Raw genomic sequence first — 56935 nt, forward strand, 5'->3', positions numbered from 1 at the left:
GTCTGGGCGTTGCCCGGCAGCAGGCCGAGCAGCGCGGAGGCGAGCACGGACTTGCCGCAGCCGCTCTCGCCGACGAGGGCCAGGCACTCCCCCGCGGCGAGGTCGAAGGTCGCTCCGGTGACGGCGGCGATGTGCCGGCCGCCGCGCATCCGGAAGCGTACGGACAGGTCCCGTACGGACAGCACGGTCACAGCATCAGCTCCGATCGCCGGCGCGGGTTGATCCGCTCCCGCCAGGCGCCCGCGAGGCCCGCCACGGCGAGCGTCGGGACGATCAGGAACAGCCCGGGGAAGAGGGTGGGCCACCAGTCGCCGGCGAGGAGGGAACCGCGGGCGGACTGGACGAGGTTGCCGAGGCTGGCTTGGTGGGCGGGCAGTCCGAGCCCGAGGAAGGAGAGCGCGGATTCGTGCCACATGGCGTGCGGGACCATCAGGACGGCCGCGAGGCCGGCCTGGGGCAGCACTCCCGGCAGCAGATGCCGCGCGGTGACGCGCCAACGCGAGGCACCCCCGGAGATCGCCGCGTCGATGTACGGACGGGAGCGCAGGGACAGCACTTCCGAGCGGACGATGCGGGCGGTGGACAGCCAGTGGGTGAGCGCAACGGACACGATCACCGGCCAGACCCCGGGGCGGAACATCGCCACGATGAAGATGCCGAGGAGCAGATGGGGCACGGAGGCGAACGTGTCCACGATCCGCATCACCAGCCGGTCGGTCCAGCCGCCGAAGGCCGCGGCGGCGGCACCCACCAGGGTGCCGATCACGGTGGCGACCAGCGCCGCGACGACGCCCACGAGCAGTGAGATCCGCAGTCCGTAGACGCAGCGCAGCAACAGGTCGCGGCCCACGTCGTCGGTACCGAAGGGGTGGGCGGGCGACGGCGGTCGCAGCTTCATCGACAGATCGACCGCCTGCTCGTCGAGCTGCGCGATCGGCGGCACGACCAGGACCGCGAGGACGACCGCGGTCACGACAATCGCGGAGACGGAGACCCGGACGGTGCGGGTGGAGCGCCGGGTGCGCCCGCGACTGCGCCACACTGCCTCAGCCATCGAAGCCCACTCTCGGGTCGGCGAGGCCGTACAGCACGTCGGACAGGAGGTTGCCGGCGAGCACGGCGGCGGTGGCGAGGACCGTGAGCGCGGCCAGCAGCGGGAAGTCGACCGAGGTCGCGGCCTGGACGGTGGCGGCGGCGATGCCGGGCCAGCTGAAGACCGTCTCCACGAGCAGCGCACCCGTGATGAGTTCGGGCACGCGCGAGCCGATGAGGGTGAGCATCGGCAGCATGCCGGACCGCAGCGCGTGACCGAGCAGGACGGTCGGCTCGCCGAGTCCGCGGGCGCGGGCGCCGCGCACCGGGTCCTCGTCGAGCGCGTCGGCGACCCCTTGCCGTACGTACAGGAAGAACCAGGGCAGTTGGGAGATGCCGAGGACGGCCGCGGGCAGGACCAGGTGCGAGGCGACCTGGCCGAAGGTGACAACGTCGCTGGCGGTGTCGGTGAGTCCGCCGGCCGGGAGGACGCCCAGTTCGAGGGCGAAGAACCAGATGGCGAGCAGTCCGAGCCAGAAGGCGGGGGCCGCTTCGAGGGTGTAGGCGGCCGAGCTGACGCAACGGTCCAGCCAGCCGCCGCGGCGGCGGGCGGCCAGTACACCCAGTGCCGTACCGAGCAGGATGGCGACGGCGAACGCGGTGACGGCCAGGAGCGCCGACCAGCCGATCCGCTCGCCGACGACCTCGGCGACGGGCCTGCGCAGGACGCTGGAGTTCCCCAGGTCGCCCTGGAGCGCGGACATCAGCCAGTTCCACCAGCGGGTGACGAGCGGCTGGTCGACGCCGAGGTTGGCGCGGATCTGGTCCAGGTTCTCCTGGGTGGCGGTCAGTCCGGCGGTGCCGGTGTACGCCTTGACGGGGTCGAAGGGAGATGCGGCGGCGACGGCGAAGACGCCGAAGGTCACGACGAGGAGCACGGGGGCGGCGAACAGTGCCCGCCGCCCCGCCATCCGCGCCATCGCCTCCCAGGGAAGGCGGCGGGTCACTGCTTCGGGGTCCAGTCCTCGACGTTCCACCAGGGGCCGGAGGCGAGCCCGTGGTCGTGCGGCTCGACCTGGGTGGTCAGTCCGTCCCAGCGGTCGGCGACGACGTAGAGGTGGTCGATGTGGGTGAGGAAGGTGTAGCCCGGGTTCTTCACCAGTTCGCGCTGCACAGTGTCGTACGCGGCCTTGCGTACGGTCTTGTCGCCGCTCTTGCGGCCTTCGACCAGGGCGGCGTCGACGGCGGGGTTGTCGTAGCGGGCCATGTTGTTGAAGCCGTCGCCGCCGAACGAGGACGTCAGCAGCAGGTACTGGTCGAAGTCGGGGTCGGCCGGGGCGCCGCCGCCGGCGAGGACCGCGTCGTCCTTCATCCGCGGCTCGATGACCTCCCAGGTGCCGGCCTGTGTGGTGACGGCGATGCCGGCCTTCTTGGCGTCGGAGGCGTAGGCGAGGGCGTGTTCCTGGCGGAGCTTGTCACCGGCGAGGTACCAGAGCGGGAACGCGGCGCGCACGCCGTTCTTCTCGCGGATCCCGTTCTCGCCGGGCTTCCAGCCGGCGTCGTCGAGGATCTTCTTCGCCCGGGCCAGGTCGTGGGGGCGCTCGGTGCCCTTGGTGAACCACTCGCTGCCGGTGGGGACGGGACCGTAGGCGGGCTTGCCGGCGCCCTCGAGGATCTTGTCGACCATGGTCTGCCGGTCGACGGCGACGTCGAGCGCCCGACGGATCGCGATGTCGCCGGCGACCTTGTTGTGGGTCGGCAGCGTGACGGTCCGGTAGTCGTACGTCGTGGCCGCGTACGTCTTCTTCGCCCGGTCGCTCGTGAAACCCTTGGCGAGGTTGGGCGGCAGGATCGCGCCGTCGAGGTCGCCCGCGCGCAGTCGCGTGGCGCGGACGTCGTCGTCCTTGATGATCGCCATGGTGAACTTCTTCACCTTCGGCTCGCCGCCCCAGTAGTGGGGGTTCGCCTTGAAGCTGATCTTCTCGCCCTTGGACCATCCGGCGAGGACGTAGGGCCCGGTGCCGATCGGCTTGGTGGTGAACGGGCCGGTGTTGACGTCCTGCCCGGCCACGACGTGCTCGGGGACGATGGGCAGGACGGTGCGCTCGGCGAAGGGCGCGTAGGGGTACTTCAGCGTGAAGACCACGGTGTCCTCGCCGTTGGCTTCGACGTCCTTGATGGCGTCGAGCTCGGACTTGGAGGCGTTGTTGGTCTTCTTGTCCAGGATGGTGCGGTAGGTGAAGACGACGTCCTTGGCGCCGAACGGCTTGCCGTCGCTGAACTTCACGCCCTGGCGCAGTTTGTAGGTGTACGTCAGCCGGTCCTCGCTGATCCGCGGCAGCGCGGCGGCGAGTGCGGGTTCGAGGTTCATCCCGCGGTCGAGGGCCAGCAGTCCGTCGAAGATCTTCGCGTTGCCGTCCTTGCCGTAACCCAGCAACGGGCTGAGACTCTCGGGCTCGTACGCGATGCCGACGACGGCGGAGTCCTTGTCACCGTTCTTGCCGGCCGTGGCGCTGTCCGGGTTGGAGCAGGCCGCCGCGCCGAAGGTCAGCGCGGCGGCCAGCGTCGCTGCGGCCGGCCTTCGTATCGATCGGGCGGACATGACCCACTCCCCTAATGAAGATCCACTGTTATTGCGAACGATTCGCAATTAAACAGCACGCCGCGAGGAGTGGAGTACGCAGGTCCGCAAGGCGGTGCGGGGGCGGCCTACGGAGTCTCGATGTCGACCAGTTCGGCCAGAGCCTCCTTGTGGCTGCCCGCGGTACCGAGTGCGATCGAGTCCGACTTGGCCCGCTTGAGGTGGAGATGCGCAGGATGTTCCCAGGTCATGCCGATGCCCGCGTGCAGCTGGACGCACTCCTCGGCCGCGTGCACCGCGACCCGGGAGGTGTACGACTGGGCGACGGCGACCGCGAGAGGCGCTTCGGGGCTGCCGGTGGCCAGGGCGTCGGCCGCGTTGCGGACCGCCGCGCGGGCCGAGACGACCTCCAGCCACAGCTGTGCCATGCGGTGCTTGAGCGCCTGGAAGGAGCCGATCGGCCGGTTGAACTGATGGCGCTCCCTGGTGTGCCGCACGGTCTCCTCCAGGCACCACTCGGCGACGCCGAGCTGCTCGGACGCCAACAGCCCGGCCCCGGCGAGCAGTCCGCGGCGGATTGCCGCCTCCGCGGCCTCGGAGCCCGCGAGCCGGGTGGCCGCCGCGGTGCCGGAGACGGTCACAGCCGCGAGAGGCCGCGTCAGATCGAGCGGTGTCTGCGCCTCGACGCCGGCTTCCCCGGCCTCGACCGCGTACAGGCCGTCGGACCGCAGCACCAGGAACACATCGGCGGCGGCGGCGTCGGCGACACCGGAGACCCGGGACGTGCCCGCGGCGAGCGGCCCGTACGGGGAGGCAGACAGCGGGACGGCGAGTACGGCCACCCTACGGCCGGACGCCAGCGCGGCCAGCAGGTCGGCGACCTCCCGCGTCTGGGTGTCGAGCGCGAGCAGTACCTCGGTCGCGATGACCGAACTGGTCAGATACGGCGCGGGAGTCACCTGACGACCGAGCTCTTCGAGGACCACGGCCGCCTCACGGTGACTCGCCCCCTGGCCGCCCAGCTTCTCCGGGACGAGCAGGCCCGCGGCGCCCATGTCGGCGGCGAGCGCCTTCCAGAGCCCCGCGTCGTACGGCGTGCCGGCCTCGGCCCCCGTCAGCAGCGCTGCGGTGTCGGCGCGGTCGGTGAGCAGGGACCGAACGGCCGCCCTCAGGTCGTCCTCGGACTCGGAGTAGAGCAGGTCGGGCTGGGTGCTCCGCGTCGGCGCCTTCGTCATCGGGCGAGGTCCTTCCAGGCGATGTCCTTGTCGTTGCGCGGCTCGGACGGCAGCCCGAGTACGCGCTCGGCGACGATGTTCAGGAGCACCTCGCTGGTGCCGCCCTCGATCGAGTTGCCCTTGGAGCGCAGATAGCGGTAGCCGGCGTCACGGCCGGTGAAGTCGACCAGTTCGGGCCGGCGCATGGTCCAGTCGTCGTACAACAGGCCCTCCTCGCCGCGCAGTTCGACCTCCAGGCCGCTGATCTCCTGGTTGAGCCGGGCGAAGGCGAGTTTCATACCGCTGCCCTCGGGCCCCGGTTGGCCGGCGACGAGCTGCTGGCGCAGCCGCTCGCCGGCGAGGCGGGCGACCTCCGCCTCGACCCACAGGGTCAGCAGACGCTGGTGCAGGTCGTGCGTGCGCAGTTCGGGGCGCTCGCGCCAGGTCCGGGTGACGGGGCCGATCATGCCTCCCTCGCGGGGAATGCGGCTGCCGCCGATGGAGACGCGCTCGTTCATCAGGGTCGTCTGCGCGACCTTCCAGCCCTCGCCCACCTCGCCGAGGCGGTGTGCGTCGGGGATGCGCACATCGGAGAGAAAGACCTCGTTGAACTCCGCCTCGCCGGTGATCTGGCGCAGCGGACGCACCTCGACACCGGGGTCGGTCATGTCGCAGATGAAGTAGGTGATGCCGCGGTGCTTGGGCAGATCGGGGTCGGTGCGGGCGATGAGAATGGCCCAGCGCGCCACATGGGCGCTGGAGGTCCACACCTTCTGTCCGCTCACCACCCAGTCGTCGCCGTCGCGCACGGCCCGGGTGCCGAGCGCCGCCAGGTCGGAGCCCGCGCCCGGCTCGCTGAAGAGCTGGCACCAGACCTCGTCGCCGACCCACAGCGGCCGCAGGAAGCACTCCTTCACCTCCTTCGAGCCGTACGCGAGGATCGTCGGGGCCGCCATGCCGAGGCCGATGCCGATGCGGCGCGGGTCGTTGTCGGGCGCGTCGGCGGCGTTCAGCACGGCGTCCACGACGGCCTGAAGCGAGCGCGGCGCGTCGAGTCCGCCGAGGCCCTTCGGGTAGTGGACCCAGGCGAGGCCGGCGTCGAAACGGGCCTTGAGGAAGGTGGTGCGGTCGGTGGTGGCCGGTGGGTGTGCGGCCAGCAACTCCTCCGCGCGGGTGCGCAGTTCGGCGGCGTCCGTCATCGGGCGGCTCCTTCCGGAATGACCACCAGACGACCGGTGGTGGTGCCGTCGGCCACGCGCTGGACCGCGTCGGCGGCGTCCTTCATCGCGACCCGTCCACTGATCAGCGGCTTGACGGCGCCTTCGGCGGCGAGCCTGGTCAGTTCCTCGTGGCAGGCGAGGATCGCGGCCGGATCCTTCTGGTTGTACAGGCCCCAGTGCAGGCCGACGATCGAGTAGTTCTTCACCAGCGCATGGTTGAGCGCGGGGCTCGGGATGGCGCCGCTCGCGAAGCCGATGACGAGGATGCGGCCCTCGAAGGCGACGCACTTCGCGGACTTGGCGTACGCGTCACCGCCGACCGGGTCGTAGATCACATCGGCGCCCCGGCCACCGGTCGCCTCCTTGACGGTGGCGACGATGTCGTCGGTGCGGCGGTCGACGACCACGTCGCAGCCCAGCTCCCGGGCCACGCGGGCCTTGTCCTCGCCGCCGACGACGCCGATCACCCGGGCACCGGCGGCCTTGCCGAGCTGGACGGCGGCGCTGCCGACGCCGCCTGCGGCAGCGTGCACGAGCAGGGTCTCACCGGCCCGCAGCGCGGCCCGGCGGTGCAGCCCGAACCAGCCCGTCTGGTAGCCGATGTGCAGGGCGGCGGCCTCGGCGTCGTCGAGCGCCTTGGGGGCGGGGAGCACGGCAGCGGCGTCGGCCACCACGTAGTCCGCGAGTCCGCCGTCCGGCAGGGCGGGGTTGGCGATGACCCGGCGGCCGTCCTCGGTCTCGCCGCAGATCTCCACGCCCGGCGTGAAGGGCAGCGGCGGACGCACCTGGTACTGGCCGCGGCACAGCAGCGCGTCGGGGAAGTTGATGTTCGCGGCGCGGACCTTCAGCAGAAGCTGCCCGTCGCCCGGCGTGGGCCGGTCCACCTCTTCGAGCCGCATCACCTCGCTCGGCTCGCCGTTCCGGTGCACTCGCCATGCCTGCATCTCCGGGCCTCCACAAACCGTAGGCAGTACTGCGCTCCGGTCCGCATACTAAGCGGTCGCTTGCCGCTCGGGAAGCCCCCTTCCGGCCGCGCCGTCCCCCGCCCACCGCGTACCTCGTCCTGCTCCGGCCGGGGCGTCAGTCCTCCCTCTGCCGGGAACTCGGTCCTCCTTCCGCCCGGGGCGTCAGCTCTGCTTCGGCCTGGCCCGGACGTGCATGCGCTCGCCCTGCGGCCCGAACAGGCTCAGGAACTCCACGCTCCCCTCGCCGACGGCGCCGAACCAGTGCGGGACCCGGGTGTCGAACTCCGCGGCCTCACCCGCCCCGAGCACCACGTCGTGCTCGCCGAGCACCAGCCGGAGCTTCCCGGACAGGACGTACAGCCACTCGTAGCCCTCGTGCGTCCGGGGGTCGGGCTGCTGGGTGCCCGGCTCCTGCACGACCTTGTACGCCTGGAGCCCGCCCGGCTGGCGGGTGAGCGGCAGCATGGTCCTCCCGTGCCGCACGATCGGCTTCGCCCGCACCCTCGGATCCCCGACGGGCGGGGCACCGACGAGCTCGTCGAGCGGCACCTGGTGTGCGCGGGCGATGGGCAGCAGCAGCTCCAGGCTGGGCTTGCGGCGACCGGACTCCAGACGCGACAGGGTGCTGACGGAGATCCCGGTCACCTCGGAGAGGGCGCCGAGGGTGGCACCACGGTCGCGGCGGATACGGCGGAGGCGGGGACCGACCTCATCGAGGACGGAATCGAGCGCAGGTTCGTCGTTCATGGAACCATTGCAGAAACAGCAAGGCGATGTGTCAAACCCGAAGCCTCCGGCCCCCTGCTCGGGCGTCGTCGAGATCAAAGATCAGCGCACGCCCATGGACGATTCGGCCGCCACCGGATACTCATGCCCTCATGACAGATCGTCTCGGCATTCCCGCACCTCCGCCGCTCGGCGCCGCCGCCCTGCCCGAGGGGACGTTCGAGGGCAGGAGCGTGATCGTCACCGGAGGCGGATCGGGCCTCGGGAAGGCGATCGCGATGGAGTTCGCCCGGCTCGGCGCGGATCTCATGATCGTGGGCCGCAAGGCCGACCGGCTCAAGGCCGCGCAGGACGAACTCACCGGGCTCGGCGGCCGCGTCACCGCCGCCCTGTGCGACATACGCGAACCGGACCGCATAGCGGAGGTCATCGATGCCGCCGAGGCCGCCTTCGGTCTGCCGGGGGTGCTCGTCAACAACGCGGCGGGCAATTTCCCCGTGCCCGCCGAGGAGCTGTCCGCCAACGGCTGGCGCTCCGTCGTGGACATCACCCTCAGCGGGACCTGGTTCATGACGCAGGAGTTCGGCCGCCGGCATCTGGCCGCCGGCACACCGGCGTCCATCATCAACCTCGGCGCGTCGTACGCCTGGACGGGCGGGCCCGGGTTCGTGCACTCCGCGGCGGCCAAGGCGGGCGTGCAGAACATGGTCGAGACCCTGGCCGTCGAGTGGGGGCCGTACGGAATCCAGATCAACGCCCTGGTGCCGGGGCTCGTGCCGCACGACGACATGAGCGCCGATCTGCGGGGCGGCCTCGACCGAGCCGAGGACAAGGACGTCCGGCAGCCGGCGCTGCGGGTGGGGCAGCCGAGGGAGATCGGGTGGGCGGCGACGTTCCTGGCCTCTCCCTACGCCCAGTTGATCACCGGACACACGCTGGTGGTGGACGGCGCCAACTGGCAGCGCAGGGCGCTGGTGAACGAGCCGGTGGTGACCGTTCGCGAGCAGCTGGGCCGGGGTCCGTTCACGGGCTGACCCGCGGCCCGGGGTGCGGACCGCCCCGGCCTCGGGCGCCCGAAACCGGGTCGGCACGCGTTCACCGGCCCTCGAAGTCCGGGGGCCGGCGGGCCGCCTTGGCCGTATAGCCCTCGCGGCAGTCCTCCGAGGTGAGCGTGAGTGACGCGCCGAGCGCCGCACGGTCGAGCGCCTCCGCGAGACCGGCGTCCGCGAACGCGTCGATGTCGCGCTTGACGGCCCGCACCGCGAGCGGCGCGTTCCGGGCGATGTCCGCGGCCAGTTCCTGCGCGGCGGCGACCAATTCGGTGACCGGGGTGACCAGTTGGACCAGACCCAGGCGGGCGGCCGTCGCCGCGTCGATACGCCGGCCGGTCAGCGCCAGGTACTTGGCCCACCCCGCGCCCGCCTCGCGCGCGATCCGCAGATCGCCGCCCGCGTCCACCGCCACCCCCAACCGCGCCTCCGGCAGGGCGAAGACGGCGTCGTCCGCGGCGACGCGGATGTCCGCCATCAAGGCGAGCTCGAAGCCGAAACCGAGGCAGTAGCCCTGCACCGCGGCGACGACCGGCTGCGGCAGTCCGGCGAAGGCCGCGAAGCGCTCGTGCGCCCAGCGGATGCCTTCGTAGTAGCGCTGGGTGCGCTCCGCGGCGGACTCGCCGGTGATCCCGCCGCCGGGGGCGGTGACGTCGATGCCCGCACAGAACGCGCGACCCTCGGCCCGCAGCAGCACCGCCCTGACGCTGTCGTCGAAGCGGATCCGGTCGGCCATCAGGCCCAGTTGGCGGGTGGACTCCCAGCTCCAGCCGTTCAGCGTGCCGGGACGGCAGAGGGTGAGGACGCCCACGCCGTCCGCGATGTCGAGGCGGATGCGCTCCTCGCCCTCGGCGATCTCCCGGTCCAGTGTGTCGATCACCGCCACCCCCTCTGACGCATCATCAGAAACCAGGGCAGCGTACCTCCGCCGTCAGCCGCCGAACAGCTCGAAGGCGACGGCCGGGCGGCCGCCGAACCGCGGGCCGACGGCTTCCGCGCTGCCGACGAGGAAGGTGCGGCAGTACTCCTGCGGATCCTCGTCGGTCAGGACCTGGATGTAGCTGCGGTGCTCCATGAGAGAGCGGACCGAGCGTTCGAGGCCCGCGGTCGCGTCGACCGCGTGCGTCGGCGTGGAGGAACCCGCGACCGCGACCCAGCGGACACCGTTCCACGGCTGGAGGCCCTGCTCGGAGATGAGCTCGGGGAAGATCCAGCGGTTGCCGGCGTCCCCGGCCGCGTCCAGCGTCGCCCGGCCCACCGCACGGTGGTCGGGGGTGTTCCAGGCGACCCCGCCCCAGGTGTCACGGTGGTTGAGGGTGAGGACCAGTTCGGGACGGTGGCGCCGGATCGCCGCCGCGATGTCCCGGCGCAGGGGGACGCCGTACTCGATCACGCCGTCCTGATGGTCCAGGAACTCCACCGTGGACACTCCGACGACGGCCGCGCTCGCCCGCTGCTCCCGCTCACGCAGCGGGGCGCACTCGGCGGGCGCGATGGTGTCGATGCCCGCCTCGCCCCGGGTGGCGAGGAGGTAGGAGACCTCGCGCCCGCCGTCGGTCCAGCCGGCGATCGCCGCGGCGCAGCCGTACTCCAGGTCGTCGGGGTGCGCGACGACGGCCAGTGCTCTGTGCCAGTCGTCGGGCATCGGTTCCAGCTGATCCGTCACGGGAGCGCTCATGGCCGCAGGATACGTCGCTGACCTGGCGTCAGCACGGCCCGGCGAGCTGTCCGGTTGCACCTTCACGGCAGGCCGCGGGGGCTCTCCGGCCCCCTCGGCGACCTGTGCGGGTGGGACCTTCCGGCGGCCGGCGCGGCCCTTCCGCCTCCCCGGCGCCCGTGGGGTTCAGAGCTCCCCGCGGGCCAGGCCGAGCAGCCGGTCCAGGACCCGTGAGCCGCTCGTCCGCACCCCGTCGTGCTCGTACTCGTCCGTGACCCAGGTGCGCAGCCCGCGGACGGTACGCGCGGTCCGCAGCGCGTGCTCGGTGTCCACGTACATGTCGTCGTGGTAGACGGCCGCCGCGACCGGCACCTGGTTGGCGGCCAGTCGCGTGGCGTCGTACAGCGGTTCCCAGTCGCTCCGGGCCGCGAGCGCGTCGGCGCATCCGCGCAGGGGCCTCAGCGCCGGATCCACCTCGAAGTGCCAGGGGTGGACCGACTCCCCGGTGAACAACAGCGGACCGTCGCCCGCGAGGGCCGTGGCCGCGTCGAACTGCGGGAACTCGGCGCGCACCCGCTCGGCTGCCCAGTTCGTGGCCCGCTCGCCCTGGGCGTAGATCGCCTCGTGCAGGACGGCGTAGAGCGGATGCGCGGCGAAGGACAGCGTGGCGAGGACCGCCTCCTGGAAGGCGTCCGAGAGTTCGTGGCGCCGGCCCACGCGGACGAAGGCGCTCTCCAGCAGATAGTGCAGATGGTGGCTGCCGTCCCCGGACCCGAGAAGGATGCCCAGCGACTGGAAGGCCTCGGGCGTGAGCGTATAGCCCCCGGGCAGGTCGGTCGGGTGCTCGGCGAGGTGGGCGGCGATCCGGCGGGCCCGCCGGATGTCCTGCGGGTAGCGGGCATAGTGGGCCTCGACCTTGCGCTGGATGCGGGGGTACGCGGCGCGGTAGACGTCGTCGGCGGTGGCGTCCAGCGAGGGCAGTCCCCCGGTGACGAGTACGGCGCTCAGCCCGTGGGGCGCGGTGGAGAGATAGTGCGTGGCGCAGAATCCGCCGAAGCTCTGGCCGAGCACGGTCCAGGGCGCACCGCCGGTGAGACGGTGTCTGACGACCTCGCAGTCGCGCACGATGCTGTCGGCCCGGAAGCGGGCGAGGTGGTCGGCCTGGGCCTCGGGGCCGCCGCGCTCCGTCAGCGTCTGCCGGTTCCGCGGGCCGGAGCGGCCGGTGCCGCGCTGGTCGAGGAGGAGGACGCGGTACTCCTGCACCGCGCGGCCGAGCCAGGCCTGCCGGCCGATGAAGCGGCGGGCACCGAAGCCGGGTCCGCCCTCCAGATAGACCAGCCACGGCAGGTCGTCACCGCCCCGCGTCCCGGCGACGACCTCGCGGCCGAACAGTTCGAGCTGCTCGCCGCCCGGGTCGCGGTGGTCGAGAGGGACGGCGAAATGCCGGTCGGTGAGGACGACTCCCGGCTGGCGGTATGTGCTCACTGGTGCTCCTGTCCTGTACGCCCCACGCCCGCCCATGGGATCACATGGGCGGGCGCAGGTCGCGGGGAACGGAGGTCAGCCGGTCGGGAAGTTGTCCGCGGACCGGATCCGGTCACGGACCCACACTCCGGCGGGCTTCAGGGACCCGGTGCCGGTCCAGGGGCCGTTGCTGTTGCAGGTGCCGCCCTTGAAGACGGCGCCGGAGCGGCTGTCGTCGGAATAGTTCCAGTTGACCCAGCTGATCTTCTTGCTCGCCATCAGATCGATGTACTGCTGGGAGCGGGTGAAGTTGTCGGCCCCGTCGCCGGAGGCCGTCTGGGTGCCGAACTCCGTGACGAACATGGGCAGTTTGTCGGCCGCGCGCGAGAGCGTGTCGAGGTACTCGCTGTCGTGCGACGCCGCGTAGAAGTGGAAGGTGTACATGATGTTGGACGCGTTGACCGGGCTGTTCACGATCTCGGTCTCGCTCGCGCCCTCGGAGACACCGAGGGAGGACCAGGCGCGGGTGCCGACGAGAACCGGGGTGTCCGGGTCGTTCTGCCGGATGACCGGGATGAGCTGCTCGGCGTAGCTCTTGATCCGCGACCAGCTCACTCCGCTGGGCTCGTTGGCGATCTCGTACAGCAGGTTGTTCTTGTTGCCGTGGCGCTGGGCGATCTCGGTGAAGAACGTCTTGGCACGGGCCAGGTTGTGGTGGGGGTCGCCCGGGGTGAGCATGTGCCAGTCGACGATCGCGTACATGCCGCGCGCGGTGGCCTGTTCGATGATCGAGTGGACCAAGTCGGTGAACCTGCGCGGGTCGGTCTCGTAGCCGCCCTCCTGGATGTACATGGAGATGCGCAGGACGTCGGCGTTCCAGTCGGTCGCCAGGGCGTTCAGCGAGCCGGTGGTCACACACTGGTTGTACCACTGGAGGCCGTGGGTGGACATGCCGCGCAGTTGGATGGGCTTGCCGTACTGGTTGCAGAGCTTGGTGCCGCAGACCTTGAGTTGGCCGTTGATCTCCACGGGGGTCCGACCGACGGGCGGCGGGCCCCCAGCGTCGGTGGCGAGACTGTCCACGTTGGGGCCGCCGTTGGCCGTGGTGGCGGTGGCCCGGACGGTGTTGCTGCCGGCCCTGAGGTCGGCGGTGACGGTGGCGGTGTTCCAGGAGGTCCAGGCTCCGGTGCCGGGGAAGGCCCGGCCGGCGGCCACGACTGCTCCGTTGACGGTGACGGTCATCGGCCGGTCGACCGCGGTGCCGTTGGCGTAGCGGAAGGTCAGTGTGGTGCTGCCCGCCTGTGCCGCGCTGACGGTCCACTCGACGCGACTGCCGGTGCTGTTGTTGTAGTTGACGAAGCCGCTGCCGGTGAAGCCGGCGTGGTTGGACTCCGCGACTCCTTGCGAGATGACGGCGTTCTCGGCCTCGTGGGTGACGGCGGCCGCTGCTTCCGGGGCCTCGGCGGCCGTGGGGGCTGCCGGTGCGGTGGGGGCCGTGGTGAGGCCGAGGAGCAGGGCGGCGGCGAGGGTGCCGACGCCGCCGAGTGAGCGTAACCAGTTCCTTGACGGTCTCATGGGTCTCCGTTGCCTGTTCGTGAGGGGGCCCGGACTAAAAGGAAACTTTCCTAACCGGATGGAATAGCAGCCCGGACTCTCCACTGCAAGGGTCATGACAAGAATGACCGGTGGCCGTGATCGCCCGTGACTCGTACAGTCGCGGCCCGTGTGCGCGTCCGGGGACCCGCTTCTAGCGTGAGGACATGATCCGGTTCGAGCAGGTCAGCAAGGTCTACCCGGACGGCACGACCGCCGTCGACGGCCTGTCCTTCGAGGTCGCCGAGGGTGAGCTGGTCACGCTCGTCGGCCCCTCGGGCTGCGGCAAGACGACCACGATGATGATGGTCAACCGGCTGATCGAGCCGACGTCGGGCCGCATCTTCGTCGACGGCCAGGACATTTCGGGTGTCGACCCCGTCGCACTGCGCCGCCGGATCGGCTATGTCATCCAGCAGGTCGGCCTGTTCCCGCACCGGACCGTTCTCGACAACACCGCGACCGTCCCCGCGCTGGTCGGCTGGAAGAAGGCGAAGGCCCGGGCACGGGCGGCCGAACTGCTCGACCTGGTGGGCCTGGACCCCGCGACGTACGGCTCCCGCTATCCGGCGCAGCTCTCGGGCGGCCAGCGCCAGCGGGTGGGTGTCGCCCGCGCCCTGGCCGCCGACCCGCCGGTGCTGCTGATGGACGAACCGTTCGGCGCGGTGGACCCGGTGGTGCGCGAGCGGCTGCAGAACGAGTTCCTGGGCCTCCAGGCCACGGTCCGCAAGACGGTGCTTCTGGTCACCCACGACATCGAGGAGGCGGTACGGATGGGTGACCGTATCGCCGTGTACGGAGAGGGGCGCATCGAGCAGTTCGACACCCCGGCGGCCGTGCTCGGGACACCGGCGACCCCGTATGTGGCGCATTTCGTCGGCGCGGACCGCGGGCTGAAGAGGCTCTCGGTCACGGTGATCGAGGAACACGACCTGGAGCAGCCGCCGGTCGCGCGTCTCGAAGAGACGGCGAGGTCGGCCGCGGACCGGCTCCGTGAGGAGGACTCCCGCTGGGCGGTGGTGCTCGGCCCGGGCGGCGATCTGCACGGCTGGGTGTCCGCGGACGCCCTCGCGATCGCCGGCGAGCGGGGCACGGTCGGCGAACTGGCCCGGCGGATGGAGGCGTGGGTACCGCTCGGAGCGCCGCTGAAGCAGGCGTTCAGCGAGATGCTCCAGCACGACGCGGGGTGGGTCGCCGTGGTGGACGGCTCACGCTTCGTCGGAGTGCTCACCCCGGCGAAGCTGCACGAGGCGCTGCGCCGTTCCGTGGACGCGGACGCGCAGGGTGTGGGGCGGGACGAGGTGGACTTCGACTCGGTGTCGGACGCGTAGACGGGGCGGGCCGGTCGGGGCGATTTCAGGCCGAAGAGGAGCGACGTGCTCGAACCCGAGAGCACGAAGGGGATGACCGTGCGTGCCGTTGCCCAAACACCGTGTCAGGTAGGGATATTGACGGGCCGTGAGGTACGGGGCGACCTGCCCACGACCTCGTACCCGGCCGGAGGCGCGCATCGCGTCGGTTACGGTGCTGGGTGTGGTGATCACGGGAGGGGACACGGCGGCACCAGGTACCGCGTTGCTGATCGCGGCCGCGCCGGTCGGTAAGGGGCGTCTGATCGACGCGAGTTCGGTGCTGCCCGCGCTGGCCGCCGTACCTCCGAGCGCCCTGACGGGGACGCCCGCCGCGACGGTGGTCGAACTCGCGGACCCGCTCGACCCGCAGACCGTTCTGACCCGGATCCGGGCGGCGGCGGCCGCGGAGGGCCCGGTGTTCCTGTACATCGCCGGTCAGCTCCAACTCGACCGCAAGCAGCGCCTGCCCCATTTGGCGCTCGCGCGGTCCACACCCTCGACCATGCGGTACACCGCGCTGCCCTGGCACTGGCTCGGCGCCGAGCTGATGATCAGGCGGCCCGGAACCACGACGATGATCGTGGATCTGGTCGCGGACGCGGAGACATGGACACGGGTGGCCAGGGAGGGACTCGGCCTGGGCGGCGGCGTGCATCTGTACGGCCGCGTCTCACCGCCGCCGCAGCGCCGGGACGCGGTCGGCCCCGCCTACCTCGCGGCCTGCGCCTCCATCTGGCGCAGCGGCTCCCGGCCGAGCCCCGCGGCCCTGCACGAACAGGCGGCGCTCCAGTCGGGAGGGGAGGGTGCACTGCTTCTGTCCCGGACGGTGGGCACGCCGCCGCACGGAACGACGGCGGATGGCGGGTTTGTGACCTTTCCGAACGGGGCGACGGAAGGGGGTGGGTACGCGACCCTCCCGCCCGCGGCTCTCCCGGTGACTCCTCCGGCCCCGGCGGGCGGCGCGTACGCGCCCGTGGCCGCCGTCCCGTACGCGACTGCGCCCGTCGACGCGGGCGGTGGGCAGCCGGACTCCCGGCCGGCGCGGCTCACCGTCGCGCACGTCGTCGCGGACGAAACACCTGCGCCCCCGCCCCGCTCCCCCGACGCCGCTCCGGCGCCTCTCCTCCCCGCACAGGCCACCGGCAGCAGCCCGCACCCGGCACCCCCGACGGCCCCGGGGCCCGGCGTAGCGTCCGGGAGCGGCCCCGCCGACGGTGACGACCCCCATCCCGCCCTCCTCGCCGCCGCCCACGCCGGGCGGCATCACGAAGCCGCGGCGGCCGCCGCCGCGTGGGAGCAGCAGGCCCTGCGCAGCCATGGACCCGCCTCCCCCGAGGCTCTTCACTGGGTCGAGGTACGCGCCGATCTCGCTCGGCTCGCGGGTGATCCCGCCCTCAGCTGCGAGTTGTGGATGGCCGCCGCCGAGACCCGTCTCACCCGGCAGCAGGCCGCCGACGATCCCGACGTCGAGGGCGCCGTCGACCGTGCGCACCACCAGTGGGAGCAGATCAGGGACGTCGTACGGGCGCGGGCGCTGGCACCGGGGCTCGTCGCCCTGCGGCGGCGCGTCCCGGGCCGACAGCGCGGGGCCCTTAAGGTGCTGCAGCGGCGCCTGGAGACTCTGCACGCCCAGCCCCCGGCCGGCCGCGGCGCCTCCTGACCCTCCCCGGGTGTGTCCGTGGTCACGCGCGGCCGCCCCGCGCGGGTCACGGAAGGCCCCGGAGGGCTCCAGCACCACGGCTGTGACGTACATCCTTTCGGCGCTCCGGCGGACGCCCTTACGCTGGCCGGCCCCGCACGCCCCGGGCACGCGAGTCCTCGCGACCCGACCACGCAGTGGTGACAGCACCACGGCGGGCACAGGGAAAGGACCGTCCACCATGCCCAGTGATCTCTCGCCGGTCATCGCCGCCTCCGCGCGCTGGCTGCTGTCGGCGTTCCCGCCTGCGGCCGGCCCGCTGAACGACGCCCTGGCCGAGGCCCAGGCGCGTCATGCGGTCGCCATCGCCGCCGCCCTGCGCTACCCCACCGCGCTGGACGCCGAACTGCTGGACCTGCTCGGTCCCGGCGGCTCCGGGCGGCTGGACGCCGTCACCGGCGCCGACGCCCATCCCCTGTGGGCGGCGGAGTTCGAGTGGCGCACGCGCGTGGACGAAACCGTCGTCAGCTGGGCGGCCTGTCTGCTGGCCGACGCCGATCTCGCCGCCGTCGCGGCTGCGTGCACGGCCGCCACACATCACGGCGCGGGCGGGATCGACGGCGCGGGCGGTGGCATCGGCGGTGCGCGCCGGCTGACCGTTCCGAGCCCCCGCGATCACCGTGCCGCGCCGCTGTTGCGGCATCCGGACCTTCTCCACCCCATCGCGGACCTCCACCGCGCGGCACTGGTCGAGCTCCTCGCGCCGGCCCCCGCCACTCCGGCGCCAGGCCGTTCGTGACGTTGGTGGGGTACCGCGTGACATCGGGCGGCCCCATCACGTGCCGGACGTGGGCAGCAGCCCCTTGGACTCCAGGTAGTTCCGCGCCACGTCCTGGGGCAACCGCCGCCAGCTGTCCACCTGTTCGTTCATGGACGCCAGATCCGCCGTCGTGAGCACCGGGTTGAGCTTGCCGAGTGCCTTGGTGACGCCGGCACTGCCGGCGCGTGAGCGGTTCACCACCGGCACGATGTAATCCGCGTTCTGCAGGTGCTTGTCGTCCGCCAGCAGGACAAGACCGAAGTCGTCGAGCGTCCCGTCCGTCGTCGTGGTCAGCACCATCTGGTCCTGTCCGCTCTGGACGGCCTGTTTGGCCTGGGTGGTTCCGACGCCCTTGGGATCCACCGCCGTGATGTCGATGCCGTAGGTCTTCCTCAGCCCGGGCTCGCAGTACGGCCGCTGGACGCACTCGTCACCCGCCGCGAGCCGTACGGGCCGGCGCGACCTGCCCAGGTCGCTCAGCGTCTTGAGCCCGTACTTCTCGGCGAACGCCGCGCTCACCGCGAACGCGTTCTGGTCGACGGCCTTCCCGGCGTCGAGCACGGTGAGGCCGCGGGGCGTCGCCAGCCTGCGCACGGCCGTCATCGTCACCGCGAGGTCGGGTGAGCCGACGGTGCCCGCCTTCGGCCCGTTGGCCTTGGCGTTCAGCCAGTCGGCGAAGGTGGCCGCGTACTCCGGCACCACGTCGATCTGCCCGCTCTCCAGCGCGGGTTCGTAGATCTCCCGGTTGGTCACGGACAGGATCTCGGTGCTGTAGCCGGCGTTCTGGAGCAGCAGCGCGTACATCTGGGCCAGAAGATCGCTCTCGGTGAAGCCCGCGGATCCGATCGTCAGGTTCTTGCTGTCGCCGGGCGCATCGGTGACCGCCCCCTGGTTCTCCAGCGATGGGCCGCTCGCACAGGCCGTGAGGACCGCCAGCGAGGCGACCGTGAGAGCGTGGCGGGGCCTCATCCTCCGCTCCCCCGCACCCACCCGGGTGCCAGCCGCTGCCCCAGTTCGAACAGGCCTTCCGCGAGCAGGGCGAACAACGCGACCAGCACCGCCCCGGCGACCACCTGCGGAGTGGAGGCGAGGTTGAAGCCCGCGGTGATGATCCTGCCCAGTCCGCCGCCGCCCGCGAGGGCGGCGATGGTCGCGGTGGCGACCAGTTGCACGGCCGCGATCCGTACGCCGGTCAGGATCAGCGGCAGGGCGAGCGGGATCTCCACGCCGAGGAGCATCTGACGGCCGGTCATCCCCATTCCGCGGGCCGCACGAACGACGTCCTGGTCCACTCCGCGCATGCCGACATAGGCGTTGGTCAGCAGGGGCGGAACGGCGAACAGCACCAGTGCGATGATCGTCGGCCAGGAACCGTAACTGCCGATCGGGCTGAGCAGCAGCAGGACCAGTACGGCGAAGGTGGGCACCGCGCGACCGACGTTGGAGATGTTGACGGCCAGTGCGCCGCCCTTGCCGAGGTGTCCGAGGACGAGGGCGACCGGCAGGGCGATCAGACAGCTCAGACCGAGGCACACGGCGGTCAGGAACAGATGCTCGCCGAGACGGTTCCAGACCCCGTCGGTGCCGGACCAGTTGGCGGCGCTGGTGAGCCAGTCCCAGGCGGCGGAGAGGGTGTTCATGCCTGTCCTCGTCGCGTCCAGGGCGTGGCGAACCGCTGGACGAGGAGGAGCAGCAGATCCGCGGCGACGGCGATGACCACGCAGAGCAGGGAGGCGGTGAGCACCTGGGCCTTGAAGTAGGTGTTCATTCCGGAGTAGATGAGGTTCCCCAGACCGCCGTAGCCGACGATCGCGCCGATGGTGACCAGGGAGACCGCGGAGACCATGGCGATCCGCAGTCCGGCCATGGCGGCGGGCAGCGCGAGCGGCAGTTCGACGGCGAGCAGCAGGCGGATGGGGCCGTAGCCCATTCCGCGCGCCGCCTGCCGGGTCTCCTGCGGCACCGCACGCAGTCCGGCGAGGATGTTGCGGACCAGCAGGGTGAGCGAGTAGAGGACCAGCCCCGCGATGACGAGTGAGGCGGAGAGCCCGTAGGCGGGGAGCAGCAGCGAGAACATCGCCAGCGACGGGATCGTGTAGAGGACGGTCGTCACCCCGAGCACGGGCCCGGCGGCCCAGCGCCAGCGGCGTGCCGCGACGGCGAGAGGGACGGCGAGAAGCAGGGCGATCGCCACCGCGATCAGCGTGAGCTGGAGGTGCTGGAGGACGGCGTCCCAGAGGATCTCACGGCGGGTGGACACATACTCACCGCAGATCCAGTCATTGTGCGCGAGGCAGTCGTCGGGGGTCGCGGTCACCTGTTCATTGCAGCCCGACCGGTGCTGCGACCGCGCGTTCTGCTCGCCTGTCCGGGTGCCGACGGAGCGGGCCCGGCCGACGTGGGACGCCGTGACCAGGTGATCCAGATATGTGATCGGACAGAAGTTACCTAAAGGTATGTAGTGACTTCCCATACGGCCCGCAGTAGAACATGTTCCCATTCGTCAAGAGTGAGGAACATCACATGAACGACGCTCACCTGCACGACGAGACACCCAAAGGCGTATCGCGCCGTCGATTCATCACAGGAACAGGTTCCATTCTGGGTGCGGTGACGCTGGCCGGTCACACCACCCCCGCGCAGGCGAAAGCCGCCCTCGTGCCCGCTCCGATTCCGCCGGGCTCCCATGTCCGGGCTCTCGTGATCGGCACCGGCTACGGTGGCTCGGTCGCCGCCCTGCGTCTCGCCCAGGCCGGCATCGACGTGCACATGGTCGAGATGGGCATGGCCTGGGACACCCCCGGTCCGGACGGTAAGATCTTCGCCAACACCACCAAGCCGGACAGACGCTCCTACTGGCTGCGCACCAAGACCAAGCAGCCCCTCAGCAACTTCCTCGGATTCCCGATCGACAAGGCCATCCCGCGTTACACCGGGATCCTGGACGCCGAGGAGATGGGCGGGATCATCGTCTACCAGGGCCGCGGAGTCGGCGGTGGCTCCCTGGTCAACGGCGGTATGGCGGTCACACCCCGCCGCGAGAACTTCCCGGCGGTCCTCCCCTCGGTGAACGCCGACGAGATGTACAACGTCTACTATCCGCGCGCCAACGCCGCGCTCGGGGTCAGCACCGTCGACCCGGCCTGGTTCGAGACGGCGGAGTGCTATCAGTACGCCCGGGTGGGCCGTAAGCACGCCCAGCGCTCCGGCTTCCCGTTCGTGTTCGTGCCCGATGTGTACGACTGGGACTACATGAAACAGGAGGCGGCCGGCACCGTTCCCAAGTCGGCGCTGGAGGGCGAGATCCTCTACGGCAACAACTACGGCAAGAAGTCCCTCCAGAAGACCTACATCGCTCAGGCCAGAGCGACCGGCAGGGTCGCCATCTCACCACTGCACAAGGTCACTTCGGTCCGCCCGGCCGCCGCGGGCGGCTACACGGTCGTCATCGACGAGATCAACACCAACGGCGACACGGTCACCACCAAGAGCGTGACGGCGGACAAGGTGTTCTTCGCGGCCGGCAGTGTCGGCACCAGCAAACTCCTGACCAAGCTCAGGGCCACCGGCGCGCTGCCCGGCCTGAACTCCGAGATCGGCAAGGGCTGGGGAGACAACGGCAACGTCATGTGCGGCCGCGCCAACCACCTGTGGGACCCGACCGGCAAGCTCCAGTCGTCCATCCCCTGCTCCGGCATCGACAACTGGGCCGCCGGGGGCGCGTTCGCGGAGGTCGCACCGCTCCCCACCGGGATCGAGACGTTCGCCTCGTTCTATCTGTCGATCACCAAGAACCCGCACCGGGCCCAGTTCACCTGGAACGCCTCGACGGGCACGGCCGACCTGAACTGGCAGACGGCCTGGAAGCAGCCGTCCATCGACATGGCCAAGACGATCTTCGACAAGATCAACGCGAAGGAAGGGACCATCTACCGGACCGACCTCTTCGGCACCTACAAGATCTGGGGGGACCATCTCACCTACCATCCGCTCGGCGGCGCGGTCCTGAACAAGGCGACCGACAACTACGGCCGTCTCCACGGCCATCCGGGGCTGTACGTCATCGACGGCGCGCTGATCCCCGGCAACGCCAGCGTCAATCCCTTCGTCACCATCACGGCGCTCGCGGAACGGAACATCGAGAGAATCATCGCCGCGGACCTGTAGCAACGAACTGACCGGCGACGACCGGCGGAGGCCGAGGGACGAGCCTTCACGCGGGTCGGCCGGGAGCCGGGGCCGGCCCATCTCACCGAGCGGCCCCGGACACCTCAGTGGCCGGGCAGGACGCACACCGCGTCGAGGCCCAGCACATGATTGAGCCTGCCGAACGCCAGCCAGGAGCCGATGCTCATACTCAGCTCCACGATCTCGTGCTGGCTGTAGTGAGCGGTCATCCGGGTCCAGAACTCGTCGTCGAGGCCGTGGTGGTCCAGGGCGTACCGCTCCGCGTACTCGGCGGCCAGCCGGGTGCGGTCGTCGAAGGCCGCCGTGGTGCGCCACTGCGTCACCGCCTCGGCGAACTCGTCCTCGACCTTCTCGCCGTCCCGGTCGGTACGCCAGTCGAGGCAGAAGAGGCATCCGTTGATCTGGGCGATCCTCAGCCGCGCCGCCTCGAACTCACGCAGTCCCAGGGTCGTGTGCTCGTACACGGACAACGAGAAGTTGGCGGCGGCCATGCCGATGCCCGGGACCATCTCGCCCCAGACATAGCCGATCGGCTCCTGGCCCTCGGGAATGTCGATGTTCATCGCCGGCTCCTTCCGAGCCTGCCGACTGCGGCGCGCAGTGGGACGTCGAGTGCGTCGTAGAGTCCGGGTTCCGCTTCCACCAGCCAGTCGATGGCGTTCACCAGCCGGCCGACCGCCGCGGCGTTACCGCCCGCCGACCGGTTCTCGCCCTCGTCGGTGGCCTCGACCGTGACCTCGATGCGCGGGCGGCCCTCGATGATCACCCGGTGCGCGCCGGCACCGTCCGGCGGTGTGGGCCAGTGCGGAGCACAGGACGGGTGGATACGGGTGACATGCTCGATGACAATGCGCGCCTCACCCTCGACGATGCCCTGCACCTCGAACCGCACGGCCCCCTGCGTGCCCGCCTCGAAGTCGCCCATGGTCCTGGTGCTCACCGTGGAGTCGAGCGGGCACCGGTCCAAGGTCTCGCGGATCTCGTCGAGTTCGACGCCGAGCGCCCTGGCCATCAGCCGAATCTGTCCGCCCCACACCATGGTGGGAATCGACGGAGCCAGCATCAGGGGCTCGTAGTCCATAGGCCGGCCCATGCCGACCAGATACCGGACCGAGTCCGGCTGGTCGTAGGTGGAGTAGTCGAAGATCTCCTGGCACCGGATGACGTCCACGGAGGTACCGAGGCCACTGATCAGCAGCGGCAGTACATCGTTGCCCCACCCGGGGTCGACACCGGAGACGAACAGCGATCCTCCGCCGTCCGTGATCGCCGCCAGCACCGGGTCGCGCAGTTCCCGGGGGGCGTTGCGCTGGTCGTAGAGCGCGTACAGCGCCGGGGTGACGACCACCGCTCCGGCCCGGACAGCCCTGAGGATGTCGGCCTGGGCCTCGTCGGGGCGGATGTCACCGGACGCCGCGTACACGACGGCCCGTGGGCTCGCGGCCAGCACCGTGTCGATGTCGTCGGTGGCCGAGACGCCCAACTCTTCACTCAGGCCGGCGAGATGGCCCGCGTCGCGACCCACCTTGTCGGGGTTGTGGACGATGACGGCCGCGAGTTTCAGCGCGGGATGAGCATCGACGGCGCGGATGGCCGCGCGGCCGACATTGCCGGTACCCCAGACCACCGTGGAAATCATGCGGCGGAGGGTAGCGCGGGGCCCTTGACGTTCCTAGAGCCATGAACGACCGGAAATGAGGAGACGCACAACGGGTCGGTACGCGCGCGCCGCGGGCCCGAGTGCGAGACGCACCCGGGCCCGCACAGCACAGTGACGAACCGTCAGGCTGCCTGTCCCACGGTGCGAGCGCCGGCCTTGGCCGGCGCGACACCGAAGATGTCCACCGCGTGGTAGTACGTCCAGGCGGTGCTGTTGCATGCGGTCCTGGTCGCCCCCGTGTAACGGGCGCAGACGCGCTTGAGGTCCTCGTAGAACGCCGAGTCGAGACGGGACTTGTGGGCGGAGAACGTGCCGGCGGCCTTGTAGTTGCGATACCCGAAGTCGTGGCGGGCGCAGGCCGTCTGGAAGGGGAAGCCGAACGGGTTGTCGGGCGAGGAACTGCAGTAGTCCGTCGTCCAGTTGAAACCGTACGCGGCCCAGGCGCCCTGGTTCTGGCGGGCGGCGTTCCACGCGTTGTAGCTGGAGGCGCTGGTCTGGGTCCAGGAGCTGAGGACCTGCGGCTTGTCGGCAGGTGCGGCCGAGGCGGACGTGGCGGGGAGCAGGGCCAGGGGTACTGACAGGGTGACCACGGCGAGAGGGAAGGCGAAACGGCGGCGCATGCGGAACCTCCGTGACTGGGGGGCCTTGTCGCCTCGTGGGTCTCACGAGGCGCCTTCAGCGTGACGTCATGTCCCTGTCAGTGCTAGATGGCAGATGTCACGTGCCACTGAATTTCCCTCACATTCAGTTCCGCGCCTCCGCGCTTCGCCGGGCGAGAGACGAAAGTTCAGGCGAATGGCCCTCGGCCCGGCGTCAACTCCGGTATGGCAGAGGTCAGCAGGGAGGGATGCCGGCTCCCGGGTCCCTGCCGACGTTGACGTTGCCGCCCCAGACCCACGCGCTGGAGTAGATGTGGCCGATGTCGTAGTCGATCACGGTGCCGAAGTACCAGACGTCGGTGGTGTATCCGCCCGCCGTGACGCGCTGGCCACGCTGGTAGCACTCGACGCCCGCCTCGGTCTCCCTCGTCGTGGTGCCCATCAGTCTGCTGTTGGTGGTCGGCGCGTCACGGATGTTGCTGTGGGCCTGCACGGTGGTGGGCGTGCCCGTGACGCGGGTGCCCGCTGCCTGCGCGGTACCCGCGGAACCGAGCAGGGTGAGGGCCGCGCCGAGCGCGAGCCCTGCGGCGGCGAGTTGGGCGGTTCTCGTGGTCATGGCTGTTCCCCTTCACTCCGACTGCTGCTGTCCCCGTGGGACGGGACGGGCGGCTCGGTCGTATGAGCGAGGTGCGTGGGAAACGGGACCGGCCCCGGAGCGTCAGTTCTCGGCCGCCACCTTGGTCAGCACCGTGCCGTCGAAGTCGGCCGCCAGATACCCGGACGAGCTGTAGTCGTCCGTGAGGTAGACGTTCACCGTGGGCACGTCCTCGAAGACGGGCCCGCGCACGATGACGTAACGCATCGTCGGCTCGCTGATGCCCAGCTCACGGTTGGCCCGGGTGATCAGGGCCGGCAGCTCGTCCCACGTGACCTTGCTGACGTCGACCGGTCCCTCCTCGGTGCCGATCACCGTGCCGCCCGGCCCCTGCTTCGACGCGCGACCGTCGCGGTACTCGTAGCGGTCGTACTTCTTCCGGCTGCCCTGCACCGGGACCTGGGCGATCGCGTACTCCTCATACACCACGAGTTCGAAGAACTCGGTGGTGTGCGCCGTGGTTTCGAGGGCCTTGATCACCTCGCGCACGCCGGCGGGCGTCAGCAGGTCGGCGGACTTCCGCGAGGGCGGCAGCGCCGCCTTGTCCGGCTGCTCCGTGCCCGTGTCCGGCGCCCGCTCCTTCTCCGAGCCCGAGGCTCCGCCCGTCGCGGCCGGGTTCTTCCCCGCCGAGTCCTTGTCGCCGTCACCGCCACCGGGAAGGACCTGCAGCAGCAACAGCGACATCGCGGCGATCGCCGACGCGGCGCCGACGACGACGGCGATCCTTCTGCCGCGCTTCGGCCGGCGCCCGGCGGACTGGGGGCCTGTGACCGGTTGGGGCGCGTGGCCGAGCAGCAGTGTGGAGGGGTGTGGCGGACCGAAGGTACCGAGCGGCACACCAGGTGGAAGGTCCCGCACCGCGGTGTGCGGTGGTGCGGTGCGGGGTGGCGTGTCGTGATGGGGCGCGGGCGGTGGCGGCGTCACGCCGGGCATCTCCCGCCCGGCGCCGTCGAGCATGGCCGCGAGCCGTTCCGCGTCCGGACGCGCGGCCGTGTCCCGTACCAGCAGGGCGTTCAGTACGGGTGCGAGCGCTCCGGACCGCACCGGTGGCGGAATCGGCTCGTCGAGGACCGCGACCAGGGTCGACAGACTCGTGGCGCGGCGCAGCGGGTGCGCGCCCTCCAAGGCGACGTAGAGCAGCATCCCGAGCGACCACAGGTCGGAGGCGGGGTTGCCCTCCTCGCCGCGGATGCGCTCGGGAGCGATGTACTCGGGCGAGCCGATGAGGTCACCGGTCGCGGTGAGACCGGTGGACTCGCGCAGCGCGGCGATGCCGAAATCGGTCAGCACCGGACTGCCGTCCCGCCGCAGGAGCACATTGGCGGGCTTGACGTCCCGGTGCTGGATCCCCGCGCCGTGGGCCGCGCGCAACGCGGACAGCACGCCGCGGCCGACGCCGAGCGCCTCGGGAACGGTGAGCGGCCCGCGCGTGAGCCGCTCGTGCAGCGACTCACCGTCCACGAGCTCCATCACGATCCACGGACAGGGGTCGTCCGGGCCGTCCACGATGTGGAAGATGGTGACCACGTGCGGATGCGCGATACGGGCGAGCGCCCGGGCCTCGCGCAGGACGCGCTCACTGAGCATGCGTGCCCGGGCCGGGTCCGACGCCTCCACCGCGGGATCCGCGGGCCGCACCTCCTTCAGCGCCACTTCGCGGTGCAGAACGATGTCGCGGGCCCGCCACACGGTGCCCATGCCGCCACTGCCAAGCCTGCCGAGCAGTTCGAAACGACCGTCGACGACGCGTCTGCCGGCCCCCCTGGTGTCCATGGCGGGCCAGCTTACGAGGCGGGGGCCGACCTCATGGACTCACGTCGGGCAACGACGGGAGTCGTGGGCGCTGATCGTCCGGGCGGACTGCTGCAGAGCGGAGGTGAGCCGATCCAGGCCCGGCCCTACGCGGCGCGGTGACGGCGGCCCGCGCGGGACGCGGTCCGGTCGGAGGGGCGAGCCGCCGGTGGCCGGTGGCTGCCGACGTAAAATTGCGGGAGCGAAGCCGCGCTCGGAGAACGACGCGGGACCCGCGTGAGGTGTGCACCTCACGGTGGTGACTCCGAGCCGGCGGCCCTTCGAGGAGGCCACCGATGCCGCACCGTCTGTTCCACGATCGCCGGGACGCCGGCCGTGAGCTGGCCGGGCTCCTCGGGCCCATCAACGATCCGGACGTGATCGTTCTGGGGCTGCCACGCGGTGGTGTCCCGGTGGCCTACGAGGTCGCCCTCTCCCTGGGCGCCCCGCTGGACGTCTTCCTGGTCCGCAAACTGGGCGTTCCCGGCCATGAGGAAGTCGCCATGGGAGCGATCGCCGGCGGTGGCGTGACGGTGCGCAACGACAACGTCATCCGCAGCCTGCGCATCACTGACGAGGCGCTGCGGAGTGTGGCGGAACGCGAAGGCCGCGAGTTGCTGCGCCGGGAAGAGGCGTACCGGGAAGGCCGTCCCTGGCCCCGCCTGGCCGGCAGGCCGGTCGTCCTGGTGGACGACGGCCTGGCGACCGGCGCCAGCATGAAGGCCGCGATCCACGCGCTGCTGGGTCAGGGGCCCTCGCGCGTCGTCGTCGCGATACCGACCGCACCGGCGTCCGCCTGCCGGGAGTTGGGCACCCTGGTCGATGAAGTCGTGTGCGTCACCACGCCGTTCCCGTTCTCCGCCGTCGGGAACTCCTACGCCGACTTCGGACAGACGACGGACGGCGAAGTGCGGGAACTGCTGCGCGCGGCGCGGGATCCGGCCCGGGCACGGTCTGCCCGGCGCACCCGTCCGGGCGGATTCGGAGGCGCCGAGGGCGGCTCGGGGGCGGGAAGCGAGTCTCCGCCGTAGCGCGTCTCGGCCGTGTGGTGTCAGAGCCGCCGACGGGGGTACCGGGGACGTCCCACGGCCATGGGCGGGGCACTCGGGGAAGCTACGCCCGTGCCGGCCACGATCACCAACCGCGTCCGCCGCAGGGCGCGACATACACCTGGGACATTCACCTGGGACATGGAGGTTTTTCATCGTTGTCCCGAAGTCCTTCGTCGCATCGACGGGTGCCATATATTGCACACGCTGCACGAACACACGTCCGATCGGCAGGTCAACTCGCGGTGAACGACAGTGCGTTGCCTTCCGTGAACGCAAGGGGGATCACCGTGACCGCACACACATCCGGAGCGTCCGAGGGGCTTTTCGACGAAGGCTCGGGTCTGGTGTCCCGCCGTGCTCTGCTGCACCGTTCGGGTGCCGTCGGACTGGGAACATTATGGTTCGCGGGCGAGCTCGGCAGGGTGGCCCATGCCGACGAGGAGACGGCCGGCCACGCGGCCGTTGACGGCTTCGTCCGCGTCGCCACGCACGAGAGCGCCAATCTGTGCGCCGCGCTGTCGCCGGACGGCCGGATGCTCGCCATCGACGCGCTCAACGCGATCTGGCTGCTCCCGGCCGCAGGCGGTGCGGCACGCCGACTCACCGTCGACGAGTTGGACGCGACGCAGCCTCACTGGGCGCCGGACGGAAAGAGCCTGGTCTTCCAGTCCTTCCGGGAGGGGACGTACGACCTGTGGCTCATCGGCGTCGACGGTTCCGGACTCCGGCGGCTGACCAGCGGGGACGGGTACGACCAGGAGCCGAAGTTCTCTCCCGACGGTCGCTTCGTCGCGTTCGCCTCGGACCGGGACAACACGGGGCGCATCGAGATCATCGACACGGCGACGGGTGCCCGGCGGGCGCTCACCCGGCAGGATCGGAACCTCTCGATGCCGACGTGGACCGCCGACGGACGACAGGTGGCATACGTTGCGGAGCAGGGTGCGATCGAGACGGTCGACGTGGCCACGGGGACCATCCGAACGCTGCTGACCGGCCCCGCGGACGCCGCGTTGTATGCCCCGTCGGTCGGGCCGGACGGCCGGCTCGCGTACGTCAGGGTCACCGGCGCGCGCGCCGAACTCATGCTGGGAGACCGGGCCCTCACGAAGGACGAGGACGTCTTCCCGCTCGCACCCGTCTGGTTGTCGTCCGGCGAACTGCTCTACACCGCCGACGGCCGGATGTACCGGCGGCCCCTCGACGGGGGCGGGCGTACCGAGGTCCCCTTCACCGCCACGGTCGAGGTGCGGCGAGTCGACCACGAGGGCCGGCGGGGGCCTGACCTCACCGGCGACCGTGCCCAGAAGGTCCTGGGCATCGCCGACCCGGCGCTCTCGCCCGACGGCCGGAAGATCGCCTTCCGGGCATTGAACGCGTTGTGGCTGCTCACCACCGGCACCGAGCGTCCCGTCAAGATCGTCGCCGACGGCTATTTCAACTCCTCCCCCGACTGGGCACCCGACGGACGGTCCCTCGTCCACGTCAGTGACCGGGCGGGGACCGCCAACCTGTGGCGGTACGACATCGCGAAGGGCACCTCGGAACGGATCACCGATCTGCCCAACGCCCAGCTCTCGCCCCGCTGGTCACCGGACGGCTCACGGATCGCGTACCAGGACGAGAGCGGCGCGACCTGGGTGCTGACCCTCGCCGACGGCTCGGTCACACAGGTCACCCCCTCGCTCTACCAGCCCGGCCCGCCCGCGTGGTCACCGAACGGCCGGACCCTGGCGCTCGCCGCGCCCGCCCCGTACTCCCGGCGCAGCATCAACGGTGTGAATCAGATCCTCACCGTCGACATGGCCACGTACGAGCTGCGCTACCAGGCCGTCGCGCCGGGACGTTCGGTCTCCACCCGCAGTGGCGACGGCCCGCTGTGGACACCCGACGGTACGCATCTCGTCGTCGGCATCGAGAGCCAGGCGTGGAAAGTCCCGGTGGACGCGGCCGGCCGGATCACCGGCGAGCCGGTGCGGATCAGCGGAGAGACCGCCGACTCCCTCTCCGTCGGAATGCGCTGCGGCACATTGCTGTACCTCTCACTGGGCCGGCTGCGCGCGGTGGACCTCGACGGCGGCACGCCGCGCCCGGTGCCGACGCGGCTGTCCTGGACCCGCCGTCCCGCACCCACGGGACGGACGGTGGTGCGCACGGGCGCGGTGTGGGACGGCACGTCCGACACCCTGCGGCACGGCGTCGACGTCGTCCTGAGCGGCAGCCGGATCGAGAAGGTCGTGCGGCGCGGGAGCGTGCGGGGCGAACGGCTCGTCGACGCTTCGGACCTCACCGTCATGCCGGGTCTGATCGACACCCACAACCACTGGCACTGGCGAGGTCCTCAATGGGGCGACCGGCAGGGCCGGGCCTGGCTCGCCTACGGCGTCACCACCAGCCGCACCCCCGCCGACCCCTCGTACCAGATGGTCGAGACGCGCGAGGCTCTGGCGGCGGGGGCCAAGGTCGGACCGCGCTATTTCGGGTCCGGCGAGGGATTCGAAGGAACACGCGGACGCCACCGCGTGATGCGGCCGGTCCTCTCGCCCGACCAGCTGGACCGGGATCTCCAGCGGGCCCTGGCCCTCCGCTACGACCTGTTGAAGTCGTACATCCGGCTGCCGTTGGAGTACGAGCGGGACCTCGTGGCACGTGCGCATGCCGCCGGTGTCCCCGTGACGTCGCACTACCTCTACCCGGCGGCGCGCACCGGCCTGGACGGCATGGAACACACCGGGGGCGGCAACCGCCTCGGATACTCACGGACGCTGAGCTTCGCCGCTGGGCGGACGTTCCAGGACTCGGTGGACCTGCTGGTGGCGAGCGGCATGTGGATCTCCACCACGACGCTGTTCGCCTCCGAACTGTTCGTCGAGGACCGTTCGCTCGTCGAGGACGAACGGACGCGGGTGCTGTTCCCCGACTGGGAGTACGCCCGGCTGGTCCAGAAGGCGCAGGACGCGGCATCGGGCAGCGCGGACGCCCGGCTCAATCACGCCTGGACCGTCGGGGACTGCGACATGCTGCTGCGCGTGCAGCGGGCGGGAGGGCTGGTCGTGGCCGGCACGGACGCGGCTCTGGACGACATCGGCATCAGCATCCACCAGAATCTGCGGATCCTGGTGAAGTACGGCTTCACACCGCGCGAGGCACTGCTCACGGCCACCGGTAACGCCGCCCGGGCCCTCGGGCTGGGCGGCCGGTTGGGCAGGGTGTCGCCGGGCCACCTGGCCGACCTGGTGTGCGTCTCGGGAGACCCGCTCACCGACATCAGGGCGGCCGCGGCGGTGCGCCAGGTGCTGGTCGGAGGCCACACGCACCACGTGCCGGAGTTGCTGGAGCCCTTCCGTGCGTCCGCCGCCACCGCTCGCAGCGCACCTCGCAACAGCGTCAGGGCAGCTGCGCCCAGCGCGCACAGGAATGCCGAGCACTACTGGCACACGGCGGAGTGGCAGCACTCCGGCTGCTGCCGCTCCCGCTGATATCCGGTACAACTGCGGATGGTCCGGGACCGGTTTCGACCGGTCCCGGACCATCCACCCCCCCGCATCGGCGAACACCGTCCCCGTATCGGTGTTCTCGTGGCAGTCGCGTGCACATCGACGACGGCGTACCGGACAGAACCGTGATCATGCCCCGGCTCTCACTCCGGTTCCGGCGCCCCCTGTCGTGTCGGCCGGTGCTCCGTCCGGAGGCTGGACAGCGCCAGCACCGCCCGCCCGATGTCGACCCCCCTGCGGCCGAGTTCGTCTCCGTACCGCTTCAGCGTTCCGTTCTCCCGGGCGAGCTCGGTGACGGGCATGCCGGACAGCCGCCGCAACGCCTGGTCCTGCCGGGCGAGTTCGACCCTGCGCAGCACCATCGAGATGATCTTGCCGTCGAGGTCGGAGAGCACTGTGCGGATCTCCGGTTCCTCCACGGCCTCGGCGAGGCCCGCCGGCGCCTCCAGCGCGGCGCTCATGCGTCCACCGCCTCACCCTTGAGGAACTCCCCGGCGGCCGTTCCGGCGGCGAGGGCCGCGACCATCGTCCGCGACTTGACCAGAGTCTCCTCGAACTCCGCGGCCGGATCGGACAGCGCGATCACGGCGCCGCCGACGCCGAACGATGTGCCCTGGCCGGTGGAGACAATCGTGCGGATGACGATGCTGAGATCCGCGGCGCCGCTCAGGGAGAACCAGCCCAGTGCACCCGAGTAGACGCCCCGCGCTCCTCCTTCGAGCCGGTCGATGATCTCCATGGTGCGCAGCTTGGGGGCACCGGTCATGGAGCCGCCGGGAAAGGAGGCACGGACGCAGTCCACGGCGGAGACGCCGGCGCGCAGAGTGCCTCGGACGGTGCTCACGAGCTGGTGCACCGGCGGGTACGTCTCGACGTCGAACAGCTTGGGAACATGGACGGATCCGACCTCGCACACGGTGTTGAGGTCGTTGCGGAGCAGGTCCACGATCATCAGGTTCTCGGCGCGGTCCTTCTCACTGGCCAGAAGGTCCTCACGGAGCGCCCGGTCCTGGTCGGGTGTGGCACCCCGCGGTCGCGTGCCCTTGATCGGCTTCGACTCGGCGACCCGGTCCGTGCCGATGGTCAGGAACCGTTCCGGGGAGGCGCTGAGCACGGCCACGCCCGGAAATTCGAGCAGCGCGCCGTAGGGGACGGGGCTGATGTCCCGCATCCGCCGGTAGGTGGTCAGCGGGTCGATGACGAGAGGTGTGGAGACCATGTTGGTCAGGCAGATCTCGTAGGACTCCCCGTCACGGATCTTCTCCAGGCACTGCTCGATCCGCAGCAGGTACCCCTGCTCGTCGTGCCGCTGCACGAGTGAGGCCTCTGCCTGCTGCGGCGCCGAGGTGAGCGGTGAGCGCTCCTGCCCGGTTTCGGCGGGAAGCAGGGCGAGCAGGGAAGCTGTGGTGTCGAGCCACTTGACCGCCTCCGGGTCCTCGGGTCCGCGGCCGAGACAGATCAGATACGTGCGGCGTCCGGTGTGGTCGACGACGACGGCGCGGTCCGTGAAAAGCAGCGCGGCATCGGGAGTGGGCGCGGTGTGCATGGCGCTCGCCCCGGCCTCGGCTTTGAGCTCGTAGCCGAGATAGCCGACGTATCCGAGGTTGAAGGCGAACGGCAGGCGGCAGTCGGCCGGCAGGGCCCGTCGCCGGATCTCGGCGTCGAGGTACTCGAACAGGTCGCCGGCCACGTGTTCGTCGGGGCGGCCCGCGCGCTCGATGCTCACCGTGCGGGTCTTGACGCGGTAGGTGACGTACTCGGCGAGCGGGCCGGTGCCGTCACCGAGGAAGGAGAAGCGGGAGTTCCCGTCGGCATGGGAGCCGCTGTCGAGCCAGAAGCTGTGGGGCCGGCCGGCGAACAGCTCGGTGTACACGGCTTCCGTGTCGGGTAACTGCTCCAGTTCGCGCACGTGCAACTCGTACCGGGGCGTGGCCGGTGTCCCGGCCTTCGCGCGCTTCAGGGTCAGGTCCCGGAAGTTGGCGAGCAGTTCGCGGCCGTACTCGCTCGCTATGGACTCGGGATGGAACTGGACGCCCCAGAGGGGCCGGGTGCGGTGGCGGAGCCCCATGAGGATGCCGTCCTCGGTCCAGGCGACGCCCTCCAGTTCGTCGGAGAGTTCGGTCACCGTGAGGGAGTGGTAGCGGACCACGGAGAACGGTGAGGGCAGCCCGGCGAACAGATCCTCGCCGTTGTGCCGGATCCGGGACAGTCGTCCGTGCATCGGCTCGGGGGCGTGATCGACGGTGCCACCGAACAGGGCCGCCATGCCCTGGTGGCCGAGGCAGACACCGAGGACGGGCAGTCCGGAGTCACGGATCGCACGACTGCCGACGCCGAAGTCGCGCTCGCGGTCGGGGCGTCCGGGACCGGGCGAGACCACGACGTTGTCGTAGTCCCCCAGATGCAAGGCGGACCAGTCGATGTCGTTGCGGACGACGACGGGCGGCTGCCCGTTCACTTCGCCGAGGAGTTGGTAGAGGTTGTAGGTGAACGAGTCGTAGTTGTCGACAAGAAGTGTCCGGACGGAGCGGTTCATGACGCCGTTTCCCGAACCGACGCTTGGTCCGTGTCGGGCGCGTCGATCACCAGATCCTCGACTCGGCAGGTCTCCTCGATGATCAGGTCGTACAGCCGGCGCAGGAACGTCCCGTCGATGCCGTGCTCGGCTCCGTAGCGGGCGGCGCGTTCCTGCACGACACCGATCCGGTGCGGCTGCATCATCGGGACGCCGTGCTCCCGTTTGTACTCCGCGATGCGTACGCACAGATCGATCCGACTCTTGAGGTTGTCGAGCAACGTCGCGTCGACAAGGTCCAGTTCGGCGCGCAATCCCGCCAGACCGACTTCAGCATTCGAGGTCGTCGTCATGCCACTGCCTTTCTGAATGTCATGGTGCAACGGGGGCGGTTGACCCGGCCGTGGTACATCTCCGGTGCGTGGGACGGCTCGGAGGCATGGGCCGGGAACTGACCGGCCGCGTCGGTCCGCAGCACGTCAGCGATGAGGGAGGGATGGGCGGGCGAGGCTGCGGACAGGGAGGGGTGCCGACCAGGCGCGTTTGTCGAGTGGGGCCCACCCGTGCGGCGATGCGCGCGGCCCAGTACGGCCGTACGCCACTCGCGGCGGGTCGGGAGGAGGTCGGGTCGCAGGCCGAGCATGCCGTTGCCGGCGGCAGCGACGCCCTGCGTGCGGGTGAGTGCCTTCGGACGAGATCGTGGGGGTGGCGGAGAGTTCCTTCCCTGTGGGTGGTGTGACGTGCGGTACTCGTGGCGGCAGGCGTACGGCGCTCCTGCCGTCGTGGCGACTAGAGCAAAACACATGGCAGAGAGGCCACCAAACCTTTTAGCTGTGGCTAAAAGGTCTGTGCGTAGGGCAGTTGGCGGGGCCCGACGGCCGGTCAGAGACTGCGGGCATCCGAGCGCACGGCACCCCGGAGGAGCGCCTCGCCCGTCTCCGTCAGCGAGTGGATGACCCGCTGCCCCGACCGATGACTCGTCACCAGATCACAGCCCCGCAGAACCGAGACGTGCTGGCTGATGGCTCCGGGGGTGACATCGACCTGAGCGGCCAGCTCGCCGGTGGAAGCCGGCATGACGAGCGCTTCCAGTACCGCGGCCCGGACACCGCCGAGGAGCGCCGCGAGCGGGCTGCCGCGGTCCTCCCCGCCGTGGCGCCAGATGCCCGCGGCCCCGGGCCTCGGGTACACGACCATCGACTGGAGCGGCGGCAGCATGGTCAGCACTTCCGGGCCGCAGAAGACACTCGGCACGAGGACGATGCCCTGGCCGCCCAGAGACTCCTCGAAGTGGTAGCTGCTGCGCACCGTGAGGCGGTCTTCGCGCCAGCCGATCCTCTCGTTGAGCGCGGAGAAGACGGAAGCCGCCCCCGAACTCTCCATCAGCCGCATCCGGGAACGTATGTCGGTCACGAGCCCGCCGTGCAGCCTCTGCCAGTACGGTTCGAGAGCCAGCTTCCAATAGGCCCGCAGCAGTTGCGTGATCTGCTCGATCGCCTTCTCGGGCTCGTCCAGCATCTTCCGGTGCAGCGGCGCCGCGTCCCGACGCCAGGCGGAGGGTGTCCCCGTGTCTCCCACCATCCAGGCGATCTCGTCCACGAAGTGTGCGGGGTCGGTGGCACGCACGACCTCGAGCTCGCTGTCCACGCTCACCGGTGTCCCCATCGGCGCCGGCGTGAGGAAGTCCGGTACGTAGCCGGTGGGCGGGATCACGGCCCGCAGGGCGCGCAGGTCGACCGTCTTCAGTCTGCCGAGGATGTCGTCCACCCAGGGCTGGTGCCGGCTCCTGCGCGGGGCGGAGGCCAGCGTCCGGAAGCTGTAGACGGTCTCCCCCAGGGGAGACACCGAGAACCGTACCTTGGCAACATCGTCGGCGGTCGCGCTGTAGCTGATCAACGTTTCCCTGTCCCACCACTTGAAGGTGCTGGTGCGTGGGCCCGGGAAGGTGCGCGCACGGGGCCGGAGCGGGTGGGGCGCCGGCCACGCCACCCCGGACGGACACCAGGAATCCGCTGTCCGTACTCGGCGACGCCACCCGCACGCCGGACGGCCCCGGCAGGACCGACCCGCGAACGCCACCCACCCACGGCTGCTCCCCCTCCAGGCTGTTGACCAGGACGAATCCCGAAGCCCGGCTGAAATACTAGTCGGTCCCGGCGGGTTCGACCTCCCTGGCGAGGATCGCGTAGACGTACTCGCTGCCCCAGCCGCGGTCGTCGCGATCGTTCTCGATCAAGTGCGCTTCCCGGCGCATCGACAGCCGCTCGCAGATCCGCACGGAGGCCGTGTTGTCCGCATCGATGCGGGCGAACAGGCGGTGGACGGACAGCTGTTGAAAGGCCAGGTCACGCAGGGCGAGCGCGGCCTCGGTGGCATATCCTCGACCCCCGTGGTCGGGGTGGAAGACCCACCCGATCTCGGCCTGCCCGGCGTGCGCGCTCGCCAGCGAGACCATGACCTCGCCGATCACCCCGGAACGGTCGCGCCGGCAGACCGCCAGCGTGAGCCTGTCACCGTCCTCCTTCCAGTAGGTGCCCTGACCGATGTCTTCGATGACCTCCGCGCAGCGCGCGCGATCACGCGGCGGCCGGTAGAGGTACCGGGCCACTTCCGGCAGTCCTTGATAGGCGTACATGTCTTCCAGATCGCTCTCCTCGAACAGACGGAGGACCAGCCGATCAGTGGTCAAGGGCTGTGAAAAAGCAGGCGCGTTCATACTCGTCCGGTTCCTGAGATCGGTGATTGACGTCCCATCATCAGCAACTTAGACTCCACTGCGCCACCTGACCAGGGGCATCTGCAAGCGGGGGAATGCTGTGTGATGCGGCGGCATGGACGATGTGCCGGGGCGTGTGTGAGGACTCTCAGCACTCCTTCACGGCCCTCTTCTCACTGAGTACCCTCGATGCTGCTCGGAACAGACGGACAAGCGGTGCGGCAGTACCCAAACCGCAGTCCTGTGGGACAACCACCTGCTCTCCCGACGCACTTCACGCCGCTGTGGCAGGCGGCGTGCGAACGGGACGGGGCGCGCGGCCGCGTTCGCCGGCGTCCGCAGGACGCCCCGGACGGACGACGTGGGCAGGATGCGCGGGCCCGGTGCCGGACCGGCCCTCCGCTGCCTCCGAGAACCCCCTCCACCGACACGGCGCACAGCTCGGTGCCGCGTCGGCCACCTTCACCCTGAACGGCTCGCCCGGAGAGACCGTCCCGGGCACTACGACATCTCGCATACCCCTTTCTCACGGTTGGAGCAGCGCGCCGTGCGGCGCCGTGCCCTGCCCGAAGACACGAGGAGAATCATGCACGCAGGGCCACGGCAGACCGCCGTCGTCGTCGGCAACGGGGCGGTCGGCGCCTCGATCGCCTATGAGCTGAGCAGCCGCGGATTCCATGTCACGCGCGTGGGCCGGGAGAACCGGCCGTACGCCGCCTCCCTCGCCGCCGGCGCGATGCTCGGCTGCTTCGGCGAGGTCACCACCTCGCTGCTGGCCTCCGAGCACGGCCGGGCCAAGCTCGACATGGACCATCGGGCCCGTCGCTACTGGACCGAGTGGGACGAGCGTCTCAGCCAGGACTCGGGCGACACCCGCACCCTCTTCAGCGCCGACGGGACGTTCGTCCTCCTCAACACGATGGGATCGGCACCTGTCGACTCCGGCAACTACCGCGCCATCGAGGCGACGCTGCGGGAGTACAAGGAGCCGTACGAGACCGTCGATCCCGAAGACCTGGACTGGCTGGCGCCGAACGACCTCTCCCGTTCGCTCCGGGGCATGTTCCTTCCGGGTGAACACGCCGTGGATTCACACCGGTTGCTGGTCAAGCTCGACCAGGCGCTGGTCAAGACGGGCGGCAAGATCGTCGACGCCGAGGCGCTGGGCGTCCGGGTGACGAACGGCCGGGCGACCGGTGTCGAACTGGTGGGCGGGGAGGTCCTGTCTGCCGACCACGTCGTGGTGGCCGCCGGAGCCCAGTCCCTCACGCTGCTGGACCAGGTGGCCGAGGCACGCGCCCAGATGCCTCCCATGGTGAGCGGCTACGGCGTCTCCGCACTGGTGGAGACCGAGGACCGCGCGCTGCCCTCGTCCGTGGTGCGCACCCCCAACCGGGCCTTCGCCTGCGGCCTGCACGCCGTGCCGCGCGCCGACGGGGTGCTCTACCTCGGGGCCACCAACATCATCTCCGAGCAACCGCGCCGCTTCGCCGCCGTCGGAGACCTTCAGTTCCTGCTCGGCTGTGCGGTGGACCAGCTGCACACCAACCTCTCCGAGTCCTCGCTGCTGTCCGTGCAGGTCGGCAACCGGCCTGTGCCGGCCGACGGTTTCCCTTTGATCGGCGCGGCCGGGGCGGAGGGCCTCTGGCTGGCCACCGGCACCTACCGCGACGGCCTGCACCAGTCACCGCTGCTGGCCCGGCACATCGCCGCACTCATCGAGGACGGCGCCAGCGAGTACGACTTCCTGTCGTCCTTCTCCCCCGTGCGCGCTCCGCTGGCCACCGGGACCCGCGAGCAGGTCGTGACGACGACGGTCGAGCACATGATGGCCACCGGATACGAGTACCGGTGGAGCGTCGCGCCCGAGTGGCCGCCGCGCATCGAGCGTCACCTGCGCCGCTTCTACGCGGCTCTGGTGGACGAGCTGCACCCGTCGTTCACTCCCCCCGCCGAACTGGTCGCCGCCATGACCGACGGCATCCGTGAGTCCCTCATGCGCTACTACGGGGCGTGGTCGTCATGACGGCGGAACACCTGGCGTCCGCCCGCGAAACAGCCCGCACCCGTCTGACCGAGGCAGGCGTGTGGGACGTCGAGGGCGACCTGGACGCATTGGTGGAACACCTCCTCACCTCGGGGACACCCACGGCACTGGCCCGCTTCGAGGCCGCAGTGGCGGAACGCTGCCGACGCATCCCACTCGGCCACATCATCGGTTCGGCGCCGTTCGACGGACTGGAACTCGTCGTCGGCAGTGGCGTGTTCGTACCGCGGCACGAGAGCACCGCGCTGGTGGCATGGGCGGCCGACGAGAAGACACTGCCGTACGAAGGCAGCGCGCTCGACCTGTGCTCCGGCGTCGGGGCGCTCGGGCTCGCCCTGTCACGGCGCAGGCCCGACGCGGCAGTCACCTGCGTGGAGCGGGACGACACGTGTCTGCAGTACCTGAACCGCAACGTGGCGCGGAACCAGGCCGTCCTGGGCTCCGTCTCCGTGCTCGCCGCCGACCTCACGCACCCGGGCTGCCTCGACGCCCACCTCGGTACGACCGACCTGCTCATGGCGAACCCGCCGTACGTCTCTCCCGACGTGCGGCTGTTGCCCGAATGGTCCGAGCACCAGCCCCGGGCCGCTGTCTACAGCGGTGCCGACGGCCTCGATCTGATCCGCCGGATCGTGGTGCTCGCCGCCGCGGCACTGTCTCCGGGCGGGCATCTGGCGCTCGAACACGACCGGGCACAGCCGGAGCAGGTGCGCGAGCTCCTGCACGGTGACTCCTTCGAGGAGATCACCACCTTCGCCGACACCGCCGGTGAGCCGAGGATCACCGTCGCCCGCCGCACCGACCAGGGAGGTACCAGGTGAGCGCGGACCCGACACCCCAGAACTGGCTGACCACCCGCAGGGATCGCACGTCCTCCGCCCTGGACCAGTGCTTCGCGGAAGGGCTCACCGGGCACACCGTGGTCGCCCGTGACCGCAAGCGGGTCACCCTCCAGGACGGCACGACAGCCACGGAGTTCGTGTCCTGCTCCTACCTCGGGCTGGAGTCCCACCCCGCGCTGGCGGAGGCCGTGGTCGAGGCTGTCGGCCGTTTCGGGGTGCATCTGTCGTCCTCGCGCAACAGGATGCGGCCCTCCTACCTCCCCGAGCTGGAGGAACTGCTGGGGCGCGTCTATCCGGGCACCCAGCCCTGCGTGTTCACCTCCACCAGCAATGTCCATCTCGGCGTGCTGCCGCTGCTGGCCTCGGGGTCGCTGCCCAGCTACCCCGTCCAGGGCGGACCCCATCTGTTCGTGGACCGCACCGCTCATGCCTCGATGCAGGTACTGCGGGGGATCTTCGCGCAGTTCGGGCCGGTCGACCGGTTCCGCTCGGACGATCCCGCATCCGTGGACGACGCGCTTCAGCGTGCGACGGCGGCAGGCCGCACGGCTGTCTTCCTGGTGGACGGCGTGGGTTCGATGAACGGCCTCATAGCCGTGGGCGACCTGGCACAGCGGGCGGCGTCCGCCGGCGGCTATCTCTACGTCGACGACGCCCACGGCATATCCATCGACGGTGCCGCCGGCTGCGGTTACGCCTTCGACGCGCTGGGGGGCAAGCTCCCCCACAACGTCGTCCTGGCCGGCTCCCTGTCCAAGGGCTTCGGCGGTTCGGGCGGCTTCCTCCTCGTCGCCTCCGGCGAGGACGTCGCCGTCGTCAGGAAGCTCGCCAATCCGCTGGTCTTCGGCCACTCGGTGATGGTGCCGATGATGGCCGCCAACGTCGCGGCAGCCCGGATCCACCTCTCCCCGGAGATCACCGAACTCCAGGCGGGGCTGTGGGCGAACGCCGCCCGGCTCGACGAACTGACCGGTGGCAAGCTGTCCAACGCGGGGCTCAGGACGCCGGTGCGCGGCGCCGTGTTCGGCTCCGAAGAGGAGGGACTACGCGCCGTACGGCGCCTCAAGGAGCGCGGTGTGATCATGCTCCCCGCGTTCTACCCCACGGTGGCGCACGGACAGTCCCTGTTGCGCTTCGCCCTCTCCGCACTGCACAGCGAGGAGGACCTGACCCTTCTGGCGGGAACGCTCGAGGAGAGCGGGCACTACAGCGGCGGTCAGGAGCTCGACGGCCGTGACTGAGCAATCGACTCCGCCGGCCGCGGCGGAGCGGCCCGCGCCGCGCCGCCCGACGCTGGGGCCACTGGTACGTCCCATCGCCGTGTCCCACTTCGTCACCTATCTCGGCGACGGTCTGTTCTATGTCTGCGCGGCGCTGTACTTCACCCGGGTGGTCGGGCTGGACGCGGTCACCTACGGGGCCGCGCTCACCGCGTCCTGGCTGCTGGCCATGGTGCTCAGCGTGCCCGTCGGGCATCTCGCCGACCGGTTCGAGTCCCGGACCGTGGCCACCGTCCTGCTCGTCGTCGCCGGCCTGTCGGTCTGCCTGTACCTGGTGACGTCGAACGTGCCGCTGTTCTTCGTGGGGGCCTGCCTGCTGGCGGTCTCCACCCAGGGCACCCAGTCCGCCCGCTCCGCCCTGGTCGCCCGCTCTTTCCCCGCCGAGCAGGTCACCAGGGTGCGGGCGGTGCTGATCTCCACCGCCAACGCGGGTCTGGCCGTGGGCGCCATGCTGGGTGCCCTCGTCATCGCCGTGGACACCGGCACCGCCTATCGGCTGGCGTTCGCACTGGATGCGGCGACCTTCTTCCTCGCCGCCGCGCTGCTGCTCAGGGTCCCGGCGACGCTGCGCGCCGCGCCCGCCTCCCCGGCGGACGACACAGCGGCGACGGCGGCCACGGCGGTCAAGGGCTCGCCGCTGCGGGTGTTCCGTGACCGCGGGTACGTCGCCGTCAGCCTCGTCAACCTGCTCCTGACGCTCCATGTCCCGTTGATCGACGTGGCGCTTCCTCTGTGGATAGTCCAGGAGACGCACGCCCCTGACTGGAGCATCGCCGCCGTCTTCGTCGTCAACACCGCTCTGGTGGTGGTCCTTCAGTACCGCGTGTCGCAGAGCGTGACGAGCATCGACGCCGGCCTGCGCAGCCTGCGTATCGGCGGACTGCTGCTGTTCGCGGGGATGGCGCTGTACTCCCTGTCCGCACTGCCCTCCTCACCCTGGGGGGCGGCCGGGCTGCTGCTGCTCGCGGTGTCGGTGCTCACCTTCGGGGAGATGCGGCAGACCTCCAGCATCAACGAGATCAGCTTCCGGCTCGTGCCCGAGGGCAGATACGGCGAGTACCAGGGGTTCTTCGGCATGGGCTCCACCGTCGCCGAGGCTGTCGGTCCGCTCGCCCTCACCTGGCTCCTGTTGTCCCACGGCTCCTGGGGGTGGCTGGTGCTCGGCGCCCTGTTCCTCGTCGCGACCCTGGCCATGCCGTACTGCGTCGCCCTGGCCCGACGGTCCCCGCTGACAAGGGAGAACGTCCTGTGACTCCGCCCGCGCCCCGTCCCGTGCTCCTGCTCCTCAGCGGCAGTCGCCGAGTCGTCGACAAGGCCCTGAGCCTCGGTCTCGATGTGGTGCACCTCCAGGCGCCCACCCTGGCCGACCCCTCACTGGACCCGCTGTGTCTGCGCACGGTCCGCATCGACCTGCTCGATGTCCCGGGAGTGGTGGCCGTCGCCCGCTTGCTGCACCAGGAGTTCGGCTTCGCCGGGGTGTGCAGCAATCACGAACCCGCGTGTACGGCCGCGGAAGCGGTCGCCCTCGACCTGGGGCTGGTCGCACCCGGCACCGGAGTCGCCGCGTTGCTGCGCGACAAGGCACGGACCCACGAGGTGCTCGACAAGGACCCCTCGCTGCGCACCCCGTGGGCCCGGTTGAACAGCCCTGAGGACGCGCTCCGGGTCGCGGACACCGCCGGGTGGCCGCTGGTCCTCAAGCCCGTCGACGGGTCCGCCAGCCTGGGTGTGCTCAAGGTCGACGGCCCGGACGGGCTCGACGACGCATGGCAACGGGTGAAGGCCGTTCTGGGCAACAGCCACCACTACCACGAGGTACTGCCCGTGACCGGCTACCTCGTCGAACCCTTCGCGCCCGGCGAGGAGTTCAGTGTCGAGACGTTCAGCACGGCCGGGATCCACGAGGTGCGGGCGGTGGTACGCAAACTCGTCGGCGGCTCGTTCGTGGAGACCGGCCATCTCGTCCCCGCCGAACTCGACGGCGAGCGGCACCGGGCCGTGGTCGACCGTGTCGTCGCCTTCCTCGACCACGTCGGACTGCGTGAGGGGCCCGCGCACACCGAGGTCATCGTCGGCGAGCAGGGCATCCACCTGGTCGAGTCCCACGCCCGTACCGGCGGCGACGAGATACCCGCCCTGCTCACCCTGGTCACCGGACGGGACGTGGAGGCCGACATGCTCGCGCACGCCTGCGGTGTGCCCCTGCCACCCGCCGTGGCACCCCTCGGAGCCGCTGCCGTCAAGCGGTACCTGCTGGCGGACCGCGCCGGCCGCGTCACCGCGGTCGACGGAGCGGCGGAGGCAGCCGGGGTGCCGGGTGTACACAGCGTGCGGATCTGGACGAGCCCCGGCGACATCGTGCGGCCGGCGACGGCGAGTTGGGAGCGGCTCGGCGAGGTCGTCGCCGTGGGCTCCGACACCGCCGCGGCCGCTTCTGCCGCCGAGAGGGCATGCCGGGCCATCACCCTACGGATGGAGGAACAGTGAGGCTCCTCACGGATCTCACGCTGCCACGCTCGGAGCTGCTGAGCGTCCAGGCGGACAACCTGGCCCTCATGCGCAACGCCGTGAACCGCTCACGCATCTGTACGGCGCTGCATCCGTACGTGGGTTCACTGACCCCGGAAGGACTGGCGGGGATCCCCCTCACCAGCCGCGATCAGCTCGCCGCCTGGAGCGTGGAGCCCGGCACGCCGAACCGCATCACCGAGGGGGACATCCGCCTGGTGCTGCGTTCGAGCGGCTCGTCGGGCCGGGTGCGGACCCTGCTGCACGACCGCCCCTTCAACGAACGGGTCGAGGCCATCGGCGCGCGCGGCCTGTGCCTCGACGGCCTCGGCACCAATCCGTTCGTCCTCAACTCGCTGGCTCCGGGCGACCTGTTCGGGGGCTTCGGCTTCGCGGACGCGGTGCTCTCCCGCCGCGGCGCGGCCGTGCTCCCGGCCGGGACCTCCATGCCCGCGCACCATCTGGCCGAACTGATCACCGATCTCGACGTCGGCGCGATGGTCGGTCTGCCGGGTTACATCGAGCGCCTGCTGACCGAGATCCCGGCGGAGATCGGGAAGTTGCGCACGCTGTACTACCTGGGAGAGCGCATGACCTCACCGGCCGCCGAAGCGCTCGCCGCGGCCGGCTGCGCCGTACGTTCCTTCGCGTACAGCACCACCGAGACCGGGCCCATCGGGTACCAGTGCGACCACCTCACCGGCACCGACCACCATGTGCACGAGGACCTGGTGATCGCCGAAGTCGTGGACGACGACGGCGGGCGTCTGCCGGACGGTGTCCCCGGCATGCTCGCGGTCACCGTGCTGGCCGACAGCGGCACCGCCCTGGTGCGCTATCTCGTCGGCGACCGTGCCACCCTCAGGCCCTCCGAATGTCCCTGCGGCTCGACGGCCCAGGTGCTGCGCATCGGCGCCCGCGACGACGTATCGGCCAACCTGATCGGCACTCTGGTCACCCGCTCCATGTTCGATTCCGCGCTCGACCTGTCGCCGGACGCCCGCTACCAGGTCGCGTACGGCTCACAGCGGGGACTGCTGCGGCTGACGCTGCGCGGCGCCGCCCTGCACGGCTTGACGGACGAGGCGGCACGGACGGCCCTCGGCCGGCACCAGACCCTCCGCAAGGTCGTCGGATCGGCGATCTTCGCCGGCCTCACGGTCGATGCCGCTACGGCGCCGCGGATCACCGCCCGGGCCAAGGCCCCCTTCTTCTGGAACGAGGAGGACAGAGATGACCACACCGAGAGCGGTACGGGCCGGGTCCGGTGACGTGCGGCGAAGGCGTCGAGCGTTGCGAACCGCCCCGCACGGCGTCTGCGAGGTGACCCGGTGAGAACCTGCGTGCCCGGTTTCGGGCCATCCGGACGAGAGAGGGAGGACGGGGCATGAACGTCGCGACCACAGACCCCGTGGCGGCTCCCCGGCGGATCACGCTGCTGGGCGCGGCCGGCACGGTCGGCCGCTGGTACCGCTCCCATCTGACCGGCGCCGGGGACACCGTGACCACTGCCGACCTCGCACCCGGCACGGACCACGACGAAGACGTACGCACGCCCTCGCAGGACCTGCGCTCGGCCGTCGCCTGCGCCGACGAGGTGGTGCTCGCCCTGCCCGAGGAAGTCGCCGCGGCGTGCCTGCCGTGGCTGGCCGAATCGGCCCGCCCCGAAGCCGTGATCGTGTCCACCTGCTCGGTCCAACTGCCCCTGTTCGACGCCGCGTCGGAGCTCGGGGTCCGCCCTCGGCTGCGCGGTGTCAACCCGATGTTCTCGCCCACGCTGCCCGCCGCGGGCCAGTCGGTCGTGGTGATCACCCCCGAACCCGCGTCCGGTACAGACCCTCATGTCGGCCGGATGTCGGCACGTCTCGGAGCGGGCGGCATGACGGTCACCGTCATGGGCCCGGCGGACCATGACGCGGCGATGTCCGTCCTCCAGGCGCTGCCGCACGCCGCGATCCTCTCCTTCGTGGACGCGTTCCTGAGCGCTCCGGTGGACGTGCCCACCCTGATGCGGATCGCCCCGCCTCCGGCTCGCACCCTGGTGGCGCTGGCCTGTCGCATCCTGGCGGCTCCGCCCGAGATCTACTGGGACATCCAGCGGGTCAACGCCGAGAGCGGCGCCCGCCGCAAGGACCTGATGTCCTCGCTCCAGCGTCTCGGCACACTCGTCGACGCGGACCGGGCCGCCGACTTCCACGCGGCTCTCGCCTCGGCGGCGGAGCAACTGGGCCCCTACGCGGCCGAAGGCGCCCAGGAGTGCCAAGAACTGTTCGAGCTGGTCCAGCGGCGCAGGACCACACGGCAGACGTGCGCCGACACGTCCCGGGCCGCCGGACCCCGGGACCGATGCACCCGCCCTTTCCCCACCGAAGACCAGCCGGGAGACCGACGATGTCCGTGACCACTCCACCCGCGAAGACCCTGCACCACCTTGCCGTCTTCGGTGACCTCTTCGACATCCCCGACCGAGCCCTCAAGACACTCGGCGACGGAGTCCGGATCACGCTGTTCGTCCCGAGGTCACGCCTGGCGGCCTGTGACGGCGCCGAGCACGCCCACGCGGTGATCGCCCTGGCCGACGACGCCGACGCGACGGCGTGGACCGACGCCGTGCGGGCCGTACACGCCTCGGTGCCCCTGACCCATGCTCTGGCCCTCGTCGACCACTTGGCGTACGAAGCGGCTGTGGCCATGTCGGCGATCGGCTTGCCCTTCCACACCCCGACGACCATGGCGCGGGTGGGTGACAAGGCGCTGATGCGCCGGACGCTCGACGAACGGGGCTTGTATCCCGTGCCGTTCCGTCTCGCACCCGACCTCGACGAGGCGCGTGCGGCCGTCTCCGGGATCGGGCTGCCCTGTGTCTTCAAGCCGGTGTCCGGCACCGGCAGCGCGGGCGCGGTCATGGTCCGCGAGGAGAAGGAGATCGAGGCCGCCTACCTGGAGGCGTCCGGACACGGTCAGGACGTTCTGGTCGAACAGTTCGTCACGGGACCGCAGTTCAGCGTCGAGGCGCTCTCGGAGGACGGCCGGCATCTCGTGCTGGCCATCACTCGCAAGTACTCGGACCCCGCCACCCTGGTGGAGCTCGGCCATGTGATGCCGGCACCGCTCTCCGAGGACGACGCGGCCGCCGTGGCGCGGTGCGCCGAGGATGTCCTCGACGCCGTGGGCCTGACGTACGGTCCGAGTCACACCGAGGTGATCCTCGGCCCGGGAGGCCCGGTCCCGATCGAGACGCACGCCCGGGTGGGCGGCGACGACATCTGGCTCATGGTGCACGCCGCGACAGGCGTCGACCTGGACACGGTCCAGCCCGACCAGGCCCTCGGCCACAGCGTGCTGGACTCGGTGCGTTCCACCCTGGAGACGTACGCACCCCAACGCCGCTACCAGGCCGTGTGGTTCGGGGCCGCACGCGAAGCGACCACGTTCACCGGAGCCGACCTGCCGAGCGGCGAGCATGTGCAAGTCACCGCCCTGCGTTCGGAGGGCGACCCGGTACGGCCGCTCGCCTCGACGAACGACCGCGTGGTGAAGGTACGCGCGACCGGAACCACCGCGGACCAGGCCCTGACCCTCGCCCGCGAAGCGGCCGCCGAGGCCTGCGCGGCCCTGTCCCTGGACCCGTCCCCGACCGATCCCGCACACACCTTGTGACGGCCGCGGGGCCCTGAGGGGCTCCGAAGCCGATGGGGCCGTCCCCGTCACTCGGACGCGAATCTCTCAGGACGGGGCCGGATCGCCGCGACCGGGGATGCGCCGGACCCCGGCCGCATACGGTTCAGCGCACCCGTCCCCGCGCCTTCAAGGGCGTCGGGGGCAGCGTGGGCGCGGGGAGCGGAGCTCCGTCGTAGCCCTTCACCTCACCGAAGCGGGCGCCCTCCATCCATCCGCGGCGGGCGTCCTCGATCTCCTGCTGGGACCGCCCGATGAAGTTCCACCACATGATGATCTCCTCCTCGAACGGCTCACCGCCCAGCAGCATGAGACCGGCGTCGGACTCGGCGCGCAGGGGGAGTTCGGTGCGGCCGCAGCCGAGGTAGAGCATCGAGCCGGGCATGAGGGGCACGCCGTCGACGTGGGCCTCGCCCGACATGGCGAGCACCGCGTACTCGAAGTCGGGGTCCAGTGGCAGCCCCGTCTCGGTACCACCGGCGAGCGCCAGGTCCGCGCCGACGATAGGGCTGTACGTCGTGCCGGGCGAAGTGGCGCCGTCGAGTGAGCCGAGGACGACCGTGGCGGTGAGTCCGGGCGCGGTGACGACAGGCAGATCGGTGTGGTGCTGAAAGTGCGGCTCGACCTGGCGGTGGACGTCCGGGAGTGCCACCCAGAGCTGGGCACCGTGCAGAAAGCGGGCGTGCGGCCGGGGGCTCTCCTCGGAGTGGCTGATCGCCCGGCCCGAGGTCATCAGGCCCAGCTCGCGCGGCCGGATGGTGGCGAGGCTCCCGGTGCTGTCGCGGTGGAGCACCTCACCGTCGTGCAGCCAGCTGACGGTCTGGAGTCCCATGTGCGGGTGCGGCGGCACCTGCATCCCGGGTTCGTCGGCGATGTCGTCCGGGCCGTAGTGGTCGACGAAGGCCCACGCCCCGACCATCCGGCGGCCGAGGTTGGGCAGCAGCCGGCGTACCTCGGTGGACTCGCCGAGCGGTACACGACGGGGACTGAGGAGCTCACGGACGGGCTCGGCGACGACGAACCCGCGACCGCCGCAGACGGAGAGGGTGGCCTGACGATCGAGATTGCTCATGACGCTCAACCTATTCCTGTACGGGCGGTGGCGGTCTGCCCCCACGCGTCCAGAGTAGTGGAATGTTCAACCATCTTCTTCTGTTGAACGGACCACAGGCACGAGAGACAAAACCCGAGGAGGAGAACGGATGAACGACACCTACTACGAGTTCGGCACCGCCGCCGAGCGGTGGGACCGTGCGCAGCTGTTCTTCGACGCCAAGGAGTACCAGACGGCCGCCCGGATCCTGCGAGGGCTCGTCGCCGAGGAACCGCGGCAGATCGCGCAGCGACTGCTGCTTGCGCGCTCCTACTACCACTCCGCCCAGCTGCAGCGCGCCGAGACCGAGCTGCGTGCCGTGCTGGAGCTCAGCCCCGTGGAGCACTACGCACGGCTGATGCTGGGGCGGACCCTGGAGCGCCAGGGTCGGCCCGCCGACGCGGCCGCGCATCTGCGGATGGCGGCCGCGATGTCCGGGGAGTGACCGGCCCCGGCCCGGCAGGTCGGGCGAGCCGCCCGGTGACGCGCCTGGTCGCCGAGCACCTGGGTGCGACCGGCCGCCCGGCCGACGGCGGCGATCGCCCCGATGGGCAAAGCGCCGGAGAGCACGGTCACCCGCGCCGGCATGCCCGACGACGAGCACGGGCCCGTGGCCGCCCCAAGGGAATGTGAGGGGGGCGGCCACCGGCGCGGTGTGCGAACCGTACGACGCGCCGCGGCAGCTGAACCGCGGGGCGCCGCGGGGTTCAGCCGCGGTGGCTGAGCACGTTGACCACCCGTCCGTTGGGATCGCGTACGAAGAAGCGCCGTACGCCCCACTCCTCGTCCCGCAGCGCGTGCACGATCTCCGCTCCCCGCTCGACCATCGCCGCGTGCACGGCGTCCACGTCATCGACCTCGATGCTCATGTCGGCCTCGACCGGCGCGGTCTCGTCGTGCGTGAAGAACGAGATCTGGGCCGTGGGATCGCCGGGTGACGCGAGCGTCATGACCCAGCCGAGGTTCATCACCTCTTCCAGACCGATGAGGCCGTAGAAGTCCCGGCTCTCCGCAAGGGACGCGGTGTGGATGTCGGGCACCACGCGGCGTACGGACATGGGCGGTTCCTCCCTGGGTGGTGGTGGGGTGCCGGGGGCCAGGAGCGGTCACGCACCCCTTCGTGAGGCCGCGCGACCGCGACCGGCGGACGGGCCCGGTCGCGGTCGCGGAACCCGAACAGGACCAGCCGCGGTCGCGGTCGCAAAGCTCGGGCAGGGTCAGCCGCGGTAGGTCTCCATCAGCCGCAGCCACACCTCGCTGATCGTGGGATACGCGGGCACCGCGTGCCACAGGCGGTCGAGCGGCACCTCCCCGACCACCACGACGGTCGCCGAGTGCAGCAGCTCCGTCACTCCGGGGCCGACGAACGTGACACCGAGAACGACCTCGCGGTCCAGGTCGACCACCATGCGGGCACGGCCGCGGTATCCGTCGGCGAAGAGGCCCGCGCCCGCGACGTCGCCGATCTCGTAGTCGACGGCACGCACCCGGTGTCCGGCCGCCTCGGCCTCGGCGAGCGAGAGCCCGACGGCCGCGGCCTCGGGGTGGGTGAACACGACCTGCGGCGCGCCCACCAGGTCCGCGGTGGCGACGTGCGCGCCCCAGCGGTCGGTCTCCAGCAGCGGCACCTGGCCGGCCCTGGCCGCGATGGCCGCCCCGACGATTCGCGCCTGGTACTTGCCCTGATGGGTCAGGAGCGCGCGGTGGTTGACGTCGCCGACGCCGTAGAGCCAGTCGCTCCCCTCGACCCGGCAGGTGTCGTCGACCGTCAGCCACGAACCCGGCTCCAGGCCCACCGTCTCGAGCCCGATGTCCTCGGTCCGCGGCGCCCGGCCGGTGGCGAAGAGGATCTCGTCGGCCTCGATCCGTTCCCCGCTTCCCAGTACCGCCCTGACGGGGCCCGTGCCCCCGGTGCGCTCGACGGACGCGACCTCCGCGTTCAACCGGATCTGCACGCCGGCTTCCGTGAGGGCCTCCGCGAGGTGCTCGCCCACGAAGGGCTCCATCTTGGGGAGCAGTCCGCCGCCCCGGATCAACATGGTCACCTGAGAACCCAGTGCCTGCCAGGCGGTGGCCATCTCCACCCCGACGACTCCCCCGCCGACGACGGTCAGCCGTCCCGGCACGGTGTGGGAGCTGGTCGCCTCACGGCTGGTCCACGCCTTCGCGCCGGCGAGGCCGGGCACATCGGGCAGGACCGCGCGGCTGCCGGTGCACACGGCGACCGCGTGCCGGGCGGTCAGGACATGGTGCTCTCCCTCGGGACCGTCGACCACGACCTTCTTGGGGCCGTGGAGGCGGCCATGGCCCCGGTAGAAGCGGGCGCCCGTCGATTCGAGCCAGCCGACCTGGCCGTCGTCCTTCCAATGGGCGGCCTTCTCGTCCCGGTGGGCCAGCACGGCCTGGGTGTCCAGCGGTCCCTGCACCGCCTGGCGCAGCCCCGGGACCTGGCGCGCCTCCGCCCGGGCGGTCACCGGGCGCAACAGCGCCTTGCTGGGCATGCACGCCCAGTACGAGCATTCGCCGCCTGCCAGCTCACTTTCCACGACCGCGGTGCTCAGGCCCGCGGCTCTGAGCCGGTCCACCACGTTCTCGCCGGTGGGGCCCGCGCCCAGCACGACGACATCGAATTCCACAGCTTCCGTCATGGGGACAGTCTGGTGCTGGGGTGTGCGCCCTGGCCACATGGGCATGGGCAGGAATAGCAAGGCTCCGGGCACGGTTGTCGGGGGCAGCTGACGGACCGGGGTTATCTCCGGGACGACACACCAGCGAACATCAGGGAGAGGTAGTACGTCATGAGCACTGTTGAGCTCACCAAGGAGAACTTCGATCAGGTCGTGAGCGACAACGACTTCGTCCTGATCGACTTTTGGGCGGACTGGTGCGGCCCCTGCAAGCAGTTCGCTCCGGTGTACGAAGGTGCCGCCGAGCGTCACTCCGACCTGGTCTTCGCCAAGGTCGACACGGAGGCCCAGGGAGAACTGGCCGCCGCGTTCGAGATCCAGTCCATCCCGACGCTGATGATCGTCCGTGAGAACGTCGCCGTCTTCGCCCAGCCCGGCGCCCTCCCCGAGGCCGCGCTGGAGGACGTCATCGGCCAGGCGCGGGCCCTCGACATGGACGAGGTCCGCAAGTCGATCAAGGCCGCCGAGGCCAAGGCAGCCGGAACGGACGGCGCACCCGAGGCCTGACCCGGCCCCTGTCCCGTACGAGGCGCTGCCTCAGCTGTGGTCCCGACCGTACGGCCGGGACCACAGCCATGTCCGGGGCCGGGTCGTCATCCCGGCTGTGCGACATCACCGCCGGTTCCGGGCTGCTGCCCGCAGCACCGGCACCGGTTCGCGCGGCGTCGTCGTGAGTCGTGTCGTCAGAGGCTCTTCGGCTCGACGACCCGCGCCGAGAGGCCGTAGTCCAGCTCCGCGCCGTCGACCAGCAACGCCTCGACGGTCCGCGTGGCGGGGTCGATGTCGGCCTCGACCCCCTGGCCCACGTACCGCGGATAGCCGGACTCACCTCGGTCGCCCGTCGCCGCGACGATGGCCGACCGGATGGCGGCCCCGGCGAGGGAGGCATGATCGTCGCCCTCGATGTGCTCGGGCACCACCAGGATTTCGAAGCGCTGCGGATCGCTGGTCATGCACGTGACGCTAGCCACCCACCGCCCCGCGCGCACGTCGTCCGCCCCGCGGCACGTCGCTCGCCAGGTCGGTCAGGCCCGCCAGTCCGGTCGGAACGACGGCGATGGATCAGCTGGATTCGCGGTGCACGGCCCTGGCCCCCATCAGGTCGTGGATCTCCGGTTCGTCGCCCGGCTCACGGACCATGCCGTCGACCAGTTCGGCCAGCCGGCGGCCCGTCACCATGTCGATGTGAACGGTGCTCAGTCGCGGCCGCAGGAGCCTGCCCAGCAGCAGATCGTCCGCACCGATGACGGCGGTCGTTCCCGGGACATCGATGTCCTCGTCCTGGAGAGCGCGCATCAGGAGTTGGGCGTGCTCGTCGTTGTACGCGTACACCGCGTCCAGCTCCAGCTCCCGCCAGCGGGCGGCGAGCGCGGCGGCCGATTCCTCGTCGTACGACAGGGGCAGCGGCTCGATGCGGGCGCCGGTGACCGCGGCCGCCCTGCGGGCACCTTCGAGCCTCGGCTCGGAGAACAGCTCGAGGCCCGGATCATCGGGCATCACGACCCCGATGGCCCGCCGGCCGCGTGCGACGAGGTGCGACACCGCGCAGCTTCCGATCTCGCTCTGGTCCATGACGAGCGAGTGCGCTCCATCGACCCGTCGTGGGCCGAGGGTTATGACGGCCTTGGCGCCGGAGCGTTTGAGTACGTCGACGCTGTGGCGGGTGAGCGCCACCTCCCCGAAGGAGACGACGGCAACCGGCCGCAGCTCCGCCCAGGCCCTGGCTGCCTCGTCGCCCTCGAGTCCGAGGCTGCCGTACTGAACGACCGTGTAGTCGAGTCGGCGCAGCGCCCACTGGAGTTCGTTGAAGAACTGGCTGTAGAGGGGCCCGACGGGGACGTGAGCGGTCGGCAGCAGCACCATCCGGGTGTGCCCGGCGCGCAGGCTGCGGGCGGCGGCATGAGGGACGTATCCGAGTTCCTCGGCGGCCTCGCGGACACGTCGGCGGGTGGGCTCACTGATGCGCACGGCCGACGTGTTGTTGAGCACGTAGGAGACGGTGGCCCGGGAAACTCCGGCCAGCCGGGCGACATCGGCGCTGGTGGGAACGGGGCGTTCTGCGGACTGCTTGGGTGTCTGGCTCATCGCCCTCGGCATCCTTCCAGAACGGTGCCGAACGCCGTCCGGTGGATGGCCGGAAACGAGCACCGGGAAGGGTTTACACGCGTCAGTGACACGCGCCATCCTCGGTTCGGCACCCCGGCTTCCCCACCTCATCCGGAGGGCAGTGTGACCGCTCGGTCTTCCTTCTCCGCCGGCTCGACGATCGGCACCGGCCGGGCGGCTCCCCAAACCCCTCGAAACCGGACCGCCGAAATCCGCCGAAAGCCCGGGGCCGCGAGGTGCCGCGCGGAGGACCGCGATGTAAGCGCTCTCGGGCGGCGTCCCGGCGGTCCGCCACCGCCTGCACGCCGGGGAGATCGAACCGCCCCGGAACGTGGCCGAGTTCGGTCTGATCTTCGGCCCGAACTCCGGTGCCTTGACGCCCGGTTCGCGGGTTCGGCCCGGCGGCGTATGGTGGATCGGCTCGCGGTCTGGCCCAGCGGCAGGCGGAGGATCGACTCCGGGTCCGGCCCGCGGCAGGCGGCAGGCGGCACACGGGTCCGGCCCGGCGGAGGGCGGAGGATCGGCGCGGGATCCGGCCCGGCGGCGCGTGGCGGTCGGGTTTCGGGCCCGCTGCCCGACGGACGGCGCGGGCCCGGCCCGGCGTCCCGGCCACATCGGCGCACCGGCGCCGGATTGGGAAGCCGTACCGGCGCGCCGTCCTAGCCACGGCGCTCCGCCCGAGCCCGAACCACCCGATCCACCCGATCCGCAAGCCCGGTTCGACCAGATCGACCCGCCCCATCGCCCGCCGCCCGCACCGGAAAGGCATCACCGTGAAGCTCCACACCACGACCTGGGGGACGGGTGACCGTCTCGCGCTCCTCGTCCACGGCATCATGGCCGACCACCGCACCTGGCGGCGGGTCGGACCCGCCCTCGCCGCGCGCGGTTACCGCGTGCTCGCCGTCGATCTGCGCGGTCACGGCGCGAGCGGTCGAGCGGACCGCTACACGCTCCAGGACCACACCGACGACCTCGTGGAGACGCTGCCGACCGGCGCGGAGGTGGCCATAGGCCACTCGCTCGGCGGTCTGGCCCTGTCCCGGGCGGTACGACAGCTGGCCCCGCGACGAGCCGTCTACGTGGATCCCGCCTGGCACCTGCCGGACGGCGACGACGGCTACCGTCCCGACCTCTTCGCGCAGGCGAAGACGCTGACGCGGGAGCAGATCCGGGCCGCCAGTCCGCGCTGGGACGAGGTGGACGTCGGAGTCGAGCTGGAAACCCTGCGGCTCTGGGAGAAGGGGACCGCCTACGGTCTGACCGGTCTCGTCGGCACGGATCTGCTGCCCGCCGAGCCCGTCGTACCGTCGCTCGTCGCGCTCGCGGACCCGAGCACCCTCGTTTCCGCCGAGCGGGCGGCGTTGCTCGCCGCACGGGGCTTCGCGGTGCGGACGGTCCCCGGCGCCGGTCACACCATCCACCGCGACGACTTCGACGGCTTCATGGCGGCGCTGGACGGCTGGGTCTGACGCCTGCGCACTCGGGTTCCCCGGGGGGCGGAGCGGACGGCAGGTGCACGCGCCGCCCCGGTGGCCGACTGCGACGTGCGCCGGCCGCGCAGCTCCCCGTACCCGGCCCGGGCCCCGGACCGGCGAGGCCCTACCGTGGGGCACGTGACGATCTTCCGCGGTTCCTCCGGCTCCTCCGACGACCTGTCCCGGCCCGGCCGCAGCGGCTCAGGAGCGACGACCGAGGCCGACCCCGCCGAGGTGGGTCCGGTCCGGACGTCGTACGCGCCGGACCGCGACGGCGACCCGGACCCCGGCGAGATCGTGTGGACGTGGGTGCCGTTCGAGGAGAATGACGGACGCGGGAAGGACCGCCCGGTGCTCGTCGTCGCCCGGGAGCCCGGTGGCACGCTGCTCGCCGTGCAGCTCTCCAGCAGGCGGCACGACCACGACCGCGAGTGGGTGCCGATCGGCGTCGGCCCGTGGGACAGCGCGGGCCGTGAGTCGTGGGTCGACCTGGACCGTGTGCTGCGCGTCCACGAGAGCGGGATGCGCCGTGAGGCGTGCGCGCTGCAGCGGCCGCGGTTCGACGCGGTCGTCGCGCGGCTGCGGGAGCGCTACGGCTGGAGCTGAGGGGCGAAGGCCCGGCGGAAGGCCGCGAGGGTCGAGCCCTCCGGCGTACGGTCGAGGACCGCGAAGACGACGTGCTCGAAGTGGCCCGCGAAACGGCCGTCCGCGGTGAGGAGCGCGTGGAACGCGTCCGCAACCGCGCCCGGGTCGTTGCGGAAAACCCCGCAGCCCCAGGCGCCCAGCACGAGCCTGCGGTACCCGGCCGCGACGGCCGTCTCCAGGACCCGTTCCGCGCGGGCCGCGAGGGCGGCCGGAATGCGGTGGGCCTGCTCGGGTGTGCGACGGGTGATGACCCCGGCGTTCGGTGCGGGCGAGGTGAGGAAACCGGCGGTGTACGGCGTGTTGAGCAGCCGTCCGCGGTCGTCGCGGAAGACCGGGACGCCGGGGGAATGAATGACCCGGTCGGAGTAGAACGGATCGCGGTCCGCCCGGTGGTGTGCGTAGTACTCGGGGGCGCGCAGCAGCGTGCTGTAGAGGGCGGATGCCCGGCACAGCGCCTCCTCCTGCGCCTGGGCGCCGTTCAGATAGCCGCCGCCGGGGTTGCGTGCCGAGGCGAAGTTCAGCACGGCGAGCGGTGCGGTGTCCGCCGCGGTGAGGCGGCGGGCGGCCTGGGTGCTGCTCTCGCCGGTGACGTCGAAGACCGTCGTACGGCCGCTGTCCGGGGTGGCGGGCACGCTCGCGGGCCCGTACATCCGGGTCCCTTCCAGGGCGGCGGCCAGATCCGGAGCGATCACCACGCGGCGTCCGTCGGACGCGACGTAGTGACCTATGTCGACGATCTCCTGGTTGTGCCTGGCGATCCCCCGCAGTCGTGCACTCATGCATCACATCGTGGGTGAGCGACGACAGGTGGGGCAATCGGGTTTACGTGCGCCACACGGGCCCCAAGGGCGCTCTTGTGCGAACCAGCGGCGCTGGCCTTAGGTTGGCAGAGTGCCTTCGACGGAGGAGCGGATCATGCACCCACCTGATCCCGGCGATTACGGCCGGCCGATGGACGAGGGAGAAGCGGAAGATCTCCTTCGATGTATCTGCTTCAAGAACGGCCCGCCCAGCACGGTGGGTGTGGAACTGGAATGGCTCGTACACGACCAGGACAGACCCCATGACCCCGTCCCGGCCGACCGCCTGCTCGCGGCATACGACCGGGTGCGGTCCCTGCACCTCGACTCGCTCCTCACCTTCGAACCGGGCGGCCAGCTGGAGCTCAGCTCGCTCCCCGCCACCTCCCTGACGGAGTGCATCGACTCCGTCGCCGCCGATCTGGACGCCGTACGCGCGGTGCTCCGGCCGGCCGGACTCGCCCTCGCCGGATATGGACTGGACCCGTGGCAGACGCCGCGCCGGCTCCTCCACGAACCCCGGTACGAGGCCATGGAGGCCTTCCTCGACCGTACCGGCCCCGCCGGCCGCGCCATGATGTGCACCTCCGCCTCCGTCCAGGTCTGTCTGGACGCGGGCAACGAGGAGCCCGGACCGCTCGGCCACGGCAGACGCTGGCAGCTCGCGCATCTCCTCGGCGCGGTACTGACCGCCGCTTTCGCCAACTCCCCCGCGCGAGCGGGCCGCTACACCGGCTGGCGCTCCACGCGTCAGGCCGTGTGGGCCGAACTGGACTCCGTGCGGCCGCTGTCACCGCCCCTGGACCGGGAGCCGCGGGCGGCATGGGCGGCGCATGCCCTGGACGCACCCGTGATGTGTGTACGTGCACCCGAAGGACCCTGGGCACGGCCGGAGGGGCTCACCTTCCGCCAGTGGCTGCGCTCCGGCGGGCCGCGCCCGCCGACCCGCGAGGATCTCGACTACCACCTGACCACGCTGTTCCCGCCCGTGCGGCCGCGTGGCCATCTCGAACTGCGCATGATCGACGCCCAGCCGGGCGACGACGGCTGGATGGTGCCGTTGGCCGTCACCACGGCCCTGTTCGACGACGCCGAGGCGGCCGAGACCGTCTACCGCGCCGTCAAACCGCTGGCGGAGTACGCCGGTCCACTGCCCGCCCCCTGCAATCCGCTGTGGACGAGCGCCGCCCGGGACGGGCTGGCCGACCCCGAACTGCACGCGGCGGCCGTCACCTGCTTCGGCGTCGCCCTGGAGGCGCTTCCCCGCACCGGTGCTTCCACCGCGGTGCAGGAGGCGGTCGCCGCCTTCAACGAGCGCCATGTCCTGCGGGGCCGATGCCCCGCCGACGATCTGCGCATCCCGTCACTCGGGAAGGAACCGAGCTCATGACCGACGACCTCAGGCGACGCGCGCTCGACGCGCTGATCACCGCCCGGGACCGCACCGCCGGTCTCACCACCTGTGTGGACGAGAACGAACTGATCGCCCAGCACTCGCCGTTGATGTCCCCGCTGGTGTGGGACCTCGCACACATCGGCAACCAGGAAGAACAGTGGCTGCTGCGGACCGTGGGCGGCCGTGAGGCCCTGCGGCCCGAGATCGACTCCGTCTACGACGCCTTCGAGCACCCCCGCGCTCTGCGGCCGACCCTTCCCCTGCTCGCCCCGTCCGAGGCCCGGACCTACGCCTCCGACGTACGGGGCCGGGTCCTGGACATCCTCGAGCGAACCCCGCTGGAGGGCACCGGCCCGCTGACCGACGCGGGCTTCGCCTTCGGCATGATCG

The 56935-nt window shown here is 71.0% G+C and carries 52 protein-coding genes (2 of these 52 cut by a window edge); 21 read left to right on the forward strand and 31 right to left on the reverse strand.

What is annotated here, in order from left to right; all coding sequences use genetic code 11:
• The 8 genes from ABTX78_RS22145 to ABTX78_RS22180 form a co-directional block, all read right to left on the reverse strand.
• On the reverse strand, positions 1–149 hold the 5' end (the start) of the coding sequence (locus ABTX78_RS22145) for an ABC transporter ATP-binding protein (RefSeq protein ID WP_352208579.1). The gene continues 769 nt to the left of window position 1, outside the view; 149 of the gene's 918 nt are visible here — the first part of the coding sequence; its start codon is at positions 147–149; the stop codon falls past the left edge of the window.
• Positions 150–187: 38 nt separating this feature from the next.
• Positions 188–1054, reverse strand: coding sequence for an ABC transporter permease (locus tag ABTX78_RS22150; protein ID WP_352208501.1), 867 nt, complete (start codon positions 1052–1054; stop codon positions 188–190).
• Positions 1047–2012: an ABC transporter permease gene (locus ABTX78_RS22155; protein ID WP_352208580.1), complete on the reverse strand. Its 966-nt coding sequence runs from the start codon at positions 2010–2012 to the stop codon at positions 1047–1049. Before ABTX78_RS22155 ends, ABTX78_RS22150 begins: the two co-directional genes overlap by 8 nt.
• Positions 2013–2035: 23 nt before the next feature.
• Complete coding sequence (locus ABTX78_RS22160; protein ID WP_352208502.1) at positions 2036–3634, reverse strand: ABC transporter substrate-binding protein; 1599 nt, start codon at positions 3632–3634, stop codon at positions 2036–2038.
• Between the two features lie 107 nt (positions 3635–3741).
• The gene (locus ABTX78_RS22165; protein WP_352208503.1) at positions 3742–4848 is read right to left on the reverse strand and encodes an acyl-CoA dehydrogenase family protein; all 1107 of its coding nucleotides are present in this window, start codon (positions 4846–4848) and stop codon (positions 3742–3744) included.
• Entirely contained in the window at positions 4845–6026 is a 1182-nt protein-coding gene (locus ABTX78_RS22170; RefSeq protein WP_352208504.1) for an acyl-CoA dehydrogenase family protein, read from the reverse strand. Before ABTX78_RS22170 ends, ABTX78_RS22165 begins: the two co-directional genes overlap by 4 nt.
• On the reverse strand, positions 6023–6991 hold the full coding sequence (locus ABTX78_RS22175; RefSeq protein ID WP_352208505.1) for an NADPH:quinone oxidoreductase family protein: 969 nt from the start codon (positions 6989–6991) through the stop codon (positions 6023–6025). Before ABTX78_RS22175 ends, ABTX78_RS22170 begins: the two co-directional genes overlap by 4 nt.
• A gap of 183 nt (positions 6992–7174) precedes the next feature.
• On the reverse strand, positions 7175–7759 hold the full coding sequence (locus tag ABTX78_RS22180) for a helix-turn-helix domain-containing protein (RefSeq protein ID WP_352208506.1): 585 nt from the start codon (positions 7757–7759) through the stop codon (positions 7175–7177).
• A 131-nt stretch (positions 7760–7890) separates the two neighbouring features.
• On the opposite strand from ABTX78_RS22180, the gene ABTX78_RS22185 reads away from it, so the two are divergent.
• Positions 7891–8772 (forward strand): SDR family oxidoreductase, encoded by an 882-nt coding sequence (locus ABTX78_RS22185; protein WP_352208507.1) that lies wholly within the window; start codon positions 7891–7893, stop codon positions 8770–8772.
• A gap of 61 nt (positions 8773–8833) precedes the next feature.
• On the opposite strand, the gene ABTX78_RS22190 is transcribed toward ABTX78_RS22185, so the two are convergent.
• From ABTX78_RS22190 to ABTX78_RS22205, 4 genes are all read right to left on the reverse strand, one after another.
• The gene (locus tag ABTX78_RS22190; RefSeq protein WP_352208508.1) at positions 8834–9667 is read right to left on the reverse strand and encodes an enoyl-CoA hydratase/isomerase family protein; all 834 of its coding nucleotides are present in this window, start codon (positions 9665–9667) and stop codon (positions 8834–8836) included.
• A gap of 51 nt (positions 9668–9718) precedes the next feature.
• Positions 9719–10465 (reverse strand): PIG-L deacetylase family protein, encoded by a 747-nt coding sequence (locus ABTX78_RS22195; protein WP_352208509.1) that lies wholly within the window; start codon positions 10463–10465, stop codon positions 9719–9721.
• Positions 10466–10630: 165 nt separating this feature from the next.
• Positions 10631–11929 (reverse strand): alpha/beta fold hydrolase, encoded by a 1299-nt coding sequence (locus ABTX78_RS22200; RefSeq protein WP_352208510.1) that lies wholly within the window; start codon positions 11927–11929, stop codon positions 10631–10633.
• A gap of 75 nt (positions 11930–12004) precedes the next feature.
• Positions 12005–13483, reverse strand: coding sequence for a cellulase family glycosylhydrolase (locus tag ABTX78_RS22205; RefSeq protein ID WP_502993925.1), 1479 nt, complete (start codon positions 13481–13483; stop codon positions 12005–12007).
• 185 nt (positions 13484–13668) lie between these two features.
• On the opposite strand from ABTX78_RS22205, the gene ABTX78_RS22210 reads away from it, so the two are divergent.
• From ABTX78_RS22210 to ABTX78_RS22220, 3 genes are all read left to right on the forward strand, one after another.
• Positions 13669–14832 carry an ABC transporter ATP-binding protein gene (locus tag ABTX78_RS22210; protein WP_352208512.1) on the forward strand — a complete coding sequence of 388 codons (1164 nt, stop codon included), beginning with the start codon at positions 13669–13671 and terminating at the stop codon, positions 14830–14832.
• Positions 14833–15034: 202 nt separating this feature from the next.
• Entirely contained in the window at positions 15035–16513 is a 1479-nt protein-coding gene (locus tag ABTX78_RS22215) for a hypothetical protein (RefSeq protein ID WP_352208513.1), read from the forward strand.
• Positions 16514–16733: 220 nt separating this feature from the next.
• A complete protein-coding gene (locus tag ABTX78_RS22220; RefSeq protein WP_352208514.1) occupies positions 16734–17291 on the forward strand; it encodes a hypothetical protein in 558 nt (185 codons plus the stop codon).
• A 36-nt stretch (positions 17292–17327) separates the two neighbouring features.
• On the opposite strand, the gene ABTX78_RS22225 is transcribed toward ABTX78_RS22220, so the two are convergent.
• From ABTX78_RS22225 to ABTX78_RS22235, 3 genes are read right to left on the reverse strand one after another with little or no spacing between them, the layout of a single operon-like run.
• On the reverse strand, positions 17328–18281 hold the full coding sequence (locus ABTX78_RS22225; protein ID WP_352208515.1) for an ABC transporter substrate-binding protein: 954 nt from the start codon (positions 18279–18281) through the stop codon (positions 17328–17330).
• On the reverse strand, positions 18278–18952 hold the full coding sequence (locus tag ABTX78_RS22230; protein WP_352208516.1) for an ABC transporter permease: 675 nt from the start codon (positions 18950–18952) through the stop codon (positions 18278–18280). Before ABTX78_RS22230 ends, ABTX78_RS22225 begins: the two co-directional genes overlap by 4 nt.
• A complete protein-coding gene (locus ABTX78_RS22235) occupies positions 18949–19629 on the reverse strand; it encodes an ABC transporter permease (RefSeq protein ID WP_352208517.1) in 681 nt (226 codons plus the stop codon). Before ABTX78_RS22235 ends, ABTX78_RS22230 begins: the two co-directional genes overlap by 4 nt.
• Positions 19630–19835: 206 nt before the next feature.
• Here ABTX78_RS22235 and ABTX78_RS22240 point away from each other — a divergent pair, with 206 nt between their 5' ends.
• Positions 19836–21479, forward strand: coding sequence for a GMC oxidoreductase (locus ABTX78_RS22240; RefSeq protein WP_352208518.1), 1644 nt, complete (start codon positions 19836–19838; stop codon positions 21477–21479).
• Positions 21480–21583: 104 nt separating this feature from the next.
• Here the strand turns inward: ABTX78_RS22240 and ABTX78_RS22245 are convergent, their stop codons facing one another.
• From ABTX78_RS22245 to ABTX78_RS22265, 5 genes are all read right to left on the reverse strand, one after another.
• Entirely contained in the window at positions 21584–22063 is a 480-nt protein-coding gene (locus ABTX78_RS22245) for a carboxymuconolactone decarboxylase family protein (RefSeq protein ID WP_352208519.1), read from the reverse strand.
• The gene (locus ABTX78_RS22250) at positions 22060–23139 is read right to left on the reverse strand and encodes an NAD(P)H-dependent amine dehydrogenase family protein (RefSeq protein WP_352208520.1); all 1080 of its coding nucleotides are present in this window, start codon (positions 23137–23139) and stop codon (positions 22060–22062) included. Before ABTX78_RS22250 ends, ABTX78_RS22245 begins: the two co-directional genes overlap by 4 nt.
• A 143-nt stretch (positions 23140–23282) precedes the next feature.
• Positions 23283–23780 carry a phospholipase gene (locus ABTX78_RS22255; RefSeq protein ID WP_352208521.1) on the reverse strand — a complete coding sequence of 166 codons (498 nt, stop codon included), beginning with the start codon at positions 23778–23780 and terminating at the stop codon, positions 23283–23285.
• Positions 23781–23994: 214 nt separating this feature from the next.
• Positions 23995–24375 carry a hypothetical protein gene (locus ABTX78_RS22260; protein WP_352208522.1) on the reverse strand — a complete coding sequence of 127 codons (381 nt, stop codon included), beginning with the start codon at positions 24373–24375 and terminating at the stop codon, positions 23995–23997.
• 102 nt (positions 24376–24477) lie between these two features.
• The gene (locus ABTX78_RS22265; RefSeq protein WP_352208523.1) at positions 24478–26187 is read right to left on the reverse strand and encodes a serine/threonine-protein kinase; all 1710 of its coding nucleotides are present in this window, start codon (positions 26185–26187) and stop codon (positions 24478–24480) included.
• Positions 26188–26501: 314 nt separating this feature from the next.
• Between ABTX78_RS22265 and ABTX78_RS22270 the strand changes: the two genes are divergently transcribed.
• Together ABTX78_RS22270 and ABTX78_RS22275 are read left to right on the forward strand one after the other, a co-directional pair.
• A complete protein-coding gene (locus ABTX78_RS22270; RefSeq protein WP_352208524.1) occupies positions 26502–27236 on the forward strand; it encodes a phosphoribosyltransferase in 735 nt (244 codons plus the stop codon).
• Positions 27237–27544: 308 nt separating this feature from the next.
• The gene (locus tag ABTX78_RS22275; RefSeq protein ID WP_352208525.1) at positions 27545–30736 is read left to right on the forward strand and encodes an amidohydrolase family protein; all 3192 of its coding nucleotides are present in this window, start codon (positions 27545–27547) and stop codon (positions 30734–30736) included.
• Positions 30737–30897: 161 nt separating this feature from the next.
• On the opposite strand, the gene ABTX78_RS22280 is transcribed toward ABTX78_RS22275, so the two are convergent.
• The 5 genes from ABTX78_RS22280 to ABTX78_RS22300 all read right to left on the reverse strand — a co-directional run bounded on the left by ABTX78_RS22280 (position 30898) and on the right by ABTX78_RS22300 (position 35985).
• Entirely contained in the window at positions 30898–31215 is a 318-nt protein-coding gene (locus ABTX78_RS22280; RefSeq protein WP_352208526.1) for a chorismate mutase family protein, read from the reverse strand.
• Positions 31212–33290, reverse strand: a complete 2079-nt coding sequence (gene pabB, locus ABTX78_RS22285; protein WP_352208527.1) for an aminodeoxychorismate synthase component I — start codon at positions 33288–33290, stop codon at positions 31212–31214. The genes ABTX78_RS22280 and pabB overlap by 4 nt, the downstream gene beginning before the upstream one ends.
• Positions 33287–33622, reverse strand: a complete 336-nt coding sequence (locus tag ABTX78_RS22290) for a chorismate mutase family protein (RefSeq protein WP_352208528.1) — start codon at positions 33620–33622, stop codon at positions 33287–33289. Before ABTX78_RS22290 ends, pabB begins: the two co-directional genes overlap by 4 nt.
• 529 nt (positions 33623–34151) lie before the next feature.
• Entirely contained in the window at positions 34152–35165 is a 1014-nt protein-coding gene (locus tag ABTX78_RS22295) for an ArsR/SmtB family transcription factor (protein WP_352208529.1), read from the reverse strand.
• A 247-nt stretch (positions 35166–35412) separates the two neighbouring features.
• On the reverse strand, positions 35413–35985 hold the full coding sequence (locus ABTX78_RS22300) for a GNAT family N-acetyltransferase (RefSeq protein WP_352208530.1): 573 nt from the start codon (positions 35983–35985) through the stop codon (positions 35413–35415).
• Between the two features lie 586 nt (positions 35986–36571).
• Here ABTX78_RS22300 and ABTX78_RS22305 point away from each other — a divergent pair.
• From ABTX78_RS22305 to ABTX78_RS22340, 8 genes are all read left to right on the forward strand, one after another.
• Positions 36572–38011 carry an NAD(P)/FAD-dependent oxidoreductase gene (locus ABTX78_RS22305; protein WP_352208531.1) on the forward strand — a complete coding sequence of 480 codons (1440 nt, stop codon included), beginning with the start codon at positions 36572–36574 and terminating at the stop codon, positions 38009–38011.
• Positions 38008–38853, forward strand: coding sequence for a N5-glutamine methyltransferase family protein (locus ABTX78_RS22310; RefSeq protein ID WP_352208532.1), 846 nt, complete (start codon positions 38008–38010; stop codon positions 38851–38853). Before ABTX78_RS22305 ends, ABTX78_RS22310 begins: the two co-directional genes overlap by 4 nt.
• Complete coding sequence (locus ABTX78_RS22315) at positions 38850–40115, forward strand: aminotransferase class I/II-fold pyridoxal phosphate-dependent enzyme (protein ID WP_352208533.1); 1266 nt, start codon at positions 38850–38852, stop codon at positions 40113–40115. Before ABTX78_RS22310 ends, ABTX78_RS22315 begins: the two co-directional genes overlap by 4 nt.
• Complete coding sequence (locus tag ABTX78_RS22320; RefSeq protein ID WP_352208534.1) at positions 40108–41406, forward strand: MFS transporter; 1299 nt, start codon at positions 40108–40110, stop codon at positions 41404–41406. The genes ABTX78_RS22315 and ABTX78_RS22320 overlap by 8 nt, the downstream gene beginning before the upstream one ends.
• Positions 41403–42641 (forward strand): ATP-grasp domain-containing protein, encoded by a 1239-nt coding sequence (locus ABTX78_RS22325; protein WP_352208535.1) that lies wholly within the window; start codon positions 41403–41405, stop codon positions 42639–42641. Before ABTX78_RS22320 ends, ABTX78_RS22325 begins: the two co-directional genes overlap by 4 nt.
• The gene (locus ABTX78_RS22330) at positions 42638–43933 is read left to right on the forward strand and encodes a phenylacetate--CoA ligase family protein (protein WP_352208536.1); all 1296 of its coding nucleotides are present in this window, start codon (positions 42638–42640) and stop codon (positions 43931–43933) included. The genes ABTX78_RS22325 and ABTX78_RS22330 overlap by 4 nt, the downstream gene beginning before the upstream one ends.
• Positions 43934–44049: 116 nt before the next feature.
• A complete protein-coding gene (locus ABTX78_RS22335) occupies positions 44050–45063 on the forward strand; it encodes a prephenate dehydrogenase dimerization domain-containing protein (protein ID WP_352208537.1) in 1014 nt (337 codons plus the stop codon).
• On the forward strand, positions 45054–46322 hold the full coding sequence (locus ABTX78_RS22340) for an ATP-grasp domain-containing protein (RefSeq protein WP_352208538.1): 1269 nt from the start codon (positions 45054–45056) through the stop codon (positions 46320–46322). The genes ABTX78_RS22335 and ABTX78_RS22340 overlap by 10 nt, the downstream gene beginning before the upstream one ends.
• 124 nt (positions 46323–46446) lie before the next feature.
• On the opposite strand, the gene ABTX78_RS22345 is transcribed toward ABTX78_RS22340, so the two are convergent.
• Complete coding sequence (locus tag ABTX78_RS22345) at positions 46447–47412, reverse strand: pirin family protein (protein ID WP_352208539.1); 966 nt, start codon at positions 47410–47412, stop codon at positions 46447–46449.
• A 130-nt stretch (positions 47413–47542) separates the two neighbouring features.
• On the opposite strand from ABTX78_RS22345, the gene ABTX78_RS22350 reads away from it, so the two are divergent.
• The gene (locus ABTX78_RS22350; protein WP_352208540.1) at positions 47543–47878 is read left to right on the forward strand and encodes a tetratricopeptide repeat protein; all 336 of its coding nucleotides are present in this window, start codon (positions 47543–47545) and stop codon (positions 47876–47878) included.
• 262 nt (positions 47879–48140) lie between these two features.
• Here ABTX78_RS22350 and ABTX78_RS22355 read toward each other — a convergent pair whose 3' ends face one another.
• Positions 48141–48491 (reverse strand): VOC family protein, encoded by a 351-nt coding sequence (locus ABTX78_RS22355; RefSeq protein WP_352208541.1) that lies wholly within the window; start codon positions 48489–48491, stop codon positions 48141–48143.
• A gap of 159 nt (positions 48492–48650) precedes the next feature.
• Positions 48651–50081, reverse strand: a complete 1431-nt coding sequence (locus ABTX78_RS22360) for a dihydrolipoyl dehydrogenase family protein (protein ID WP_352208542.1) — start codon at positions 50079–50081, stop codon at positions 48651–48653.
• Between the two features lie 150 nt (positions 50082–50231).
• Here ABTX78_RS22360 and trxA point away from each other — a divergent pair, with 150 nt between their 5' ends.
• A complete protein-coding gene (gene trxA, locus ABTX78_RS22365) occupies positions 50232–50627 on the forward strand; it encodes a thioredoxin (protein ID WP_352208543.1) in 396 nt (131 codons plus the stop codon).
• 176 nt (positions 50628–50803) lie between these two features.
• On the opposite strand, the gene ABTX78_RS22370 is transcribed toward trxA, so the two are convergent.
• Together ABTX78_RS22370 and ABTX78_RS22375 are read right to left on the reverse strand one after the other, a co-directional pair.
• Positions 50804–51073 carry a hypothetical protein gene (locus ABTX78_RS22370; RefSeq protein ID WP_313942722.1) on the reverse strand — a complete coding sequence of 90 codons (270 nt, stop codon included), beginning with the start codon at positions 51071–51073 and terminating at the stop codon, positions 50804–50806.
• A gap of 109 nt (positions 51074–51182) precedes the next feature.
• Positions 51183–52205: a LacI family DNA-binding transcriptional regulator gene (locus ABTX78_RS22375; protein ID WP_352208544.1), complete on the reverse strand. Its 1023-nt coding sequence runs from the start codon at positions 52203–52205 to the stop codon at positions 51183–51185.
• A 794-nt stretch (positions 52206–52999) separates the two neighbouring features.
• Between ABTX78_RS22375 and ABTX78_RS22380 the strand changes: the two genes are divergently transcribed.
• Together ABTX78_RS22380 and ABTX78_RS22385 are read left to right on the forward strand one after the other, a co-directional pair.
• A complete protein-coding gene (locus ABTX78_RS22380) occupies positions 53000–53698 on the forward strand; it encodes an alpha/beta fold hydrolase (RefSeq protein ID WP_352208545.1) in 699 nt (232 codons plus the stop codon).
• Positions 53699–53848: 150 nt separating this feature from the next.
• Positions 53849–54310, forward strand: coding sequence for a type II toxin-antitoxin system PemK/MazF family toxin (locus tag ABTX78_RS22385; protein ID WP_352208581.1), 462 nt, complete (start codon positions 53849–53851; stop codon positions 54308–54310).
• On the opposite strand, the gene ABTX78_RS22390 is transcribed toward ABTX78_RS22385, so the two are convergent.
• Complete coding sequence (locus ABTX78_RS22390; protein WP_352208546.1) at positions 54295–55128, reverse strand: TIGR02452 family protein; 834 nt, start codon at positions 55126–55128, stop codon at positions 54295–54297. The two genes, ABTX78_RS22385 and ABTX78_RS22390, sit on opposite strands and share 16 nt — an antisense overlap.
• 136 nt (positions 55129–55264) lie before the next feature.
• Here ABTX78_RS22390 and egtA point away from each other — a divergent pair, with 136 nt between their 5' ends.
• Positions 55265–56539 carry an ergothioneine biosynthesis glutamate--cysteine ligase EgtA gene (gene egtA / locus ABTX78_RS22395; RefSeq protein WP_352208547.1) on the forward strand — a complete coding sequence of 425 codons (1275 nt, stop codon included), beginning with the start codon at positions 55265–55267 and terminating at the stop codon, positions 56537–56539.
• Positions 56536–56935: the beginning of an ergothioneine biosynthesis protein EgtB gene (gene egtB / locus ABTX78_RS22400; RefSeq protein ID WP_352208548.1), read on the forward strand. It continues 917 nt past the right edge of the window; the window shows 400 of its 1317 coding nt (coding positions 1–400); its start codon is at positions 56536–56538; the stop codon falls past the right edge of the window. Before egtA ends, egtB begins: the two co-directional genes overlap by 4 nt.

It is taken from the genome of Streptomyces sp. NPDC096193, assembly GCF_040302905.1.
Classification (GTDB): Bacteria; Actinomycetota; Actinomycetes; order Streptomycetales; family Streptomycetaceae; genus Streptomyces.

Bases quoted from the DNA above. Each gene is read 5' to 3' on its own strand.
- ABTX78_RS22205 (WP_502993925.1), bottom strand. From the start codon at position 13,483: ATGAGACCGTCAAGGAACTGGTTACGCTCACTCGGCGGCGTCGGCACC.
- ABTX78_RS22390 (WP_352208546.1), bottom strand. From the start codon at position 55,128: ATGAGTGCACGACTGCGGGGGATCGCCAGGCACAACCAGGAGATCGTC.
- ABTX78_RS22305 (WP_352208531.1), top strand. From the start codon at position 36,572: ATGCACGCAGGGCCACGGCAGACCGCCGTCGTCGTCGGCAACGGGGCG.
- ABTX78_RS22195 (WP_352208509.1), bottom strand. From the start codon at position 10,465: ATGAGCGCTCCCGTGACGGATCAGCTGGAACCGATGCCCGACGACTGG.
- ABTX78_RS22340 (WP_352208538.1), top strand. From the start codon at position 45,054: ATGTCCGTGACCACTCCACCCGCGAAGACCCTGCACCACCTTGCCGTC.
- ABTX78_RS22210 (WP_352208512.1), top strand. From the start codon at position 13,669: ATGATCCGGTTCGAGCAGGTCAGCAAGGTCTACCCGGACGGCACGACC.
- ABTX78_RS22335 (WP_352208537.1), top strand. From the start codon at position 44,050: ATGAACGTCGCGACCACAGACCCCGTGGCGGCTCCCCGGCGGATCACG.
- egtA (WP_352208547.1), top strand. From the start codon at position 55,265: ATGCACCCACCTGATCCCGGCGATTACGGCCGGCCGATGGACGAGGGA.
- ABTX78_RS22300 (WP_352208530.1), bottom strand. From the start codon at position 35,985: ATGAACGCGCCTGCTTTTTCACAGCCCTTGACCACTGATCGGCTGGTC.
- pabB (WP_352208527.1), bottom strand. From the start codon at position 33,290: ATGAACCGCTCCGTCCGGACACTTCTTGTCGACAACTACGACTCGTTC.
- ABTX78_RS22170 (WP_352208504.1), bottom strand. From the start codon at position 6,026: ATGACGGACGCCGCCGAACTGCGCACCCGCGCGGAGGAGTTGCTGGCC.
- ABTX78_RS22220 (WP_352208514.1), top strand. From the start codon at position 16,734: ATGCCCAGTGATCTCTCGCCGGTCATCGCCGCCTCCGCGCGCTGGCTG.
- ABTX78_RS22250 (WP_352208520.1), bottom strand. From the start codon at position 23,139: ATGATTTCCACGGTGGTCTGGGGTACCGGCAATGTCGGCCGCGCGGCC.
- ABTX78_RS22345 (WP_352208539.1), bottom strand. From the start codon at position 47,412: ATGAGCAATCTCGATCGTCAGGCCACCCTCTCCGTCTGCGGCGGTCGC.
- ABTX78_RS22350 (WP_352208540.1), top strand. From the start codon at position 47,543: ATGAACGACACCTACTACGAGTTCGGCACCGCCGCCGAGCGGTGGGAC.
- trxA (WP_352208543.1), top strand. From the start codon at position 50,232: ATGAGCACTGTTGAGCTCACCAAGGAGAACTTCGATCAGGTCGTGAGC.
- ABTX78_RS22270 (WP_352208524.1), top strand. From the start codon at position 26,502: ATGCCGCACCGTCTGTTCCACGATCGCCGGGACGCCGGCCGTGAGCTG.
- ABTX78_RS22375 (WP_352208544.1), bottom strand. From the start codon at position 52,205: ATGAGCCAGACACCCAAGCAGTCCGCAGAACGCCCCGTTCCCACCAGC.
- ABTX78_RS22240 (WP_352208518.1), top strand. From the start codon at position 19,836: ATGAACGACGCTCACCTGCACGACGAGACACCCAAAGGCGTATCGCGC.
- ABTX78_RS22160 (WP_352208502.1), bottom strand. From the start codon at position 3,634: ATGTCCGCCCGATCGATACGAAGGCCGGCCGCAGCGACGCTGGCCGCC.
- ABTX78_RS22310 (WP_352208532.1), top strand. From the start codon at position 38,008: ATGACGGCGGAACACCTGGCGTCCGCCCGCGAAACAGCCCGCACCCGT.
- ABTX78_RS22265 (WP_352208523.1), bottom strand. From the start codon at position 26,187: ATGGACACCAGGGGGGCCGGCAGACGCGTCGTCGACGGTCGTTTCGAA.
- ABTX78_RS22260 (WP_352208522.1), bottom strand. From the start codon at position 24,375: ATGACCACGAGAACCGCCCAACTCGCCGCCGCAGGGCTCGCGCTCGGC.
- ABTX78_RS22230 (WP_352208516.1), bottom strand. From the start codon at position 18,952: ATGAACACCCTCTCCGCCGCCTGGGACTGGCTCACCAGCGCCGCCAAC.
- ABTX78_RS22185 (WP_352208507.1), top strand. From the start codon at position 7,891: ATGACAGATCGTCTCGGCATTCCCGCACCTCCGCCGCTCGGCGCCGCC.
- ABTX78_RS22175 (WP_352208505.1), bottom strand. From the start codon at position 6,991: ATGCAGGCATGGCGAGTGCACCGGAACGGCGAGCCGAGCGAGGTGATG.
- ABTX78_RS22165 (WP_352208503.1), bottom strand. From the start codon at position 4,848: ATGACGAAGGCGCCGACGCGGAGCACCCAGCCCGACCTGCTCTACTCC.
- ABTX78_RS22245 (WP_352208519.1), bottom strand. From the start codon at position 22,063: ATGAACATCGACATTCCCGAGGGCCAGGAGCCGATCGGCTATGTCTGG.
- ABTX78_RS22155 (WP_352208580.1), bottom strand. From the start codon at position 2,012: ATGGCGCGGATGGCGGGGCGGCGGGCACTGTTCGCCGCCCCCGTGCTC.
- ABTX78_RS22180 (WP_352208506.1), bottom strand. From the start codon at position 7,759: ATGAACGACGAACCTGCGCTCGATTCCGTCCTCGATGAGGTCGGTCCC.
- ABTX78_RS22225 (WP_352208515.1), bottom strand. From the start codon at position 18,281: ATGAGGCCCCGCCACGCTCTCACGGTCGCCTCGCTGGCGGTCCTCACG.
- ABTX78_RS22280 (WP_352208526.1), bottom strand. From the start codon at position 31,215: ATGAGCGCCGCGCTGGAGGCGCCGGCGGGCCTCGCCGAGGCCGTGGAG.
- ABTX78_RS22360 (WP_352208542.1), bottom strand. From the start codon at position 50,081: ATGACGGAAGCTGTGGAATTCGATGTCGTCGTGCTGGGCGCGGGCCCC.
- ABTX78_RS22255 (WP_352208521.1), bottom strand. From the start codon at position 23,780: ATGCGCCGCCGTTTCGCCTTCCCTCTCGCCGTGGTCACCCTGTCAGTA.
- ABTX78_RS22370 (WP_313942722.1), bottom strand. From the start codon at position 51,073: ATGACCAGCGATCCGCAGCGCTTCGAAATCCTGGTGGTGCCCGAGCAC.
- ABTX78_RS22290 (WP_352208528.1), bottom strand. From the start codon at position 33,622: ATGACGACGACCTCGAATGCTGAAGTCGGTCTGGCGGGATTGCGCGCC.
- ABTX78_RS22150 (WP_352208501.1), bottom strand. From the start codon at position 1,054: ATGGCTGAGGCAGTGTGGCGCAGTCGCGGGCGCACCCGGCGCTCCACC.
- ABTX78_RS22355 (WP_352208541.1), bottom strand. From the start codon at position 48,491: ATGTCCGTACGCCGCGTGGTGCCCGACATCCACACCGCGTCCCTTGCG.